General features: G+C 51.5%; 35 protein-coding genes, 2 rRNA genes and 1 pseudogene. 18 read left to right on the top strand and 20 right to left on the bottom strand.

The features are described 5' to 3' along the window. Positions 1 to 42: 42 nt before the first annotated feature. The 5 genes from QZ327_RS02505 (at position 43) to QZ327_RS02485 (ending at position 6,373) form a co-directional block, all read left to right on the top strand. Entirely contained in the window at positions 43 to 1,641 is a 1,599-nt protein-coding gene (locus QZ327_RS02505; protein WP_294616833.1) for a glycoside hydrolase family 28 protein, read from the top strand. 177 nt (positions 1,642 to 1,818) lie between these two features. Continuing rightward, complete coding sequence (locus QZ327_RS02500; RefSeq protein WP_294616831.1) at positions 1,819 to 3,048, top strand: DUF4861 domain-containing protein; 1,230 nt, start codon at positions 1,819 to 1,821, stop codon at positions 3,046 to 3,048. A 31-nt stretch (positions 3,049 to 3,079) separates the two neighbouring features. Further along, positions 3,080 to 4,756 (top strand): glycoside hydrolase 43 family protein, encoded by a 1,677-nt coding sequence (locus QZ327_RS02495; protein WP_294616830.1) that lies wholly within the window; start codon positions 3,080 to 3,082, stop codon positions 4,754 to 4,756. Positions 4,757 to 5,052: 296 nt separating this feature from the next. Beyond that, positions 5,053 to 5,298 carry a hypothetical protein gene (locus tag QZ327_RS02490; protein WP_294616828.1) on the top strand — a complete coding sequence of 82 codons (246 nt, stop codon included), beginning with the start codon at positions 5,053 to 5,055 and terminating at the stop codon, positions 5,296 to 5,298. 415 nt (positions 5,299 to 5,713) lie between these two features. Continuing rightward, positions 5,714 to 6,373, top strand: a complete 660-nt coding sequence (locus tag QZ327_RS02485; RefSeq protein WP_294616826.1) for an HAD family hydrolase — start codon at positions 5,714 to 5,716, stop codon at positions 6,371 to 6,373. Between the two features lie 196 nt (positions 6,374 to 6,569). On the opposite strand, the gene QZ327_RS02480 is transcribed toward QZ327_RS02485, so the two are convergent. Both QZ327_RS02480 and QZ327_RS02475 read right to left on the bottom strand, forming a co-directional pair. After that, positions 6,570 to 8,042: a pectate lyase gene (locus QZ327_RS02480; RefSeq protein ID WP_294616885.1), complete on the bottom strand. Its 1,473-nt coding sequence runs from the start codon at positions 8,040 to 8,042 to the stop codon at positions 6,570 to 6,572. A 30-nt stretch (positions 8,043 to 8,072) separates the two neighbouring features. After that, positions 8,073 to 8,960 (bottom strand): annotated as a pseudogene (locus tag QZ327_RS02475) (BACON domain-containing protein); the annotation flags it as partial. A 394-nt stretch (positions 8,961 to 9,354) separates the two neighbouring features. Between QZ327_RS02475 and QZ327_RS02470 the strand changes: the two are divergent. The 5 genes from QZ327_RS02470 (at position 9,355) to QZ327_RS02450 (ending at position 22,095) form a co-directional block, all read left to right on the top strand. Then, complete coding sequence (locus QZ327_RS02470; protein WP_294616824.1) at positions 9,355 to 12,615, top strand: TonB-dependent receptor; 3,261 nt, start codon at positions 9,355 to 9,357, stop codon at positions 12,613 to 12,615. Between the two features lie 20 nt (positions 12,616 to 12,635). Then, complete coding sequence (locus QZ327_RS02465; protein WP_294616822.1) at positions 12,636 to 14,618, top strand: RagB/SusD family nutrient uptake outer membrane protein; 1,983 nt, start codon at positions 12,636 to 12,638, stop codon at positions 14,616 to 14,618. A gap of 19 nt (positions 14,619 to 14,637) precedes the next feature. Further along, a complete protein-coding gene (locus tag QZ327_RS02460; RefSeq protein WP_294616820.1) occupies positions 14,638 to 16,284 on the top strand; it encodes a DUF5123 domain-containing protein in 1,647 nt (548 codons plus the stop codon). 786 nt (positions 16,285 to 17,070) lie between these two features. Continuing rightward, on the top strand, positions 17,071 to 20,295 hold the full coding sequence (locus tag QZ327_RS02455) for a TonB-dependent receptor (RefSeq protein WP_294616818.1): 3,225 nt from the start codon (positions 17,071 to 17,073) through the stop codon (positions 20,293 to 20,295). A gap of 21 nt (positions 20,296 to 20,316) precedes the next feature. After that, positions 20,317 to 22,095, top strand: a complete 1,779-nt coding sequence (locus QZ327_RS02450; protein ID WP_294616816.1) for a RagB/SusD family nutrient uptake outer membrane protein — start codon at positions 20,317 to 20,319, stop codon at positions 22,093 to 22,095. Positions 22,096 to 22,242: 147 nt separating this feature from the next. Here QZ327_RS02450 and QZ327_RS02445 read toward each other — a convergent pair whose 3' ends face one another. Next, positions 22,243 to 26,724 (bottom strand): two-component regulator propeller domain-containing protein, encoded by a 4,482-nt coding sequence (locus tag QZ327_RS02445; RefSeq protein WP_294616814.1) that lies wholly within the window; start codon positions 26,722 to 26,724, stop codon positions 22,243 to 22,245. Between the two features lie 219 nt (positions 26,725 to 26,943). Between QZ327_RS02445 and QZ327_RS02440 the strand changes: the two genes are divergently transcribed. After that, a complete protein-coding gene (locus tag QZ327_RS02440; RefSeq protein WP_294616812.1) occupies positions 26,944 to 28,101 on the top strand; it encodes an alpha/beta hydrolase family protein in 1,158 nt (385 codons plus the stop codon). A 238-nt stretch (positions 28,102 to 28,339) separates the two neighbouring features. Here the strand turns inward: QZ327_RS02440 and QZ327_RS02435 are convergent, their stop codons facing one another. After that, on the bottom strand, positions 28,340 to 29,659 hold the full coding sequence (locus QZ327_RS02435) for an acetylxylan esterase (protein WP_294616810.1): 1,320 nt from the start codon (positions 29,657 to 29,659) through the stop codon (positions 28,340 to 28,342). Positions 29,660 to 29,822: 163 nt separating this feature from the next. Beyond that, positions 29,823 to 31,589 (bottom strand): pectinesterase family protein, encoded by a 1,767-nt coding sequence (locus tag QZ327_RS02430; RefSeq protein WP_294616808.1) that lies wholly within the window; start codon positions 31,587 to 31,589, stop codon positions 29,823 to 29,825. Between the two features lie 153 nt (positions 31,590 to 31,742). On the opposite strand from QZ327_RS02430, the gene QZ327_RS02425 reads away from it, so the two are divergent. Further along, entirely contained in the window at positions 31,743 to 32,099 is a 357-nt protein-coding gene (locus tag QZ327_RS02425) for a cupin domain-containing protein (protein ID WP_294616807.1), read from the top strand. Between the two features lie 26 nt (positions 32,100 to 32,125). Here the strand turns inward: QZ327_RS02425 and QZ327_RS02420 are convergent, their stop codons facing one another. Together QZ327_RS02420 and QZ327_RS02415 are read right to left on the bottom strand one after the other, a co-directional pair. Further along, a complete protein-coding gene (locus QZ327_RS02420; RefSeq protein ID WP_294616804.1) occupies positions 32,126 to 33,088 on the bottom strand; it encodes a pectinesterase family protein in 963 nt (320 codons plus the stop codon). A gap of 15 nt (positions 33,089 to 33,103) precedes the next feature. After that, the gene (locus QZ327_RS02415) at positions 33,104 to 34,327 is read right to left on the bottom strand and encodes a glycoside hydrolase family 88 protein (protein WP_294616802.1); all 1,224 of its coding nucleotides are present in this window, start codon (positions 34,325 to 34,327) and stop codon (positions 33,104 to 33,106) included. Positions 34,328 to 34,618: 291 nt separating this feature from the next. Here QZ327_RS02415 and QZ327_RS02410 point away from each other — a divergent pair, with 291 nt between their 5' ends. The 3 genes from QZ327_RS02410 (at position 34,619) to QZ327_RS02400 (ending at position 38,788) form a co-directional block, all read left to right on the top strand. Continuing rightward, positions 34,619 to 35,992, top strand: coding sequence for a PTS transporter subunit IIC (locus tag QZ327_RS02410; RefSeq protein ID WP_294616800.1), 1,374 nt, complete (start codon positions 34,619 to 34,621; stop codon positions 35,990 to 35,992). Between the two features lie 249 nt (positions 35,993 to 36,241). Then, positions 36,242 to 37,198, top strand: coding sequence for a 5-dehydro-4-deoxy-D-glucuronate isomerase (gene kduI, locus QZ327_RS02405; protein WP_294616798.1), 957 nt, complete (start codon positions 36,242 to 36,244; stop codon positions 37,196 to 37,198). 147 nt (positions 37,199 to 37,345) lie between these two features. Next, entirely contained in the window at positions 37,346 to 38,788 is a 1,443-nt protein-coding gene (locus QZ327_RS02400) for an MFS transporter (protein ID WP_294616797.1), read from the top strand. Between the two features lie 186 nt (positions 38,789 to 38,974). On the opposite strand, the gene QZ327_RS02395 is transcribed toward QZ327_RS02400, so the two are convergent. From QZ327_RS02395 to tatC, 4 genes are all read right to left on the bottom strand, one after another. Beyond that, positions 38,975 to 40,636: a hypothetical protein gene (locus QZ327_RS02395; RefSeq protein WP_294616796.1), complete on the bottom strand. Its 1,662-nt coding sequence runs from the start codon at positions 40,634 to 40,636 to the stop codon at positions 38,975 to 38,977. 38 nt (positions 40,637 to 40,674) lie between these two features. Then, on the bottom strand, positions 40,675 to 41,568 hold the full coding sequence (locus QZ327_RS02390) for a hypothetical protein (protein ID WP_294616795.1): 894 nt from the start codon (positions 41,566 to 41,568) through the stop codon (positions 40,675 to 40,677). 1,129 nt (positions 41,569 to 42,697) lie between these two features. Continuing rightward, on the bottom strand, positions 42,698 to 46,492 hold the full coding sequence (locus QZ327_RS02385) for a DEAD/DEAH box helicase (protein ID WP_294616794.1): 3,795 nt from the start codon (positions 46,490 to 46,492) through the stop codon (positions 42,698 to 42,700). Further along, the gene (gene tatC / locus QZ327_RS02380) at positions 46,489 to 47,313 is read right to left on the bottom strand and encodes a twin-arginine translocase subunit TatC (RefSeq protein WP_294616792.1); all 825 of its coding nucleotides are present in this window, start codon (positions 47,311 to 47,313) and stop codon (positions 46,489 to 46,491) included. Before tatC ends, QZ327_RS02385 begins: the two co-directional genes overlap by 4 nt. 1,054 nt (positions 47,314 to 48,367) lie before the next feature. Here tatC and QZ327_RS02375 point away from each other — a divergent pair. Beyond that, positions 48,368 to 48,616, top strand: a complete 249-nt coding sequence (locus QZ327_RS02375; RefSeq protein ID WP_009122820.1) for an RNA-binding protein — start codon at positions 48,368 to 48,370, stop codon at positions 48,614 to 48,616. A 230-nt stretch (positions 48,617 to 48,846) separates the two neighbouring features. Here QZ327_RS02375 and lptB read toward each other — a convergent pair whose 3' ends face one another. Beyond that, the gene (lptB, locus tag QZ327_RS02370) at positions 48,847 to 49,605 is read right to left on the bottom strand and encodes an LPS export ABC transporter ATP-binding protein (protein WP_294616790.1); all 759 of its coding nucleotides are present in this window, start codon (positions 49,603 to 49,605) and stop codon (positions 48,847 to 48,849) included. A 201-nt stretch (positions 49,606 to 49,806) separates the two neighbouring features. On the opposite strand from lptB, the gene QZ327_RS02365 reads away from it, so the two are divergent. After that, positions 49,807 to 50,550, top strand: coding sequence for an ABC transporter permease (locus QZ327_RS02365; RefSeq protein ID WP_294616789.1), 744 nt, complete (start codon positions 49,807 to 49,809; stop codon positions 50,548 to 50,550). A 35-nt stretch (positions 50,551 to 50,585) separates the two neighbouring features. Then, the gene (locus QZ327_RS02360) at positions 50,586 to 51,356 is read left to right on the top strand and encodes an ABC transporter ATP-binding protein (protein ID WP_294616787.1); all 771 of its coding nucleotides are present in this window, start codon (positions 50,586 to 50,588) and stop codon (positions 51,354 to 51,356) included. A gap of 60 nt (positions 51,357 to 51,416) precedes the next feature. Here the strand turns inward: QZ327_RS02360 and bla are convergent, their stop codons facing one another. The 8 genes from bla to QZ327_RS02320 all read right to left on the bottom strand — a co-directional run. Next, a complete protein-coding gene (gene bla, locus QZ327_RS02355; protein ID WP_294616785.1) occupies positions 51,417 to 52,370 on the bottom strand; it encodes a class A beta-lactamase, subclass A2 in 954 nt (317 codons plus the stop codon). A gap of 106 nt (positions 52,371 to 52,476) precedes the next feature. Then, positions 52,477 to 53,790 (bottom strand): ribosome biogenesis GTPase Der, encoded by a 1,314-nt coding sequence (der, locus tag QZ327_RS02350; RefSeq protein WP_294616784.1) that lies wholly within the window; start codon positions 53,788 to 53,790, stop codon positions 52,477 to 52,479. 46 nt (positions 53,791 to 53,836) lie between these two features. Then, positions 53,837 to 54,718, bottom strand: coding sequence for a GTPase Era (era, locus tag QZ327_RS02345; protein ID WP_294616783.1), 882 nt, complete (start codon positions 54,716 to 54,718; stop codon positions 53,837 to 53,839). A gap of 89 nt (positions 54,719 to 54,807) precedes the next feature. Continuing rightward, on the bottom strand, positions 54,808 to 55,812 hold the full coding sequence (locus QZ327_RS02340; protein ID WP_294616781.1) for a beta-ketoacyl-ACP synthase III: 1,005 nt from the start codon (positions 55,810 to 55,812) through the stop codon (positions 54,808 to 54,810). Positions 55,813 to 55,933: 121 nt separating this feature from the next. After that, positions 55,934 to 56,119, bottom strand: a complete 186-nt coding sequence (gene rpmF, locus QZ327_RS02335; RefSeq protein WP_004288267.1) for a 50S ribosomal protein L32 — start codon at positions 56,117 to 56,119, stop codon at positions 55,934 to 55,936. Positions 56,120 to 56,131: 12 nt separating this feature from the next. Beyond that, positions 56,132 to 56,704, bottom strand: a complete 573-nt coding sequence (locus tag QZ327_RS02330) for a DUF177 domain-containing protein (RefSeq protein WP_294616778.1) — start codon at positions 56,702 to 56,704, stop codon at positions 56,132 to 56,134. Positions 56,705 to 57,347: 643 nt separating this feature from the next. Further along, positions 57,348 to 57,458 (bottom strand): 5S ribosomal RNA (rrf, locus tag QZ327_RS02325). 74 nt (positions 57,459 to 57,532) lie between these two features. Then, a 23S ribosomal RNA gene (locus QZ327_RS02320) occupies positions 57,533 to 57,671 on the bottom strand; the annotation flags it as partial.

Here is a 57,671-nt window from a genome sequence, read left to right as displayed (position 1 = left end):
ACATTGACCGATTATAAATTATAAATAAACATAGTATCACGAATGGACACATTACTTAAGAAGCTATTTACGCTTACCGCGTTTTTCCTTGCATCACTGCCTGCACAGCATGCGGTTCATGCCCAATGCAAAAACTCCATAGACGAAAACATCTATAAAGAGCTCCCTTTCAGCATGCCCAGGGTGGAGCGGCCCACGTTCCGTGACTATACGGTCAGCATCGTGCAGTTCGGAGCCAAAAGCGATGGAATTACCCTGAACACCAAAGCCATCAATGACGCCATCAAAGCCGTCAACGCAAAAGGCGGCGGCAAGGTAGTCATCCCGGCAGGATTGTGGCTGACGGGGCCTATCGAACTGTTGAGCAACGTCAACCTGTATACGGAGCAGAACGCGTTGGTTCTCTTCACAGACGATTTCAACGCCTACCCCATCCTGCAGACATCGTTCGAAGGCTTGAACACCCGCCGCTGCCAGTCGCCCATCTCCGCACGCAATGCGGAAAACATAGCCATCACGGGCCACGGCGTATTCGACGGTTCGGGCGACAGCTGGCGCCCGGTGAAGAAAGGCAAGCTGACCGCCGGACAATGGGACGCGCTCGTCAAATCGGGCGGCGTGGTAGACAACTCCATCTGGTATCCCACAGCCGGCTCTTTGAAAGGGGCGCTGGCATGCAAGAACTTCAACAACCCCGAAGGCATCGAGACCGATGCGGAATGGAATGAAATCCGCCCGTGGCTGCGCCCTGTGCTGCTCAACATCGTCAAGAGCAAAAAAGTACTGCTGGAAGGGGTTACGTTCAAGAACTCGCCGAGCTGGTGCCTGCACCCGTTGTCGTGCGAACACATCACCATCAACCAAGTGAAAGTATTCAACCCCTGGTATTCGCAGAACGGCGATGCGCTGGACCTGGAGTCGTGCAAGAACGCGCTGATTGTCAACAACATCTTCGATGCCGGCGACGATGCCATCTGCATCAAGTCCGGCAAGGACGAAGACGGGCGCAGGCGCGGTGAGCCTTGCCAGAACGTCATCGTAAAAAACAACACCGTGCTGCACGGACACGGCGGCTTCGTGGTGGGCAGCGAAATGTCCGGCGGCGTGAAGAACATCTACGTGGCAGACTGCACTTTCCTCGGCACGGACGTGGGCCTGCGCTTCAAGAGCACAAGAGGGCGCGGCGGTGTAGTGGAGGGAATATACATCCGCAACATACACATGATCGACATACCTCACGAACCGCTGCTCTTCGACCTGTTCTACGGCGGCAAGGCGGCGGGCGAAGAGACGGAAGAAGACCTGAAGGGCCGCATGAAGACGGCAATTCCGCAAGTGACGGTCGAAACCCCTTCCTTCCGCGACATCCACATTTCCAACATCATCTGCAAGGGCTCGGGACGCGCCATGTTCTTCAACGGCCTGCCCGAAATGCCCATCAAGGATGTGACCGTAAAGGACGTAATCATCAGCGATGCCCAAGAGGGCATTGTCATCAGCCAGGCGGAAGGCGTCACGCTGGAAAACATACGCATAGACACCAAAGGACACACGCTCAACGTGAAGAACGCCAAGAACCTGAAAGTGGAAGGCAAAGTATATGCCGGCATCGGTGCGGAAGGAAAGACATTGGATTTCTAAGAGCCTGTTTAAATTTTCTCCGGCATCCTTTCGAGGATGCTTTTTGAAGAAAACCTAAACAGACGCTGAAACCCTACAGGCAATTAGCTCAAAGCAGACACTCTTTTTGCCAAAATGGAGAGAGCTGTCTGCTCTTTTTAGTTTAATTTTGCCGCAGACAATTTAAACGCATTCCTTATGAAAACGACCTTTTTAACCGGTTTGCTGCTATTGTGCGCAGGCACTCCCGCCGCGCAGGCACAGACAGGCATCAAAACCATCACGGTAGAAGTGAGCAACGCATGGAACAAAGACAAGGCGGATGCTCCGGTAGTATTGAAAATCAAAGACCTCCGGCCCGGCTTCCGCGTACGTTCCGCCGTGGTGATGAACGGCGCCGAGGAGATTCCCTCGCAACTGGACGACCTGGACGGCGATTTAAGAGCCGACGAACTTGCCTTTGTCACGGACATCCCCGCCGGAAGCAAGCAGACGCTGACCATTACCCTCTCTTCCGCCAAAGCGGACAAGGCATACCCGCCGCGCGTGTTTGCCGAAATGCTGGTGCGCGATGCCAAAAAGCAGAAGCACGCCCCCGTGCAGTCGGTCACGGCGCCGGGCACCACCAACTTCTACAACATGCTGCACGGGCACGGGCCGATGTTCGAGTCCGAGCTGGTTGCCTACCGCATCTATTTCAACCAAAAGCAGACCGTAGACCCGTACGGCAAGTTCAAGAAAGGGCTGGAAATCAAAGAAAGCGGCTTCTATCCCAATGACGAGCAGCTGGCACGCGGCTTCGGCGACGACGTGCTGCTGGTGGGCAACAGTTGCGGCATCGGCGCCCTGAAAGGCTGGGACGGAACCAAAGCCACCCACATAGAACCGGTGGCATTCCGCACGGAAAGCATCCTTGCCTACGGTCCGGTGCGCACGATAGTGGACGTTGCCGTAAAAGGCTGGGAGTACCAAGGAGCGGAACTGAACATGACCAACCGCTACATACTCTATGCCGGACACCGCGACCTGCGCGTGGAGACCTTCTTCGACGAACCGCTGAAGGAAGAAGTGTTCTGCACCGGCGTGCAGGACATCATGGGCGGCGAGACACGCTCGGAGTCCGACCACAAAGGGCTGACAGGCAGCTGGGGAAGGCACTGGCCCGTGAACGACACCGTGAAATACGCCAAAGAGACCGTGGGCATCGCCACCTACATCCCCCGGGAATATGTCCGCAAGGAAGTAAAAGACAAAGACAATTTCCTCTATACACTCGCTGCGCCGGGCAGCGACCGCTTCCACCACTACACCATGTTCACCTCGTGCAAGGAGACTTTCGGTTATCCCACCCCCGAGGCATGGTTCGCCTACATGCGCCTGTGGAAGGAAGACCTGCAACACCCGGTACAGGTAAAAATCAAGAATTAGACAATCAAGAATGAAACAATCAAATCGTAACATGAAAACCAGAAACGCACTTTTAGGGCTCAGCCTGCTGCTGGCATTGCCGCTGGCGGCGCAAGAAAAGAACTATGTCTCCGAAGTATGGGTAGCCGACCAGGGCAACGGCAACTACAAGAACCCGATACTCTATGCCGACTATTCCGACCCGGACGCCTGCCGCGTAGGCGACGACTTCTACATGACATCTTCCAGCTTCAACTGCCTGCCGGGCTTGCAGATCCTGCACTCCAAAGACCTTGTGAACTGGAGCATCATCGGCGCGGCGGTGCCTTACGCCCTTCCGCCGGTGGAAACGCCGGAACGCCCCGAACACGGCAACCGCGTATGGGCGCCCTCCATCCGCCACCACAACGGCGAGTTCTACATCTTCTGGGGCGACCCCGACCAGGGCGCTTTCATGGTAAAGGCGAAAGACCCCAAAGGACCGTGGACAGAACCCGTGCTCGTAAAGCCGGGCAAGGGCATCATAGACACCTGCCCCTTGTGGGATGAGGACGGCAAGGTATACATGGTGCACGCATACGCCGGAAGCCGTGCCGGACTGAAGAGCATCATATCCGTCTGCGAGCTGAACGCGGACGCCACCAAAGCCGTCACACAGTCGCGCGTCATCTTCGACGGGCACCAGGCGCACCAGACCTGCGAGGGTCCCAAGTTCTATAAAAAAGGAGGCTACTACTACATCTTCCACCCGGCAGGCGGCGTGCCCACCGGCTGGCAGGTGGTGCTCCGCTCCAAAAACGTCTACGGACCTTACGAATGGAAAAAGGTGCTGGCGCAAGGCAGCAGCCCCGTCAACGGACCTCACCAAGGGGCATGGGTAGACACCCCCACCGGCGAAGACTGGTTCCTGCACTTCCAGGATGTGGGCGCATACGGCCGCCTGGTGCACCTGCAACCCATGACGTGGGCAGACGGATGGCCCGTCATCGGCATCGACAAAGACGGTGACGGCTGCGGCGACCCGGTGCTGGTTCATAAAAAGCCGGACGTGGGCAGGACCTATCCCGTATGCACCCCACAGGAGAGCGACGAGTTCGACGGCTACACGCTCTCCCCGCAATGGCAATGGCACGCCAACATCAACGAGAAATGGGCTTACTACGCAGGAGACCAAAGCATCGTGCGGCTCTACTCCTATCCGGTGGTCAAGGAGTACAAGAACCTTTGGGACGTGCCCAACCTGCTGTTGCAGAAAACCCCGGCGGACAACTTCACCGCCACCATGAAGCTGACCTTCAAACCGGCGGAAAAGTACAAAGGCGAACGTACCGGACTGGTTGTGATGGGGCTTGACTATGCCGGGCTTATCCTGGAGAACACGGACAACGGGCTGGTATTGTCGCAAGTATCCTGCGAAAAAGCCGACAAAGGCACGCCCGAAACGGTGAACGGCACCGTAGGGCTGAAGGACAACACCATCTACCTGCGTGCCAGGTTCACTTCCGACGGCACAAAAATCTCCAAAAGCGAAGGCGGGCACGACCTGCTGGTGCTGTGCCACTTCAGCTACAGCCTCAACGGCAAGAAATACCTGCCGCTGGGCAAGCCGTTCCGGGTGAAAGAGGGCAAATGGATAGGCGCCAAGACGGGCATGTTCTGCACACGCCCCGCCATTGTCACCAACGACGGCGGCTGGACGGACGTAGACTGGTTCCGCATCAGCAAATAACAAGCTCCTCCCCGCAAGGCATAAAGAGAGCAAACCTGTTTCGATTCATGACAAAAAGACGGTAAAACCGCTCTTTTGCTTACTCCCGCCCCTGCACCTTTCTTCCGGTGCAGGGGCGGCTTGCATAAAACGCGGATACGCATGCGCTTTTTCCCGATAAAGATGCACCGTTTATGCGGAAATCCGTTTTTTCTCCCGTCGGACACAAGTGTTTCAGCCGAGAGACATTAGTGTCTGACGTGAGCGGCATTAACATCTCTCGCGAGCGGCATTAATGTCTGTCACGATAGACACTAATGTCTATCACGAGCGGCATTAATGCCGCTCGCCGCAGACGTCAATATCCGGAAAACGGGACGCCCGCGCAGGGCATTTCCGGCGTTTTTCCGCGCTGGTTTGTTTGTAAGTATTTCGCTATCGCGCTGGCTATGTGCAAGATGAGCGTTTTCCGTCTCGTTTTTTCCCGCAGGCAGCACATCGGGACGGAAACAGGCGATTCTGCGGCGCCGAGAAATACAAACTGTCAGAAAGCACAGGCGTAACACGGTTTTTGCATTCAGGGAAGTTAGAGGAGTTATCACTTCGCATCGCTTCGTCAGGAGTCGTACATTTGTACGTTAAGGGAGTTAAAGGAGTTAGAGGAGTTAAAGGGAGTTATCAGCCGCCAAGTCGGCTTAGAAGTTCATTAAAGCCGATACTTCTATAATAATGTCATACACAAGAGTATCGGCTCTAACTACTTTAATTCCTCTAACTTCCTTAACTCCTTTAACTATTCTAACTACTGTAACTACTCTAACTCCCTTAACTCCTTTAACTACCCTAACTACTGTAGCTCCTCTAACCCCTGTAAAAATGAAAAAGCCGTACCGCCAACTCCCGTTATCCGCCGCAAGTTTTCACATAACCCGATGAATTGTTATATCTTTGCAACCCTGAACAAAAAAGAGAAAAACGATGAAGAAACTTGTCATATTCGACTTGGACGGCACGCTGCTGAACACGATTGCCGACCTGGCACAAAGCACCAACCATGCTTTGCGCACATTGGGCTATCCCACCCACGAGGAAGCCGCCTACAACTTCATGGTGGGCAACGGCATCGACAAACTGTTTGAGCGCGCGCTGCCCGAAGGGGAGAAGAGCAAGGAGAACGTGCTCCGCGTCCGCAAGGAGTTCGTCCCCTATTACGATGCGCACAATGCCGACAAGAGCCGTCCCTACCCCGGCATCCCCGAACTGCTGGAACAGCTACAGGGACAGGGGCTGCAACTTGCGGTGGCGTCCAACAAGTATCAGGCGGCAACCCGCAAACTGGTGGCACACTACTTCCCCGAAATACATTTCGCCGCCGTGTTCGGCCAGCGCGAAGGAATAAACGTGAAGCCCGACCCCGCCATTGTGGAAGAGATCCTCTCCATCACCGGCGTGTCCGGGCAAGACGTGCTCTACGTGGGCGACTCGGGCGTGGACATGCAGACGGCAATCAATGCCGGAGTGACTTCCTGCGGAGTGACCTGGGGCTTCCGCCCGCGGACGGAACTGGAAGGGTTCCGCCCGGACTATATCGTGGAGAAGGCGGAGGAAATCGCGGATATAGCAAACGGAACGGTTTAGACGCAATCCTTCGGACACAGGCTCTGAGACACAAACGACACGGACGGTGCGGATTTCTTTCTTGATTTATCTGCATCGTCCGTGTCGTTTATTATGCCGTGCATGTCGTTCATTATAGAGAAACAGGCGTAAGGCTTAAATGAAAAAAGCCGTGTGCTATTACCCACGGCTCTTTACGACTTCGGAGCAGGGCTTCTTACTTTGCCCCGCCCTCGGTCTGCCTGCTCACAATGTCCCTGACAAGGTAATGCAGGTACATCTCCAGGTTCGTATAGTTCATATCCGGGTCGAGCGTCCTGGCATTGCCGTCGGCAGCATCATCGGGATTCAAGCCGAACTCCCTTTCAAAATCATCGGGCATGCCGTCGCCGTCCGTGTCCGTCGGGTCGATGGAGGTGTCGGCTTTCAGACCGGGATAGGGATTGCCGTTCAGTTCCGGCAGCGCGGAGAGTACATCCTTAGGGGTGTTGATATAGCCGAGTCCGGCACTGTTGGAGGCGGCGGAACAGCTTGCCGAGCCGTCCTGCACATCCTTCACTATCAGGTTGTCTATGGCATCGCGGTAGTTGCAGGCGCCTGCATAGCGGAGCACTTGGGCATAGGCTCCGTCGGCAGAGTGCGTCGTGACGCCGTTGGCGTCCAGCACAGGAGCCGCAGCCTTGATGGCGGTCTTCACGTCGTCCGTCCAGAGGTAATCCACCTTGTCGTTGTTGTCCTGCTGCTCGTAGACCCCTTTTGTCCAGTTGTCGGCGGTGACTTCGGCGTTGCCGTCCACCTTGTTGCCTTCGATGTGGAAGGTTCCCCATTTGTGCAGGGAAGGCTTCCAGGCGTTCCAGCTTCCGTCTTTATCCTGGCAATAGGAAGTGGTGCGCACCCCGATTTTGGCAATGCGGTAGCGGGTGCGGTTGCTGGTGCCGGAAGAGTTGGTGGCGGGACCGGGCTTGTAGAAGTTGTTCACGATGTTCACGTGTTGGTTCTCGCCGCCGTAGCACCCCTCGCCGGACCAGTTGTAGAAGACGTTGTTGCGGATATCGACATACTCGTTCTCCTGCGTGGTGTGGCGCGGGCCAAGGCGGGGCACACGGCTCTTGCAATGGGCTATCATGTTGTGGTGGTAGGATGCCTTGTTGCCGCCCCAGTTTCCGCCATATCCGTGCGAGCCTTTCCCGTGGGTGGAGTTGTGCAACGCCAGTCCGGCAAGGCACCACTGCACGGTAGAGTTCTCCATGCCATATACCGACAGGCATTCGTCCACGCTCCAGCTTACGGAGCAGTGGTCTATAATGATGTTCTTCTTGTCCATGCCGCCCAGCCCGTCGGGTTCCGCCCCGCCGGCGTCTCCCGGACGGAAGCGGAGAAAGCGCACGATGACATCGTTGGAGTTTATCCAGAACTGATAGTCTGCAATGCAGATGCCTCCGGGCGAGGTCTGCCCGGCAATGGTCAGGTAGTCCTTCTGCGTCTTAAGGTCGGACTTCAGATGGATGGTGCCCGCCACATCGAACACGATGGTCTTGGGACCGTTCTGCCCCAACGCCCAGCGCAGCGTGCCTTCGGTGCCGTCGTCTTCCAGGCTCGTCACATGGTATACTTTGCCGCCACGGCCGCCTACGGTGTTCTTTCCATGTCCCTCGGCACCGGGGAAGGCGGCAAACTCCACCGGCTCCATCGCCGGGTGAAGGCTGTATTGCACTATCCGCACCTTCTCCGTAATCCCTTTATTGTCCGTAATGACGATTTCCGCCCTACGGGAAGCATCCCCGTCGTTGGGGGAAACCGTAAAATGATGCGTATAAGAGGACATGCCCCTTGTTCCCGGCTTCTCCTTTATCCAGTCCGCATCCGGCATCTGAATGGCATAACGCACATTGCTTTGCAGTTCGACCGTGATATCCTCCCCTTCGGCAGGTATCTTGTAGTCGGTCTTGCTGACCACAATCGAAGGGGTGACGCCCGCCTGATAGACGGTTACCTTTTCGGACAGGTTGCCGCTCTTGAACAGGATTGTGCCTTCGCGCCTTGCGTCAGACTCGTTCTCCGACACCGCAAATTCCAAGACCGAAGCGGAAAGGGCACGCGTTCGGGGGAGAAGCTTCAGCCACTCCTTGTCCTTCTCGCCGATTTCGGTGGTGAAGTCCACATTGGCTTTCACTTCCACCGCAAACACTTCTCCCCCGCACTTCGCTTCCACCTTGTCCGATGTCAGCAATATCGCGTCCTTCTGCTTCTGCGCAACGGTCACCTTCGCCACCGCATCGCCGCAGGCAATGGTAATGTTGGAGTTTCGCTCGTCGTAACCGCCGTTTGCTTCGGCGGCAACGCTAATGGTTATGTCTCCGCCTTCCGTGCCGGAAGAGGGCGTTATCCTGCACCAGGCTTTTTCGGGTTTGGCACTCCACGCCTTGTTGGCGGTAAAAGTAACGGTGACCGCCTCTTTGCCGTCGGCGGAAATGGCGGCGGCAGGTCCTGCCAGGTTTTCTATCTTTCCGGCTGCCTCCGCATCCGTCTCACCTTTCCCTTCCGCATCGGAACCGCATCCCCACACAAAAAGGATACACAGTAATGATACCCACTTGTTCTTGTCCATCATATTACATAGTATTAAATTATAATTATACGGCGGCAAATATAGAGAGTCTTACAAATCCTGATGTGTAGTTTTTGACTTTCGGCTTCTACTTTTATATCAACCCATCGCGTAACCTGCCTCATACGTACAACGCCAACAAGCGGCGGACAGCCGCCAGCAAAACGCGGGCATATAGTGCATTTCCCGCCGTTTTCTGCCCTACAACATATTTGCAGGGGATTTCAAGCAAGAAAATCTTACAGAAAACAAAAAATACCAACCTAATAACAAATATTCCACAAATCATTTTTCACATTAATCTACATTTGCACCAATGAATTAACAGTGTCGCCAACACACGCTACAGAAGAAAATCACTTTTTTAATAATTAATATGCAAAGAATGTCTAAAATGAAAAACATGCGCACAGCGCTACTATGTCTGTTGGTAGCCATGATATCGCTCGGTATATCAGCGCAAAACGTAACCGTAAAAGGTATCGTGAAAGACAAGACGGGAGAGACCGTAATCGGCGCTTCCGTAGTACAAAAAGGGAATAGCGGCAACGGTACCATTACCGATATCGACGGTAATTTCTCCCTCAGTGTTCCATCCAATGCCACGTTGGTCGTTTCGTATGTGGGAATGACAACGCAGGAGATTGCCGTGAAAGGAAAGAAACTGCTTGAGATTGTATTGGAAGACGATGCACAGGCATTGGAAGAAGTGGTGGTAATCGGATATGGTACTACGAAGAAGAAAGACCTGACCGGTTCCGTTTCTTCCGTAGGCGGCGAAACGCTGGCAAAAGTTCCGGTGGCAAGTGCGGCGGAAGCCCTGACCGGCCGTCTGGCAGGTGTGCAGATTACAACCACCGACGGTTCGCCCGATGCGGAAATGCTTATCCGTGTACGCGGAGGCGGCTCTGTGACCGGTGACAACTCTCCGCTCTACATCGTAGACGGTTTCCCGGTATCCAACATCAATGACGTGGCTCCTGCCGACATCCAGACAATCGATGTGCTGAAAGACGCGTCTTCAACGGCAATCTACGGTTCGCAAGGAGCCAACGGTGTTGTCATCATCACCACCAAAAGCGCCAAAGGCGGCAAGACGCAAATTTCCTACAACGGCTACATGCAGTCCAAGAAACTGTCAAAGCGCAAGGAAGTGCTGAACAACTACGAGTATGCGCTCGCCAACTATGAACTGGCAGCATTGGGCGGAAGCAGCGACTTGAAAGCTTTCGAGAAGAAATTCGGAGTATTCGACGACCTGTATCTATACAACAGCATAGAAGCCATCGACTGGCAGGACGATATGTTTGGCGCCAATGTGATATCACAGTCACACAACGTCAGCATACAGGGCGGCAACGAAAAGACCAAATACAGCCTGAGCGTCACTTACCAGAAAGACGGCGGCTTGATGGTAAACAATGACTACAGCCGCCTGACGGGTAACTTCAAGTTGAGCCACGAAATCTCCAAAGCATTGAAATTCGACTTCAACGCACGCCTGGCGGATGCCACGACAAACGGTTCCGGTACTGCCGGCGGAAACTACAAGGTACGTACTTCGCAAGCTGTCACATCGCGCCCGATAAAAGGTCTGGAAGGATTTACGCAAATAGACCCCAGCCAGCTGACGGACGAAGAATACGAACAGTATATCCGCGACAACATGACACTGACCGAACAGCAGCAGCAATATTGGAAAAAGAGACTGCAAAAAAGCTACAAATTCAACGGCGGCCTGAATTGGGACATCATCAAGGGATTGAGATTCCGCGTAGAGGCCGGCTATGAATGGGGCTTCAACGAGACACAAAACTGGTGGGGACACACCACTTCGGACGCTTCCTACGTGGGCGGTCTTCCGTTGGCGGACTGGACAAAGGCGAACTCCCGCAAACTGCGCGAGGCTGCCACGCTGACCTATGATTTCGCGCTCAACAGAGACCACAAGTTCAACGTGATGGTGGGACAGGAAATCAACAGCACGATGAATGACGAAAACTACATGAAAGCCGACCACTTCAGCAAAGACCTGTCTGCCGAAAAGGTTTTCGCCAACTTCGGCCTTGCCGACGGAACCATCAAGACTACCAGCAAGGTAAGCCCCAACCAGAACCTGTCTTCTTTCTTCGGACGCTTGAACTATAACTTCAAAGACCGCTACCTGGTGACATTCACCATGCGTGCCGACGGTTCTTCCAAATTCGCCCCGGGCAACCAATGGGGTTACTTCCCGGCAGGTGCCGTGGCATGGCGCGTCAACGAAGAGCCTTTCATGGAAGACACAAAAGGCTGGTTGTCCAACCTGAAACTCCGCCTCAGCTACGGTACGGTAGGTAACAACCGCATTGCCGACATGCTTTATATGCCGACCTACGCAATCAACACCGGCAAAGCCTATGGCATCGGCGACAAGATAAACAACTACTACGCCACCGCCAGCAAGCTCCTTGCCAACCCCAACCTGAAATGGGAAACTACCGTCACACGCAACATCGGTCTGGACTTCGGCTTGTTCAACGAAAAGATTTCCGGTACGGTCGAAGCCTATTGGAACTCTGCCGTAGACCTGCTTATCGAACGCAACATCGTGGCCCCCGGCTATGAGAAGACCATGGAGAACACGGCGGAAACCTCCAACAAAGGTATCGAATTGAGCTTGAACGCATTCATACTCGAAAAGAAGAACTACAGCTTGTCTGCAAACTTCAATATCGGCTTCAACAAGTCGAACGTAGAGAAACTGGCGAACGGACTGACGCAAATGGAGTTTGCTTCCAACTGGGCGGGTACCGACCTCAAAGGTTACAATGACTTCCGCGTAGAAGTGGGCCAACCCATCGGGCTGATGGTCGGCTGGATTACCGACGGATACTATACCACCAACGATTTCTCCGGCTACGACGAGTCGTCCAAGAAATACACATTGAAAGACGGCGTGCCCACAACAGGGTTGCTCGGCGGCAAAGCCGGCATACGCCCGGGTACCATCAAGTTCAAGGACATTTCCGGTCCCGACGGTGTGCCCGACGGAGTAGTCGATGACTACGACCGCACCGTAATCGGCAAAGCCACTCCCAAGGTGACCGGCGGTTTCGGGCTGAACGGTACATTCTACGGCTTCGACGCCTCGCTCATGTTCAACTTCGTATTGGGCAACGACATCTATAACGCCGAGAAGATTGCCTCTACCCAGCAATACAGAACCAACAACCCGAACCTGCTGAACATCATGAACAGCAGCAACCGCTACAGCTATATCGACAATGCCGGCAACCTGGTGACCGACCTGGCAACCTTGGCTTCGATGAACGAAGGCGCCAATGCCAAAGCCTACTGGACTCCGTGGTCCTTCGGCAATGCGGTGGCTGTCCCCCACTCCTGGGCAATCGAGAGCGGTTCTTTCCTGCGCTTGCAGAATGTAACGCTGGGCTATACCATCCCGAAGAAATACACCAAGAAATTCCTGTGCGAACAGTTCCGCGTTTATTGCACATTGAACAACGTGTTTGTATTGACAGACTATTCGGGATATGACCCTGAAGTAAGTTCTTCCATCCGCGGCAGCAAAGCATCCGGCCTGACTCCGGGCGTTGACTATTCCGCATATCCGAAGAGCTTCTCCTGGACATTAGGTGTAAACTTGACTTTCTAATCTTAACAAATAGTACGAATATGAAAATAAATAAATATATCATAGCAACATTCATGGGAGCCGTAGCCTTGACTTCATGCGACGATTTCCTGAATGTAGAATCTCCTTCACAGTTCGACCCGAACTATGTTTTCTCCAACGAGAACGACGCACTGAAAATGTTGTTAGGTGCCTACAAAGAATTCAATGAAGACCCCTTCTCTTCCCGTATGGCAAACGTATGGGCGCAGAACACGGACGTGGAATGTATTGCACCGGGCGACAAACCGGACGGCTCACGCCGCGACATCTGGTCGCTGCAAGGCGGACTGCTGGAAAACTGGAGTGACATACAGAAAGCGTGGGACAGCAATTACCTCGCCGTAGACCGTTGCAACCAGGTAATCGAAGGCCTGGCGGGAAAAACGGAACCGGGCATGAGAGCCTTGCTGGGCGAAGCCCACTGTTTGCGTGCATACCGCTACTGGATGCTCTGCTGCAACTGGGGCGATGTGCCTTACTTTGCCCAGGCAGCCAAGGCGGGCATGGAACTTGACTTGCCCAAGACCGACAAGAACATCATCTTCACCAAAGAAATCCAGGCATTGGTCGACCACGAAGAAGACATGCCGTTCTCCGATGTGGCGCCCGCCGGCGTAGAGCGCATGAACCGCGACTTCGCCCTGGGGCTGATTGCCCGTCTGGCAATGTACCGCGCCGGATACGGAATGACAGCCGACGGTACGATGAAACGTGCCGACGACTATCTGGACGTTACAAGCGAGGACCTGACCGTGACCTACACAATAGACGGCACGGAAAAGAAAGCAAGCACTTCGAGAGACTATTATCAGTTGGCAAAGGATTATTGCCAGAAGCTGATCCGGCTGAAAGGACGCGAACTGCATGCAGACTATAAGGACATCTTCAAAAAGCAATGCGAGTTTGTCACTACTCCCAACGATGAAATCCTGTACGAAATAGCCCACGTGGAAGGTAACGGCGGCGATGTGGCATGGTGCATAGGCCAGGTGGTAACCGGCAGTTCCAAAGGAACGACAACCATCCAGGTAAACCTGAGCCCTGCTTATTACTGCTCGTTCGACGACAAAGACATCCGTCGCGACGTCACTTGCACGTTCGTAAAACATACGGCAGACAACATTCAGGCACTCGACGCCATCACAGGCATTGCAGTGGGCAAATGGAGCCGTATGATGATGACCAGCGAACCCGGTTCCGCTTCTTCCAAAGGCACAGGCATCAACTGGACCCTGATGCGCTATGCGGAAGTATTGCTGACATTGGCGGAAGCCGAAAACGAACTGAACGGTCCTACCGACCTGGCAAAGGACCAGTTGAAGAAGGTACGTGCCCGCGCTTTCGCAGCCGAAGACAAGGCGGAAAAGGTAGACGCTTACGTAAATGCCCTGACAACCCCGGACGATTTCCGCAACGCTGTCATCAACGAACGTGCATGGGAATTCGGTGGTGAAGCCCTGCGCAAATACGACCTGGTACGCTGGAACGTATATGGCAAGAAAATCGTGGAGACAAAGGAGATGCTCACCCAAATGGGACGTTCTTCCGTCGATGAGTTCGGCACCGAACCGGGCGTTCAGCCTTACCTCACGTATGCAAGAAAGCTCTATTACACCAAGAACAAAGGCATGGTTTCGTTCCTGAACACGAAGTACGCCCTTCCGGAAGAGGAAGTGCCCGCCGACAGCGAAATCGTCAAAGCCGAGGATTTGGACAAAGCGGGAAATGAAGGCAAATATGCCACCCACAACTTTACTTCCACATTGATAAAAGCCATCACCGTCAAAGACCCCGTCACGGGCGAGGAAGTAAAGACAGGAGAATATGAACCTGCCAACTACATCGTAAACTGCTACAGAGGATATACCGACGCCACAGGCGAGAGCGCGGTCCCCTATCTGCTGCCGATACCCGCGCAGAAGATTGCGAACAGCACTGTGCTGAACAACAACGGTTATGGAATTGTAAGAGGTGCTAACTAACTACTAAAAACAGAAAATTATGAAACATATATTCAATATCAAGACTTTATTGTTTTCACTTGCCTTAGGTGCGGGTGCTCTTATGACAAGTTGCGATGACAGTGACGATGTGACAAAGGCAGATGCCTTGTTCCGCCCCATTGTCAGCGAAACGGCTGTCGGCGGACAATGGATAGAACTAAACTGGGAACGCTACGAAGGTGCGGATTACTACGACCTGAGCCTGACCGGAAAAGACGGGCTTGACCTGTCGGTCGAGACAGACACTACGTTCTACCGTTTCGAAAACCTGAACTACGATACGGACTACACCATCAAAATCCGCTCGCACAGCAAAAGCAGCGGACTGGAGTCCAAGTATTTCGTAGTGCCCACCATTACCACAACAGATATCCCCACCCAGCTGAAAGGTGTGAGGGCAATCGACAACATGGCATTGGTGTCGTGGGAAACGGCTACCTACACCAACCTGAAACTGTTTCAAGTGGTGACTCCCGAAGGCAGCACGACAAAGGAAGAGGAATTGCTGGAAGACTATACGTTGACCGAAACAGACCTGAACTCCCAAACTGTGGAGTTCAGAAACCTGGAACCGGAAAGCAACTACATCGTACGTGCCTACAACAACGGCGAATATCTCGGAAAGAAAGTATTCTCCACCGCCGCACCGGAAGTTTACGAAGGGGTTGTGGCCAACTTGCGTAACCTGGCAGAAGAAGAAAGCTACGCCTATATGACCCAAAGCTTCTTTGCCGACAGCGTTGCCAAATATCCCGACCAGGACATCACCATCGTATTGGAAGGCGGATGCAAGTACCAACTGGATGGTACAATCACATTGCCTGCCACTCAAGGAACCATCAAGATTGTTACCGGACTCAGCCTTAAGGGAAATGCCATCATCGAAGTGAACGGCAACTATAATGCAGAAGGTGCCATCGGTGGTTTTGTTGCCGAGAAAATAACGTTCACCGAACATCCCAATGCTCCTAAAACCGGCAGTAACTTCGGTGGTAAATATCTTTTTAATCTCAACAAATCCGGAGCATCAATCGGCAAGGTAGAACTCAAGAATTGCGACATCAAGTACAAGCGCGGCATATTCCGCATCCAAACCCAAGCTACCGTTGAAAACTTCATCATAGACAATTGTGTGGTCGACTCGATAGGCGGATATGGAGTGGCAAACGCCGACAATGATGCAGCCGATATCAAGCACATCAAAGTAAGCAATTCCTCATTCTCACATTGCGAGAAACTCTTCGTACAAGGAAAGAACGCCAATGCCGAAGGAACATTCTCTGCCGCCAACTGTACATTTGTATATAATATGAAAAGCGGCGGAAACTACATGTTCGACTTCTCCAAACAGAAATTCACAGAAGACCCTGTCTTGAAAGACTGTGTATTCGGCCCCGGAAGCAATAACGGAAAACTCGGCACATACGCAGCATTCCGCGCAGCCAAAGGCAGCATGATGTTGGACAACTGCTACGGCACAAGCGACATCGCATGGTATGTCGGAACGGATGGAATACCGGTATCTTTCGACTTGAAACCCGCCGGCGGAGATGTAAAAAGTACATTCAAGGACGCAAGCAAGAGTGACTTCACTTTACTGATAAATGATTTGAAGAACGTTGCCGGCGACCCGCGCTGGTGGTAACAGACCTTCACCCGGGATATTCAGTGAATATCCCCACTTAAAGCAAAAGCAAAAGAGGTTGTCAAAACTCTCTTATTAACCCAATCACCCCTGTCACAGATATCTGTGGCAGGGGTGATTTCTATATTTCAGGCATTCCGACACATTCATTTATATGCAGCTCTCCGCAAGAAACATACAAACCACAACCCGGTTTATAGGTAATTTCATGTTTCACGAAAGCCCTTTTACGCATCAGAATTATATATAGCTTTATCCGCCAAATAAATAACCCGTCAAATCTGCGTCCAAAAAGCAAGTGCAGTGCTTAAATGAAAAAACCGTGCCGGCAGGACAAAACACCGGAAACGCCACGCGCGGGCATCCCGTTTCCCGGATATCGACACCTGTGGCGAGGGATATCAATGTCTGTCGTGATAAACACTAATGCCTGCCGCGATAAACACTAATGCTTGTCGTGATAAACACAAGTGTCTGTCGTGATAAACACAAGTGTCTGCCGCGATAAACACAAGTACCTGTCACGATAGACACTAATGCCTGTCACAACAGGCGTCTTTTCCCCCTTTCCTTCACTCAAAGACACCGATAAACAGAGAAATATGAGGGGAGAAAGAGATTTGTGCATACAACTTTTCACAGAGTAAAGACTAATTTTTCCACAAAGAATACCAAAAAATACCAATCCTTCAATACAATATGACATAATTTTGCATTCGAAAACAAGAAGGAACATCCGACAACAGATGTTAACCTTTTATATTAATAACTATAAAAAACAAGCTTATGAACTTAAAAAGACTTGCCAAAAGGGCATTGGCTACTCTGACATTGAGTATGTTGTGTTTAGTCGCTTTTGCACAGGGACACCCCATTTCGGGTACCGTAATCGACGGTACGGGCGAACCGGTCATCGGTGCAAACGTATTGGAAGTAGGTACTACGAACGGTGTCATTACCGACATTGACGGTAATTTCAAACTTAGCGTACAGCCCAACGCAAAAATCCAGGTATCCTTTATCGGTTACATCCCGCAAACCGTTGCAGTGGGCAATCAGAACAGAATCAAAGTAACGCTGAAAGAAGACGCGCAGGCGTTGGACGAAGTGGTGGTAGTAGGTTACGGAACCATGAAGAAGAACGATGTCACGGGTTCTTTGGCGTCCGTATCTTCCGAAAAACTCGCCGCACGCGGCGCACTTCGCGTAGAAGACGCCTTGCAGGGTTCCGTTCCCGGTGTGAACATCACGCAGGCAAACAGCCGTGCCAACGGAAAATTCAACATGCAGATCCGCGGCCAATCCTCCATCAACAACTCCGCCGGTCCTCTTTATGTGGTAGACGGCATGGTGGTTTCGTCCATCGACTTCCTGAACTCGGAAGATATCCAGCGCATCGATGTGTTGAAAGATGCCTCTTCTACAGCCATCTACGGTTCACGCGCTTCCGAAGGTGTCATCCTGATTACCACCAAGGGCGCAGGTGCCGGACAGAACAAGGCGCAACCGGTAGAAATCACGTACGACGGTTATTACGGCATCCGCAAAGTGGCACGCATGCCGGACTTCATGGGTGCCACGGAGTGGATGAACTACCGTTTCGCCAAATACACGACCTCAGACGGCCCGGATGACACAGGACGTATCAAATACATCATCAAAGATTCCGACCTGCAATCGGTGTTCCAGAATGGAACGGACTGGAAAGGCTCTCCGCTGTACGACAGCTGGATGAATGACAAAGGTTACGACTGGGCAGACCAGGTGTTGCAGACCGGTTCGCAACAGAACCACTTCATCAGCGCCAGCGGTGCCAGCGAAACGACCAACTACCGCCTGGGCGTAGGCTATCAAGGCGAGGAAAACGTATTCAGGAAGAACGACTACAACCGCTTCAACATCAAAGGCGCATTCGACAGCAAACTCTCCAAAGTGGTGGAAGCCGGAATGTCCGTCAACCTGGTATACGATGTACAGAACGATTGGTTTACAGACTCTTCCAATGCTTATTCTCCCTACAACAACGCATTCTGGTTTGCCCCGGTGGTTTCTCCCTGGGACGAGGACGGCAACCTGCTGCCGCTGCCGGCAAAGGTGGGCAACATGTCGTTGACATCCACCCCCAACCCGCTGGTGGACTTCGAGATTGACGCCTACGAGAACCAGACCCGCAAGTTCCATGTTTTCGGTAACGCCTACCTGCGTTTCAACATCATGGAAGGACTGAAATTCACAACTACATTCTCTCCCAACTTCTACCACGGACGTCAAGGCATCTTCATGGGCACAGGCGTGTCGGACAAGTATCCTTTGGGAACCGCTTATTATCAGAACAAGAAGAGCAACAAGGCTTCCGTAACGAACACAGACCGCCTGGACTGGACCTGGGACAACCAGGTGGACTACACCAAGACATGGGGCGACCACAGGATAGGCGCAATGGGATTGTTCTCCATGTACAAGACGGACAAGGAGACCTATACGCAAAGCGTAGAGGGTATCTCGGACGACAAACTCTCCTTCAACGCCATGGGAAAAGGCAGCAAGAACTGGGGCACGGGGTCTACGTATACGGAGTCTTCCATGGTTTCCGTGGCAGCCCGTTTGAACTACGCCTACAAGGAGCGTTACATGGCAACCGTAACCGTACGCGCCGACGGCTCCTCACGCTTCGCCGAGGGCAACCGTTGGGGTTGGTTCCCGTCTGCCGCCGTGGCATGGCGTGCTTCCGAGGAAGAGTTCCTGAAAGACGTGGACTGGCTGGATAACCTGAAACTGCGCTTGTCTTACGGTATCACGGGCAACAACAACGTGAACGACTACGTCACCATGTCTTCCGCAGCCGGTCCCACTTACATCGTAATGGGCGGCCACGAATACCAGGGATACTACGGCAACGGACTGATAGACCGCAACCTGATGTGGGAAAAAATCAAAGAGTTCAACTTCGGCGTTGATTTCGCCGTGCTGCAGAACCGCATCAACGTGACGGCAGACGCTTACCGCCGCCTGGCAGACGGTCAGATCATGAAGGCCACCGTGCCTTTGGAAACCGGCGAGAAGAACATCACCACCAACATCGGTTCCGTGCAGAACACCGGTGTCGAACTGGGATTGAACTTCGGCGTAATCCGCAACAAGAACTTCACATGGGATGTGAATGTGGCTTTCGCCCGCAACTGGAGCAAAATCAAGGAACTGCCCAACGGCGACGACGTTAGCAACAACTGGTTTATCGGCGAGCGTCTGAACGTATTGCGCGACTATACTTACGCAGGCATCATCACGGCAGACGGAGTCACGATGCACACAAAGGACGGCGACATACACTACACCTTGCAGGAGGTTTACGACAAGTACGGTCCCAAGAGCCCGAACAAGTTGAAATGGTATGAAGGCCAGATGGCTATCAACGACTGGAACAACGACGGCAAGATAGACGATGACGACAAGCAGATTTACGGCTGCACCGACCCGAAATGGACCGGAAGCCTGAGCTCGTCCATGACATACAAAGGATTCGACTTCTCCTTCATGCTCTATACCAAGCAGGGACAATGGTCGCGCAGCTACTTCCACGAACAATACATGGACATCAGCGACCGCGGCCGCCAAAAGGTAAGCTTCGACTACTACATCCCGGCAGGCACACCTGTGCTGGACAAGGAGACGGGCGATGTCACTTACCTGGAGAACGCACACCTGGGCGCCTACCCCTATCCCAACAACTACGAGAAGACAGGCGGCGGCTACTTCAGCAAGAGCAGTTCCGGCGTGAGATATCACAAAACCTCTTTCGTGAAAGTGAAGAACATCACATTGGGCTACACATTCCCGAAGAGCTGGATGAGCAAGATAGCCGTGAAGCATCTGCGCCTCTACGTCAATGTGCTCAATCCGTTCTGCTTCACCGGCTACAAAGGCTTCGACCCGGAATGGGCAAGCGCCAACCTGACCGACGGCGGTCCTGCTTCCGTGACTTACCAAATCGGTGCCAACATTAAATTCTAATCAGTCTTAATAACCAAACGTATGAAACTATATAAGAAACTATTATACACGATGTGCATGGCAGGTTCCATGACATTGGCAGGATGCGGCGACTTCCTCACTCCGGACAACAAAAGTTCTGTGACCGACATCGACTATTTCAGCACCCCTGCCGGATTTCAATCACTGGTCTACGATGCGTATGCACAGTTGAAGAACATCTATAACAACAGCGATGTGAACCAGTTCTTCCACACCGGTACGGACATCTACCAGGACGGCCGCAACGAGCTGAGCCACGCGCTGCACCGCTGGTCCACCTTCACCCCCGAGAACGGTACGGTAAAAGACTTCTACACCTACTGCTACGACGGCATCCGCTCATGCCTTGCCATCCAGTACTATGCCGGCATGGCAGCAGTCGGCGATGATGCAAAGCAAAAGGCAATTGATGAAGGACGGTTTGTAGAGTCTCTCTACTATTATCTGTTGGTAAACAACTTCGGAGGCGTTCCTTTGGTGACAGATTATGCGGCTTCCGCCATCAAAGGCTACCCGCGCGCCACGGCAGAAGCCGTATACGAGCATATCATCAGCGAGCTGACCGACATCATCGCCAACAACAAGCTGGTGGCAAGCTCCGCCACGCAGGGCGGCGGCGAGGCAAGCATCGAAGCAGCCAAAGCGCTGCTTGCCAAAACCTACCTGTCCGCAGCATGGGATTTGAAGAAAGACGCCTATTTTGCAGAAGCCGCCAAGTATGCCGACCAGGTAATCAACGGACGTGAGCTGACTACCGAATTTGCCGACCTCTGGGCAGCCGACCGCTCGGGAGACGATGATGCCGAATTCATCTTCGACCTTGAATACGACGAAGCAAACCAGCACGACAGCAACGACGGCAACCGCTGGCAAAGCATGTTCTCCAACTATTACGGCGGTGCCGAGGAAGGCATGAAGAACGGCTCTTCCAACTGCATCCCCAACATGCACATGTTGCGCTATTTCGAACCGGGCGACAAACGTTACGATGCCACTTTCATGAAAACCCTGCTCGTAAAGAAGGCGTGGACCATCGAAGGCGGCTTCAAGGAAAACGGCAACCCCCTTGGCGACTACTTCGCCTTCTACAAAAACGGACAGACCGCACAAGGCAAAATGGTAGGCGTATACTATCCGGCTTATTGGGAATGTGACGCGGCATCGGTAGCGGCATGGCGTGCCGAAGACCCGGAAAACCGCAAGAACACATTCGTCATTCCGCAAAGCGAGCTGACCGCCAAGATGGAACCGATGTCCATCTATGAGGAGGACCTGGCGGAATTTCCCGACGGCGTGATTGCAAAATATGACTACGACAGCGACGACTGCACCAAGATGAGCTGGTCTTGCCATCCTTGCCGCAAATTCGACGACAGCCAAAGAGGCGTGTACGAAGCAGGAAGAAGCTTCCGCGACTTGCACATCATCACCCTGCCCGAACTCTTCTTTGTGGCAGCGGAGGCATATTACAAGATGAACAGCCCCAAAGCGCTCGAACGCCTGAACTCCGTACGCAAACGTGCCGGCCTGGCAGATGCCGCAAGCATCGACCTGGATGTAATCTTGAAAGAATCGGCTTGTGAAATGTTCGGCAACGGCTACCGCCGCATGGACCTCCGCCGCATGGGCAAACTTGTGGAGTACAACAACTTGTATAACATCCGTCTGAAAGGAAGTGCCGCAACAGCCATCGGTGAAAAACTGTTATGGCCCATTCCGCAGGCGGCAATCGATGCCAACGACCAGTTGAGCATGGAAGACCAAAACCCCGGATACTAAAACCTCCGCAGGTTATTAATAAAACAAAGCTTCTATGAAAATCGTGAGATTTTAAAATAGACATTCTTTACAAAAAGGAGGATGAGTCTTCACACAGACTCATCCTCCTGTCATTTATCAATCATCCGTTCTTTCTCTCCCCTTCCACTACTGTTTTTTCATCTCCTTGTCCCGATACTCCGTCGGCGTCATCCCCATCTTCTGCTTGAAGCATTTGCTGAAATAGCGCGGGTCGTTGATACCCACCATGTAGGCAATCTGCGTCATCGAGTATTCTCCGGTACCTATCAGCTGGACAGCGCGATTGATGCGCATCTCCTTTATAAATTCGATAGGCGCCAGACCGGTCAGGGTCTTCAGCTTCTTGAAGAAAACGGAACGGCTGACGGCAAGTTCGCGCACAAAATCATCTACCACCAGGTCGCCGTTGTCCATATTCTTCTCCATCAGTTCCACAAGCTTGTCCATGAACTTGCGGTCGTTGGGAGACATCGCAGGAGATTGGTCCGCTTCGGCACCGTCCCCGGCGTCCTCGCCCTGCTGTCCGCCGGCAACGGGCATGTCCGCTCCTGTAGGCATCAGGTCCTGGCGATACAGAGCCTGCAACTTCTGCCGCTGGGCAAGCAGGTTCTTTACACGCGCTTTCAGATAAGTGGCGCTGAAAGGCTTGGTTATGTAGTCGTCGGCACCGTATTCCAGCCCCTCCAGCTTGCTTTCGATGGACGATTTTGCCGTAAGCAGCACGACAGGGATGTGGCTGGTAGTCATATCCGCACGCAGTTCGCGGGTCATGGCGATGCCGTCCTTCACCGGCATCATCACATCGCTGACAATGATATCCGGCAGGAACTTCAGCGCCTTGTCCAACCCCTCCGCACCATCGGCGGCCTCTACGACACGATAGTCCGAAGAGAATATGCTGCGCAGGAATATGCGCAACTCGGAATTGTCCTCCACCAGCAGCATCAGGCCTTTGGCGGTTTCCTCCTCCCCGCTCTTCTGCGGGTTGTCCTCCGTGCCCGGCTGCGAGGAAACCGGCGCTTCCGCATCCGCGGCAGGCTGCTGCCGGCTGTGCTCCAGCCCCACGGTCACATCGTCCTGCATAAATTCCACCGATTCGTCATAATGTTCCTTGCCTTTCACGAAGTCTATCCTGAAGCAGCTTCCTTCGCCCAGCTTGCTGTCTACCGAAATCTGCGCCTTGTGCATCTCCACCAGCTCCTTCACCAGTGACAGCCCGATGCCCGTGCTGGGATTGAACAGGTTACGGTCCACCAGGTTCTCAAAGCGGACAAAAATCGACTTCTTGTTGTTCTCGGCAATGCCGATGCCCTGGTCCTGCACGCCGACGGAAACCGTAGCCTCGTCCTCGTGGATGAATATCTTGATCATCTTTCCGTTCGGGGTGTACTTGAAGGCGTTGGAGAGCAAGTTGAAAATTATCTTCTCGTACTTGTCGGGGTCCACCCACAGGTAAAGCCCGGTCTTTTCCGTCTCGAACAGGAAGTCGATGCGGTGCTCCTCTGCCACGGAGTCGAAGTTCTCCATAATCTTGCGCGTAAACGCCACCACATCGACGCGCTGCACCAGCATCTTCATCTTCCTGTTCTGTATCTTGCGGAAGTCGAGTATCTGGTTGACAAGGCGCAGCATCCGGTTTGTGTTGCGCTCCACGACCTGCAACTGCTCGCGGGCGTCCGCCGGTAGCTGCACATTCTGCAACACATACTCCACCGGACCGGAAATCAGCGTCAGAGGAGTGCGCAATTCATGGGAGATATCCGTAAAGAAACGCAGTTTCATATTCGTCATCTGCTGCTCTACGGACACCTCATGCTTCAGCCTGTAGATGGTGAACAGGATGTGGACGGCGGTGACGATAATCAGCAGCACGAACAGCACGTACAGGAAATAGGCAAACGAAGTCTCCCAGAAGGAAGGAAGCACCTCTATGTCGAGCAAACGCGTGTTTTCCGTCCACACGCCCTCGGCGTTGGTGGAGCGGACCTTAAACACATAGTGGCCTTTGGGCAGGTTGGTGTAGGTTGCCGTGCGCTGCTTGCCCACGTAGTTCCAGGCTTTCTCAAAGCCGTCCAGTATATAGGCATACTGGATTTCCGCCGGTCCGGTGTAGTCGAGCGCCGCAAACTGTATGGTGAAGATATTCTCCTTGTGAGAGAGCTTCAGCTCGCGCGTATCGTCCAGGCTTTGCCGCAGCACCGATTTCCCGCCCGGCACCACATCCTCGTTCGCCACCAGCAGTTTGGAGAACACGAGTGGCGGAACATAGCTGCTTTTGCGGATGGAGTCCGGATTGAAGATGAAAATGCCGTTGCTCGTCCCGTACATGAGTTCTCCCCACGAGGTATAGACCGATGCCGCTTCGCTGAAACGCGTGCGGAACGACATGCGTTTGCCGGCGTAATTCTCGAACCTCTCCTCCTCCGGGACAAACTTGCTGATGCCGTTCTCCGTGCTCATCCAAAGATTGCCCTTGCCGTCTTCACGCACGGCAAGCAGCATGTCCGACGGCAGTCCGTCTTCTACGCTGTACGACCGGAACCTCGCGTTGCCGCCGGCATCTACGGACTGCAGCCTGTTCAGCCCCCCGCCGAAAGTGGCGAGGTAAAGTTCCTTGTTGCGGGTAGAGAGCATCCAATGCACATCGTTGTTGCTCAAGCTATGCCTGTCGTCCTGCACGCGCTGGTAATGGTGGAACACGGCATCTTCCGGTTTCTTGAAACTGCCGTCCACCATGAGCGCGCCGGAGGTGGTGGCAATCCAGATGTTCCCCCTATGGTCGCCGGTGATGAAACGCACCTTATGACATTTGTCTATGGGGAATCCCTTCAGGTTGTTGCGATGGTTGACAAACAGCTCCCTGCCTTCCCCGTCGCGTGCCAGGTAGTTTATCCCGCCGCCGAAGGTGGCAACCCAGATGCGGCCTTTGCCATCCTCGTAGACGCAATACACGTTGTCATCGCTCAAGCTGTAGATATCGTCTTTCCGGTAGCGGTAGCGCGTCAGCTTATAGCGCCTTTCACCCTGAGGCTCCGCCTTTACCAGCCCGTCTCCTTTGGTGGCAATCCAAAGGTTGTGCCCGCTGTCCTGAAAAATGAAATAGACGTTTCCACCCAGCGGGGTTCCCGTGCGGGATACGGTGCCGCTTTCCGTCAGGTAGCCGTATTCCGTACGCTCCTTGTCATATACCCTGAGCTTGCCGTCCTTCAGCCCTACCCAAAGGTTGTGCCGCGCGTCCTCGCACAGGGCACGCACCTCGTTGCTCAACGATTCGTAGCGATGGGGTTCGGGCGTCATCCTGCCGAACGGAGAAGACCGGAAAGTGATTTTCTCCAACCCTTTGGAGTGGGTGCACATCCATAAATTGCCCTGGCGGTCGGAAAAGGCGGAATGAATCTTGTTGGAAAAGCGCCAGTCGGCGTCCGACAAGCCGTTGTAGAAAGCACACAGCCTGTTGCCAGCCCTGTCAAAACGCGAAAACCCTCCGCCGTAGGGATGCACCCATACCGTGCCGTGGATATCTTCGTGCACATGGAATGCCGGACGCGAACGGTCGGTGCTGGTGGGCTCCACCCGCGTCACTTCCGTTTTCAGCACCTTTGTCTTCGCGTTGAAATGCGCCACGGTGCCCGGCACCTCCTGCTCGAACCAGACTTCCGAATACCTGTCCACATAGACGGAGCAGACCGGCGCCTTGGGCAGGCGGGATGCCTCATAATGTTCGGTTGCTCCGGACAGGGCGTCATAGATGAAAAAGCCGGCGGTCTCGGTGGCTATCACAAGCTCCTGCCCGCCTGTTTTCTTTATCGCCACAATGCGCGAGGAAACGGGCAGCTGCAAGAGAAGGAATTGCCCGTCCTTCTTCCGGTAGCGCCACACGCGCCCGTTGTCCGAACCGAAAAACAGTTCGTCTCCCAGCTCCTGGGCGGCATAAAACACCTGCCCGGCGGCGTCTTCCTTGTTGGCGGTCTCCACAAAATAAGACACGAGCCGGCGGCTGCCTTCGGCAAGCATGCCCAGCCCGTTGTCGGTCAGTATCCACTCGTTCCCCGCGTTGTCTTCATACACATCGTATACATGCGTGGCGGGCAGCAGGTCCGACTTGGCGGAATACCACTCCGAAGCGAGCCGGCAGGTGGCAGGGTCCGTTTTCACCCGTATGGCTCCCTCGTTTTCCGAAAGCAGCCATACGGAGCCGCACGGCAATATCCTGACCGAAGTGACAAGCACCTTCCGCCCCTTCTCCTCCGTGGCAGGCACGCTCTCGAAGGTTTCGGAACGGGTGTCGAAGCGGTAGACCCGGTTGTCGTACGTCTGCAACCAAAGAAAGCCGTATTTGTCCTCGCCAATATAGTCCACGCGGTTGTTCGTCAGGTTGACCTGATTGCCGAACTTCGCCTTATAGGTCCTGAAGGCATATCCGTCAAACTTATTAATCCCGTCCCACGTGGCAAACCACATGTTTCCTTTCCTGTCCTGCAAAATGCACATCACGGTGTTTTGGGAGAGTCCCTCTTCGGACGAATAGTGGGTAAACAGGCAATCCGGCTGCGACTTAACCGGCAGCACGCACATCAGACCGACAATCAGATATAAGATTTTTCTCATAGTATATTCATTCTGTGGCGTAAAGATACATATTTCATTGAAAAATCCCGTATCTTTGTTCTGATTTTAGCAGCACAGCTCACGGCTTTTGCATTTAGGGGAGTTAGAGGGACATATAGTTCTCTCATGACAGGCATATAGCTTCCTCGCGGCAGGCATGCTGCCGCAACATGGGGTCTGTCAAAAACCATGGCATTGAACAAGAAAAACATAACCAACATGAAACGATTTGTTATACTCTCATTTATTTTCCTTGCCGCCTGCCTGCAGATTAAGGCGCAAACGGATACGGCAAGTTACGAAGTGATAAAAAACATGCCCGCCTTTTACGAACAGCTGAAGCGGCAGCTCACCTTCCCCGAAGCGTGGGGAAATTCCGCAACGAAGGACTTCAGGAAGTGGAGGGCGGGAGCACGCCAAACGGTGATGGAGTGCATGCAGAACCTGCCGCCAGCCGCCGAAGCGTACAAAATGTCCGTCGCCGGCACCGAACGACGGGCGGGGTATGAGGCACGCAAGATATGGTTCAACGTATCGGAATGGTCGCGCATACCGGCTTACCTGCTGGTTCCCGACGGTGAAGGACCTTTTCCGGCGGTCATAATGCTGCACGACCACGGCGCGCACTTCTCCATCGGCAAAGAGAAAATGGTACGCCCCTTCGGAGTGGCGCCGGAAGTGTCTGCCGATGCCGACGACTGGGCGGCGCGCTGTTACGACGGGCAGTACGCGGGCGATTACTTTGCGCAAAACGGCTATGTGGTATTGGCCATAGACGCCCTGTTCTGGGGAGAACGCGGACGGAAGGAAGGGGTGAGCTATGACGGACAGCAGGCACTTGCCTCCAACTTCATGCAGATGGGGGCGTCGTGGGGAGCCTTTATCAACATGGACGATGTGCGCAGCGCCGAGTTTCTGGCTTCACTGCCCGTGGTGGACAAGGAAAAGGTGGGTTGCCTGGGCTTCTCCATGGGAGCGTACCGCTCGTGGATGCTTGCCGCGCTGACCGACTGCGTAAAGGCATCCGCATCCATCTGCTGGATGAACACCACGGAACATCTGATGACGCTTGCCAACAACCAGAACAAGGGCGGTTCTGCCTACTCCATGCTTATCCCCGGCTTAAGGCGCTATCTGGACTACCCGCACACGGCAAGCATCGCGTGCCCCAAACCGTCCCTGTTTTTCAACGGCAGCCGTGACAAGCTGTTCCCGGTGGAAGGGGTGAAGGATGCGTACCGGACAATGAGGGCGGTGTGGGAAAGCCAACATGCCGGAGACAGGCTGGTCACCAAAATCTGGGAAGAGAAGCACTTCTTCAGCAAGGAAATGCAGAGGGAGACGCTGGAGTTTTTCGATAAGAAATTGAAGAAATAGGAGTCTGTTTCAGGAAGAAGGCATGTCAAAACTCCAACTTCGAGAACATGAGCTTATCATTTGATATTTGAACATATTAAAAGACTAAAGAGAGGGTCGTATCATTACTCAATACAGAGTTTGATACGACCCTTTTAAGTGTTATAGTCATAACCTGTAACTTCGGGGAATGGTCATTTTAGTTTCGGCACACCCTCTTCGTTTACAGGAGTTGGAAGGATAATCATTTCTTCCAACTCTATTTCAGATGCTTCTTTATCCAAAGCAAGTGCCCGTATTCCGTATCTTCGGACGTCCAATGCTCGTTGACGGGGGTGACAAGCGCCTCTTTGGGACAGTCCAGCACGTTGTACACGATGTAGCTGGTGGTGGGCGGGCAGGTATCGTCGTTGTATCCCCAAGTGATGTAAGTGGGGACTTTTATGCGGCGGGCAAAGTTCACGACATCATAATATGCCATTGTGTCCAGCTTATCGGCAGTATCCATGCCTGCCACGCGGAAGAAGTGCGGATAGCCGCCCGCCCTGCCTACCTTATATCCCGCCATATCGCTTAAAGCCGGATGATTTGCCACACATGCCGTTACCCGCGCATCGAGCCCGGCGGTGACCAATGCCAGCGCGCCGCCCTGGCTGCCGCCTTGCACAATCACGTTCTTGCCGTCCCACTCCGGCAGGGAAGTCAGGAAATCGATGCTGCGGACACAGGCAAGGTAAACGCGCTTCATGTAGTAGTTGTCCTTGTTGTCCAGCCCGTTCGACAGGTAGCCGTTCTCCCTGCCGTTGAAAGCGGTGCTGATTTCCTTGAATTGCGCTTCGGACATTTCGGGATTGAGCCCGTGTATTTCCATCTCGAAACGGATGCAGCCCTGCTCGGCGTAGTACTTGTGGCGCAGAGGTTCCTTGATGGTCTTGATGCCTGCCCCCGGCGGGCAAAGCACTACCGGACAGGCGCCTTTGCGCATGTTCTTGGGACAGGTCAGGTAGCCGTAGATACTCTGTCCGCGGTTGTTGAGCCGCAGTTTTACCAGGTAGCAGTCTATCTTGTCGGTGGAATACTTTTCAACCCACTCTTTGGTATACGACAAAGGGAAACCGGCGGCTTCGGATTTGTTCTTATCCCAAAACGCATCAAAACCGGCCGGCATCTTTGTATAAGGTTGGAGTTTCTCGGGCGAGAAGCCCACCTTGATGTGGTGCTTGTAAGTCTTTCCGGCAATGGTGGCTTGCAGGCGGCAGTCGCGGAAACCGGGCTGCTTCATAGTGCCGATGGCAATAACCGCCTTGCCGTTCTTCAGCGTCACAGCGCCCTTCGCATCGGAAGGCATCATGTCGTCTCCAAGTTCGTAGCTGACCGTCACTCCGTCTTGCGGAATGCCGTATTTATAGAACTGCACTTCCACAGTGGCTTTCTCTCCCGTGCGGTAGAGCCAGTCGGCATGGTCGGGCACGGTCACCCAAAGCACATCACTGCGGTAGGGATAGTTCTCCGCGCCCGCAGGCAATACAAAGCCCATCAACAGGGCTATTACGGCTGATATTGTTTTGTTGTTTATCATTTCAAGATTGGTTTATCGGTTACTGTTTATTACATTATTGTTTACTGTTTCAGCAAGTACCGGTGATTATTATCACATACCATCTGCCATTCGGCGTGCAGCGAATAACCTCTTTATACTTACTTATTGTCTTTTCTCTACTGTCTCGGCATCGGTTTGCCAATCAGCGCTTGACATTGACCAACGCATTGCCGTCTGCCACCGGGTTCCAGCCGTCGGCACCGGCAAGGACACTCTCCATTTCATAGCCTTTCGTGTTTTTCAGCTGGTGCGAGAAGGCGGCACGGGCTTTAGGGTCGGCACCTTCGCCCCGGCTCTCATATTCGGCATAGAAGGCAGTCTTTTCGTTCTCCTTCTTTCCCCAGTTGTTCCAACCGGCAGGAAGGATGTGCCCGCCAAGCTCGCAACGGATGAACACCGCCTGCGCATAAGGACGCCACGGGCGGGACAGATAGACGTTCTTCACCGCCGCGTCTGCCGTAAGCTTGCAGTCGTAAAACACATAGCCATACTTCTGCCCCTTGTCGGTAGAGGGTGCCGTGACATAGCCGTCGCGCTTGCTGTGGATGTGGCAGCGGTTGAACACCGCTACGGACCAGCCGAATATGAAGTCGACAGTGCCTTCTATGTAGCACTCCTCATAATACTGGCGGCAACCTTTTCCGTAGGTATAGAGCGTATCCTGGAAGCCGAGGAAACGGCAGTTCTTGAAATAGGCACGGTCGGCACTGACAAAGCACGCCACCGCCTGCCCCACAGGACCGGACGTATTCTCGAACGTGATATTCTCCACATAAAAGTCGGGCGCATAGATGTAGCACGAAGCCGAACCGGACGTTCCTTTGTTCTCGCCGAACACGTTCCGCTTGTCCGCATAGTCGTCGTATGATATGACGGCGCCTTCCTGTCCTGTCAAGGAGATATTGATTTTACTTTCGGGCACAATCAGTTTTTCCTTGTACACGCCTTTGCGCACCAGTATCGTGGTACGCACGTTCTTGCGGAAGTCGGGCACAGCGTTGATGGCTTCCTGCACGCTGAAGAAATCGCCGCTGCCGTCCTGCGCCACCACGAAGTCGTAGTGACGGACATGTTTTGCCAGTTCCGGCACTTCCTTGGCGATAGCGTCCACCGTGATGCCGGCAATGACGCGTGCGCCGTGCACGTTCAGGTGCGTATTGTCCTCGCGCCCTTTAGGCATGGCGGCAACGGTATTGGCGGGCACCCACATGAAGAGTTTTTTGGACTCCTCGGGTCCTATGCTTTCCACCAGCTCGCGGGTGAGCTTGTTCATATCCACAAAAGGGACGTCCAGCTCTTTCGCCACGTTGCGCGGAGAGTCCAGATAGGCACCGTGCGTGTCTATCAGTTTATCCCCTGTTTCGGGCACGACGGCGGGCGAAGCATCGTGCTTTGCATCGGGATTAATCCCCTTGCGGATGTCGTCCTGCAGAATGGCTTCCGCCACCGCCTTGTTGTCGGCTGTTCCGAAGTTGCGGCGCACAATGGAGTTGAACAGGACGGGAATGCCGCCTTTGGCACGGGTTTCGTTGACGAACTTGCGCAGGTTGGCGTCGAAAGTCGTTCCCGGGTCCGTATGGCGGTCGGCTTTGGGCTTCTCGTCGTTGTGTCCGAACTGGATAAACACATAGTCGCCTTTCTTTATCAGCGACAGCACCTTGTCCCAGCGGCCTTCGTCAATGAAGCTCTTCGAACTGCGACCGTTTTGCGCATGGTTGTCCACAATGATATCTTCCGAGAAGAAACCGGGCAGGACATGCCCCCATCCTCTTTCGGGATTGCCACCCGTCAACGACTTGTCGGACATGGTAGAATCGCCAATCATGAAAATCGTAATCTTCGGCTTGCCGGCTGTAAAAGCCGAAAGCACCAGAAGCAGCCCCAAGAGGCAAATGAACGTATGTTTCATATTATATAAATGTTTAATGAACGTATGTTTCATACCATATAAATGGTTAATGAGTGTATGTTCATGCCATATAAATGGTTAAGTATTGGCGCAAGCGGCAGAACAATCGATTTTAATCGTATATTTGCCTGCTCAAACCAACTTACAAACCAGATGAAGAAGACAAGAAGCAACACGTTTATTCTCGAAAACGAGAAAGCATGGGAACCCGCCGGCGAAGGCGTGACCCGCCAGATTATGGGATACGACGGCCAGGTGATGCTCGTCAAAGTGAAATTCGAGCAAGGCGCGACAGGCGCGCCGCACACCCACTACCACACGCAAACGACCTACGTGGCAAGCGGCAAGTTCGAGTTCACCGTCAACGGCGAGAAACAGACCGTATCGGCAGGCGACGGCATCTACATCGAACCGGACGCCGAGCACGGATGCACCTGCCTGGAAGCCGGCATACTGATAGACTGCTTCAGCCCCATGAGAGCGGACTTCCTGACCGCATGCCGTGACTAAGCCGCACCGTCATCCGGGGTGTCCTGTCAGGGCTGTGGCACGCTCCACCCGCTGCACATCCTGAAGAGGTAATCCGGCTCTTCGTACCTGGCAGCCTCCTTCCGGGTCAGTTGCCTTGCCCATTTCACCCGCTGTGCCGCATCGGCTCCTTCGCCCGTGCTTCCATACTCGGCATAGCGGGCTGTCTTTTCGTTTTCGGGGTTGCGCCAGTTGTCCCATCCTGCCGGACGGATATGCTTGCCCAGCTCGCAGTTAAGAAACACCGTCGCCGCGTAAGGACGCCACGGACGCCCCAAGTAGACCTTGTCCACGCCCGGAACGGCAGTCAGCTTGCAGTTGCTGAATACATATCCCACTTCCACATCCTGCGGAGTAGAGGCGGCGGTGATGTACGAATTGGCTTTGCTGTGGATGACGCAATCCTTGAACAGTGCCGTGGAAGGCCCGAAGATGAAATCGGTAGTGCCTTCGATATAACAGTTCAAGAAACAGAGACGGGTGCCTTTCGTGCCGGTATAGATGGTATCCTGGTTTCCCAGGAAACGGCAGTTGACGAAGAGCAGGCGGTCGCCTTCCGTATGGAGCGCAACAGCCTGCCCCAGGCGGGCGGCATTGTTCTCTATCGTCAGGTTCTTGAAAGTAATGGAGTTGCCCTCCACCTTCATGGTATAGGTGCGGAACGTTCCCATCTTATTGATATTGGCATGGTCGTCGTACGTGATGACCGTGCTCTCCGCGTCTTCGCCGATGAAATCGACGTTCTCCAGCCAGGAGGGAAGAACCACCTTCTCCTTATACACACCCTTCCGGACTAGCACCGTCACCTTATAGTCCATAAAGGCGCGGATGCCCTCCATCGCTTCGGTCAGCGTACGGTAATCTCCCGTGCCGTCTCGTGCCACGACAATCGTATCTTTCCACTGCTGCGCCGCCGACAACGAACCGATGCCGCAGAGCAACGCTATCACAAAACTGCAAAATGTCTTCATCGTCTCTTTCCTCAATTATTTCCGGTTAACGATTACTTTCACCTCCTGAAGGCGCTCCCACTCCAACGACGCAAGGATAAACGGACCTACGGCTTTGGGGTCGTTGCTGCGGATGGTCTCGTTGATGTAATAATCATAATCGCCCGAACGGTACACCTTTCCGCCCAGCCCCGCCACGGCACAGGCTTGCGTGATGCTCACCACACCGTCCTTGTCTACCTCTATGAAGCGGTCAAGGATGCCTTTATACCCTTTCAGCGCCACTTCCAGGTAGGATTTGTCAATGTATCCCTTGCGCACCGCCTTGAATAGGGAGTAGACGAACATAGTGGAGCAGGAAGACTCCAGATAGTTGCCCGGCGCCCCGCTCTTGTCCAGCACCTGATACCACAGGCCGGTCTTGGCATCCTGCAGGCGCTTCACCTGAGAGGCTATCTTGTTGAGGACAAACAGCATGGAGTCGCGTCCCGCCTCATGCTCGGGGATGAACTCCAGCGCATCTACAAACGCCATGGCATACCAGCCCATGGCGCGCCCCCAGCTATGCTTGGACTGCCCGGTGGCGGGGTCCGCCCAACGCTCCTTGCGGCTTACGTCGCAGGCATGGCGGTAGACATCGTTCTTCGGGTCGTACGTGTGGCGGGCAGCCATCAGGAACTGGTTGATGACATCCGCATAATCATTCACCCGGTTGTTGCGGAAGGCATACTCCGCATAGAAAGGAGCTCCCATGTAGATGCCGTCCAGCCACACCTGGTTCGGGTAAATCTTCTTGTGCCAGAAGCCGCCGTCCGCATTGCGGGGATGCTCGTCGAGCTGGCTCCTCATCAGGGCAAGCGCCTTCCTGTATTTCTCGTCCTTTGTCTGCTCGTAGATGCGGAAGATGAATTTGCCGGAGTTGACGCGGTCCAGGCTGTACTCCTCGCGCTTGTACATCTTGATGGTGCCGTCGGCATTCACCATCGTGTCGGCATAAGCCAGGGCATAGTCATAGATTTTCCGGTCGCCGTAGCGGTCGTACACATCCAGCATCGCCTGCAACTCCAGCCCGTGGCAATAGTCCCATTTCAGCCGGGGCTGGAAATCCAGCTGCCAGGACTCCGGGCAACGGATCATTTCGGACCGCACCATGCGCACCGACCACGGCAAGTCCGTGGCTACGCGCTGTGCAAGCATGCCCAGGGGAGCAGACAATAATAAAACAGATACGATAAAACTGCAAATAAAGTTCTTTTTCATGAAGTTGTTGTTTTTGGGTATTAGACCATATAATCATTCACGAAGCAAAAGTAGGGCTTTCTGTCCGAACGGCTGTGTATTTTTTGGCGCAACGGGTGTGTTTTTTGATTTTCGTGTGCGAAAACGAAGAAATTTGTGCACGATAACGACAAATTTGTCCAAAATCATCCTTATTTTCTATTTATTATGCCTTTACAGTTTGATTAATTGGGAAAAGGTCTTATTTTTGACCCCGGTTTTCAACCCATACCATTGCAAAGCATAATCATTTACCAATTAAATCATAAAAGAATGGAACAAGTTTTCGGTTATATCATCGCTTTGGGAGCGTCTGTAATGATGCCTATCATTTTTACAATCATAGGCATGTGCATCGGCATGAAATTCGGCAAGGCCCTGAAATCGGGTCTCTTCGTCGGAGTCGGTTTTGTAGGTTTGGGTGTAGTCACCGCACTGCTGACAACAAACTTCGACACTCCCCTGAAAGCCATATCCGACCTGTATCACCTGCAACTTAACGTATTCGACATGGGATGGCCCGCAGCCGCAGCCGTGGCATACAACACCGCCGTGGGCGCGCTCATCATCCCCATCTGCCTGGGCGTCAACTTCCTGATGCTTATCACCAAAACCACACGTACCGTAAACATCGACTTGTGGAACTACTGGCACTTCGCCTTCATCGGCGCCGTGGCTTACTTCGTCACCGGCCAGAACCTGGCGTGGGGCTATTTCGCCGCCATCATCTGCTACGTCATCACGCTGGTATGCGCAGACCTCACGGCAGAGAAGTTCCAAAAGTTCTACGACCTGGACGGTATCTCCATACCGCAGCCTTTCTGCCAGAGCTTCACTCCGTTTGCCATCATCATCAACAAGGCATTGGACAAAATCCCCGGCTTCTCCAAACTGGAGATTGACGCCGAGGGCATGAAGAAGAAGTTCGGCGTGATAGGCGAACCGCTGGTGCTGGGTGTAATCGTGGGCATGCTCATAGGCTGGGCGGCACAGCTCGACATCAAGAAAGTGCTCTTCCTGGGCATCACGATGGGTGCCGTAATGGAACTTATCCCGCGCATCACCTCGCTCTTCATCGAAGGACTGAAACCTATCTCCGAAAAGACTTCGGAACTTGTAAAGTCGAAATTCAACGGCAAGAAAGTACACATCGGCATGAGCCCCGCATTGGTCATCGGCCATCCCGCCACGCTGGTGGCATCGGTCATCCTGATTCCCCTCAGCCTGGCGCTCGCCGTATCCCTGCCGGGCAACCAGTTCCTGCCGTTGGCTTCGCTTGCCGGCATGTTCTACCTGTTCCCCATGATATTGCCCTTCACCAAAGGCAATGTGCTCAAGACATTGATTATCGGACTTATCACCTTGATTATCGGACTTTACTTCGTGACCGATATGGCGCCCGACTTCACGCTCGCCGCCCAAGAGGTGTTCGAGAAGACCGGCGACAAGGCTGCACAAATCCCCGAAGGTTTCCAGGGCGGTGCCATCGACTTCGCCTCCCCTTTCTTCGGCTGGACCATATATAGAGGTATCAAGCTCTCGTATGTAGGTGCCGCGCTGTTGGTTGCCATTGCCGCCGGCATGATGTTCATCAACCGCCGCATCATCGTCCGCAGCGAAAAGGAAGCCAAGGAGAGCGCGAAATAACACGGTTCCTTCACGGCGCTTCCCGCCCCGAGGGATATATGGATGCAACGTGAGGGATCTATATATCCCACACGAGCGATATAATATATATCCCACGCGAGCGAACTATATGTCCCACACGAGCGGGGCTATAGATGCGACACGAGGGAGCTTGTATCCCGCGCAAAAGAAGCGTTCAACCAAGAATATATCAATAACAGACATTGATAACCAACCATTAGTACTTAATTTTAAAAGTTTATATCAGACATGAAAAAATTAGCAATTGCCCTGATGCTGGGTGCAGCCGCAGTAACGGCTTCCGCCCAAGTGAACTACAAAGTGCAGACCGCCTGCCATCCGCAGGACGTGAAACACTATGACACGGAACTTCTGCGCAGCAGATTTATGATGGACAAAGTGATGGCTCCGGACGAAATCAACATCACTTACACACTCTACGACCGGTTGATTTACGGCGGCGCAATGCCTGTAAACAAAGTGCTGAAGCTGGAGACTTTCCGCGAGCTGGGTCCTGAAATCACTTACTTCCTCGAACGCCGCGAGCTGGGTGTCATCAACACCGGTGGCGACGGAGTGGTTACCGTAGACGGCAAGGAGTATCCCATGAAGTATAAAGAAGCGCTCTACGTAGGCTGCGGCAACAAAGAAGTCACTTTCAAGAGCAACGATGCCGCCAACCCCGCCAAGTTCTACATCAACTCGGCTCCGGCTTACAAGCCCTACGTGACCCAACTGATTACCACCGATGCCAAACTGCAGAAGGCGAACCCCAAGAAGTATGCCCTGGGTATCTCCGACCACTATGGCAAGATGGAAGACAGCAACGACCGCATTGTAAACCAGCTGATTGTAAAAGACGTTCTGGAAAGAGTGAAGGACGGCGGCACGAACCAGCTGCAGATGGGCCTTACCGAACTTGCTCCGGGCTCCGTATGGAACACCATGCCTGCCCACACCCACACACGCCGCATGGAGGCTTACTACTACTTCAACCTGAAGCCGGGCAATGCCATCTGCCACTTGATGGGCGAGCCGCAGGAAGAGCGCCTCGTATGGCTGCACAACGAGCAGGCAATCACTTCTCCCGAATGGAGCATCCACGCTGCCGCAGGTACCAGCAACTACACCTTCATCTGGGGCATGGGTGGCGAGAACCTGAAGTATAGTGACAAGGACGAAATCAAATACACGGATATGAAATAACATCCGGAAAGACAGAAAACAGGCATGATTGTTCGCAATTGTGCCTGTTTTTGTCATTTTCTCCATGATTTCTACCAAATATTACACATACACATAACACGAGAAGGCGTATTTTTGTAACATTAAAACAATATTAATCTACATATCATGAGTACAATTCAGAACACACTGGGCAAGATGTCCAACTACCGTTGGACCATTTGCGCCATGTTATTCTTCGCGACAACAGTCAATTATCTCGACCGCCAGGTGCTGTCGCTTACCTGGGACGAATTTATCAAACCGGAATTTCACTGGGACGAATCACATTACGGTACAATCACGGCAGTCTTTTCATTCGTCTACGCCGCTTGCATGTTGTTTGCAGGCCGCTTCGTAGACTGGATGGGGTCTAAGAAAGGATATTTATGGGCAATCGGCGTATGGTCGCTGGGGGCCTGCCTTCACGCGCTCTGCGGCATTGTCACCGAACATTTCGTAGGCCTGCACAGCGCGGCGGAGCTGATGGGCGCCACGGGTGATGTGGTTGTCACCATCGCCACGGTCAGCATGTACTGCTTCCTTGCGGCACGATGCGTGCTTGCGCTGGGCGAAGCCGGAAACTTCCCCGCAGCCATCAAGGTTACCGCCGAATACTTCCCCAAGAAAGACCGCGCATACGCGACTTCCATCTTCAACGCGGGCGCCTCTATCGGAGCATTGGTGGCTCCCCTGTCCATCCCTCTGCTGGCAAAAGCCTGGGGTTGGGAAATGGCATTCATCGTAATCGGCGCGCTCGGTTTCATCTGGATGGGTTTCTGGGTATTCATGTACACGTCGCCCGCCAAGAGCAAACATGTGAACAAGGCGGAACTGGAATACATCGAACAGGACAACCTTGAAGAAAAAGGAGAGACGGCACCTCAAACGGAAGAAAAGAAAATGGGCTTCCTGCAATGTTTCGGCTACAAGCAGACGTGGGCGTTTGCCATCGGCAAGTTCATGACCGACGGCGTATGGTGGTTCTTCCTCTTCTGGACTCCCTCTTACCTGAACACGCAATTCGGCATCAAGACGTCCGAAGGGCTGGGCATCGCCTTGATTTTCACGCTCTACGCCATTACGATGCTTTCCATCTACGGCGGCAAGCTGCCCACCATCATCATCAACAAGACGGGACTGAACCCTTATGCGGCACGCATGCGCGCCATGCTGATTTTCGCCTTCTTCCCGCTGCTGGTATTGCTGGCACAACCGCTGGGCACACTCTCTCCGTGGTTCCCGGTCATCATGATCGGTATCGGCGGCGCGGCTCACCAGTCATGGTCGGCTAATATCTTCTCTACCGTTGGCGACATGTTCCCGAAAACCGCCATCGCCACGGTTACGGGCATCGGCGGCATGGCAGGCGGCATCAGCTCCATGTTGCTGCAATACGTTGCCGGCAAGCTGTTCGTTTATGCCGGAGAGACTGACATGGTGTTCATGGGCTTTGTAGGAAAACCTGCCGGATACTTCGTCATCTTCTGCGTGTGTGCCGTGGCATATCTGATAGGATGGTGCATCATGAAAGCGCTGGTTCCGAAATACAAACCCATCGTGCTGGACTGATAAGACAGAAGGTCTGACACGCACAGGCACAAGAAAGAGAGTGTGTCGAAACACATCAAATACATCAATCACCCCTGCCATAGATATCTGTGACAGGGGTGATTTGGTTAATAAGAGAGTTTCGACACACCCTCTTTCTTTTTTAGGGATATCCCATCTGGTCAAGACACTTTTTTGAACTATTTTTCAATTTTCCGGAATATGTTGGTTCTTGAAATCCGTAGTAGTCCAGGAAAAATGAGGACGTCCGGAATATAAAACATAACCATATTTTTGCAGAGGGGTGAATGTCTTTGACGAATACACTTTTGCCGAGTATTGCGAACACAACACTTTGAATGACACGGCTCTGGTCAAATCATATTTATTATCCGTATAGCTAAAATTTACAGCTACAGAACCTTTATCGTCATTTATCTTAAAGTTAGGCCATTCTTCGCAATAGACTCTATATGACAGTGGGTATGTTTCAATCCTTTGAACGTCATCTTCGTATAATAGCTGGCCCTGCGGTCCTGACCATATATCATATTCCACTCGTTTGTTTCCTTTAATGTATGGCTCTGCATTAATAATGGCTGTGTTTGAATAAACCGGGGTCACTGTTATACCATACGGTTGACTTATGATTGGATTCATTTTAAGGACAGCAGAAGTTTTTGCATGCATGTCATAAAAGAAAAATTTTCCCTTACTGATTTGACTTAGCTTTCCAATCGGGTCAACAATAAGTTCAGGAGCGGTTTCCAGATTCCAAATACCTAAATTCATCTCTTCCGTACCCAAAGTTAGTCCTGTAATGGGAGATATTATTCCTGAAACAGGAGTAGTCATTTCACCGCTGATTGTAGCTTCTCCATTGGTGGTAAACATTAAATCGCTTGTTGTTATATTAGTTTTAGTACCTATTCCCAGTAATGAACCGAATATCTTTTGTATTCCATTGGATATTAATCCAGAAACACCTTTTTCTGTAATGTCTTTAATAGCTTCTGAAATACCTTTGGTCGTTGCATTTGTTTTTGGCAATACTGCCGGTTTTATAGGTTTGTCTTCACCGATGTTATCCATTATCCACTGTGCACCTGCTTTGCCGAGAGCGGTTGCCACTCCTTTTACAGGATTGGCCGAAGACTGAGTGGAAGTGACAATAGTACCCGAGGATTTCCCTTGATATGCTCCTGTCAGTGTTACAGTTGTATTATTCATTGCAAATCCGGAAATGTTCAATTTTTGTTGATAACTATTTTCGTCATATGCAAGTTCAATCATAAAACAATTCCATCCTCTCTCAAATCCTAACGTTTGTACATTAGTGCTAAGATTGGCTATTGCCACCGTTTGAGGGCCAAACTCAGATGCAGGAACTGCGTAATACTCAGCGAAATTGAATAATTTTGTTGGCTGCGAGGTTCTTAAATTCCAGAATCCGCAATTGTTTTTTGCACCTTCTTCCTTATAATAGAACCCTTTCAGTACACCTGTATTAACATTATACATAAGTAAATAGTTACAAGTATTGTCCACATCTTTCACTTTCATATCATATCCTATAAAATCAACGGTACTGTCCAAGATTCTCCAACCATCACGACCGCTAATGTCATTTCTTATTTCATCAGGAATTACGGTCATGGCAGATTCATACCACGGTAAAAAGATTTTCTCTCCAGAAGGCAAATATCCTTCTATACAGTTTTCCCATCCGGTGGTTGCAGCTCGCGTAGATAGTTCGGGAGGAGTACTGCTGTTTTCTGACACAGTATCCATCATTTCTGCATTGTCTGCGCATCCGCTTAAAACAAAAAGCAGCGCAAATACTGTCTTCAATAAACATTTTGTATTCATATCATTAGAATTATAGGTGTAAACGTATACAAGTTTTTCTACTCTTGAAAGTTAGTATAGCCATATCCTTCTTTTTGCCGCTGGATAAACCCTGCCCCGATTTTCCATAATTCGGTTTCTTTCACCCAGTCCGGTATTGTTCCCGACAACATATTGTACTGAAGATTTGGAAAAACAATGCCATCCATTGTCCAGATTTCATCAGGAAGCGATGTTATGTTATTGTGGCCGCAATCTACCAAACAATAAGAGTTTAATATTTCGATAGGAAACCGTCCGGAGAATTGGTTGTCCGCCAGCGATAATATTCTTAGTTTGGGAATATCTTTAAACTCTTTAGGTATTTCTCCGCCGATTTTGGTATCTCCTATATATACCCTTTCCAATTTTTTCAACTTACCTATTTCTTTGGGCAGCTCTCCGGAAAGATGGTTGCCTACCAGGTGCAATACTCTCAAATTGGACAAATTGCCAATCTCCGGCGGAACGCTGCCTTCCACCAAATTTTTCCCGATGTATAAATCTTCCAGATATTCAAAAGAACCGATCCATGCAGGTATTGTCCCCCCGAGAGTTCCTCCTCCCAAGCCTAAATAGCGCAGTTCGGTCAACTCTTTGAATTCATCGGGTATTTCTCCATGAAAACTCCCATAATAGTTGAATCCGGTAATCCGGTATTCATTATTCGTCTCATCGAACGCTATTCCCACGCCTCCCCAGGTAATAACATCTCTTAAATCCCATTCGTATCCCCACGGACCGATTTTTTTGTAGATCTCTACCATGGCAATACTGTCTGCCTTATTGAGGCCTATATTGCTGTGATGCTCTTCGGGTTCAGGGAGCAGTGGAAATTCGGGTGCATCACTATTGCATCCCACATGAAGGAAGATGCAGACAATTAACATCGAATAAAACAATTGCTTTTTCATAAGATTAAATTTATTATGTTATTAATGGTGTTTTTTCAAATTTAATTTTTTTTTCAACAACTTCCTATTAAAACAAAGGAAATATTTGGTTTGAGCGTTTTTTTTAATTATCAAGGAATCTGCCGGACAGAAGCCTGCCCGAATTTCATTCAACTTCCTTCCAGGCTTCTGCCGGTCTGTTTTCCTCTTTCCATTTGTCACATAACCCGCCATGTTCCTTCTGAAAATAAGAAAACATGCGCAAAGACAAGGCAATCCGAATGCCATCGAAAATTGATCCAAATGGCTATGGCAAAACTTGTCTTCTATAAAAAGAGCACTCTAAAGAAACTGAAAAAGTTTAGAGAGGCTCTGAAGAAAGGCATAACGGATTATGTGAACAATCACTGCGTATCATAGTGGATAGCAAGATTAAGCAGGATGCAGTACTTTACCGGGTGTGATACATGACAATGTATAGAGACAACAAAAAAAGCCCTTTCTCACGAAAGGGCTTTTTTGTCCTCTTATCAAGGGATATTCCCAAAGAGGACAACCTTTAAGATTAAAAAAAGGGAAGTCTCACGACTTCCACAATTCTTCTAACCTTAAATCTAAATCTCTATGAAAAAAACGTGCTACAAATATAAGGCTTTATAACACACGTTGTTATTAATAAAGCATATAAAGAAGAAGAAAACCTTTAAGATTTATTAAATAGAGAAGGAACAACAGGCTAACGGCTCTTTCGTTTAGTGAAGGAGTTATCGGGAGTTTAAAAGAATTCGAGCCCCATAGTATCGCGATACATCAACAGAACTATCGATTGTCAACTCCAAGCCCGAAAGGCAATAACTTCTTCCAACTCCTACAAATGAAAAAACGCACCTTTTCAGGAAGGCACTGGAAGAGTTCCTTCTGCGTAATTTTTGAGGGTGAGTCATTTGCACCCACATCCGAAAGCAAATTTAAATATTGAATTCTCAGAGGAGAAAAATTGGCTCAAGCCGAAATTCCAGTGCATGATAATCTGTATGAATTAGGCTCAAACCGAAAAGCTCTTTCAAAAAGACTCTTTCAGCGCCCCTCTTTTTTGGGATCTTCCCTTTTCAGCACCTTCCTTTTCAGCAACTCCTTTTCCCGGCAACACTCAAACAGCACCGCACGATTCGCAACTTTCCAACAGCCGGGCATAGATGGGGTTCTGTCGCAGCAACTGCGGCACCCCGATGATAAACATCTGCTTGCGTGCCCTGGTCAGAGCCACATTCAGCTTGCGGTCTATCAGCACCCCGTCCTCTTCCGTCAGGTTGGCGAGGAACCTCAGCTGGGATGCCCTGTTCACGCAGAAGGAGTAGATGATGACATCGCGCTCGCTTCCCTGGAAACGCTCCACCGTATCCACCAGCACATCATTCAGAGCCGCGATGCCCAAAGCGGATATCTCCTTCCTTATCAAAGCTATCTGGCTGCGGTAGGGGGTGATTATCCCCAAAGTGGAAGCGGCATTGAACCCGCCGCCGGCAAGGGTGTACTGGCGGCAGACGGCAGCAGCCAGTCCAGCAACAATCTTCGCTTCCGAATGATTCATCTTCGCCGACTGCATAGGCGGCTCGGGAACCGATGGCAGAAAAGCGACACGGCGCGTCAGCACTACGGCAAATTCATTGGCAGCAAGTTCGGGAGCAAGCCGGAGAGCACCCATCTGATGCTCCAGCCCCACCGGTTGCAGCAACCCGCCGTAGAAAGCACGGTTCGGAAAGGCGGCAACCTCCACATTCATGCGCCCCTGGCGGCAAAGCATGTCGAAAGGAGCAAACACGGAAGAACGAAGAGCGGGCGCGGAGACCTGTGAACCTGATGCGGGACTCTGTGCACTTGATACAAAACTCTGTAAACCTGATGCAGAACCGTGTGAACCCGATGCAAAACCCTGTGAACCTGATGTAGAACTGTGTAAACCTGATGCAGGACCCTGCAAACCCGATGCAGGACCTTGCGAACCGCCCCCCCCGTACCGTTTTGCGGCATTACGGTACAGACGCTCAAAAAGAGAATCCTTCAAGTTGCGCAGCCCGATGGCGCGCAGTGCTTCATCCGCCACTTCCGACTGCTCCGCCGACTGGAGCACCACCGCCGGAAGCTGTTTATGGTCGCCTATCAGTATGAACTTGCCGATGGCGTCTCCGCCGGCAACGCCGCGCATGCACAGCAGTCCCAGCAATTGCGGTTCCAGTATCTGGGTAGCCTCGTCTATCAGCGCCACATCAAACGTCTTCAGGCGGAACAGCTCCGTCTTGGCGGAAAGCGTGGAGACCGTTCCCACAAAAATGCGGCAACGCGCCATGCGTTCGCGCACTTCAAGGCGCGTGGCGCAGGACTCCAGCACGTTCTCTATCAGATGCGGGCGGTAAACCTCGTCGCAGGACACATCGCTGCCGATGCGTATGAAGTCCACCGCCGGCGTAATGCCCGCCAGCATCTTGCATATCTCGTCCACCGCCCGGTTGGTGTACGACAGGAGCAGTATCTCCTTCCCTTCCCTGCAGAATGCCTCCACCATGCCGCGCAGCGCACGGGAGGTCTTGCCCGTGCCCGGCGGACCTATCAGGAGGAAATAGTCGCGCGCAGCCTGCGCCTTCAGCGTGATACGCGCAAAGTCGTCGGCAGCCGCCGCTATGGCACTGCCATAAGCGGGGTCGAACTCCGGTTCGCGCCTGCCGAGCAGCAGGTCCCGGCGCTCTTTCGTGGCAGACAAAAACGCCGACAGCCCCCAGTACATGCTGCGGAAAGAGGTGTCCATGCAGTCGTGCTCTATCGCATACCGGCTGTCCGGCGGCAGCACTCCGGCATTCTGCTGCGCCGCACGCAGCCTAAGGCGGATGTGGCGGTCGGAAATCTCCTCGACACTCCCCTTGAACACCATCCGGTTGGTCACGTTGTCCTCGGGCGTGTTCCGCTCGTACAGCACCACGGCGTCCCCCTGGCGGAAGTCGGGCAAGGCGTCGGCATCCGCCGCAGGCGTGCGCTCCAGCACCAGATAGGGCTTATGGATATCCGCCGCATGGTTCTGCCGTATCACCAGGTCGTACAGTATCTCCCCGTTCCCGCTCTTCTCCTCCAGCGTGGCAAGCCACAGGGCGGCAGCGCCGGCACGCCCTTCATACTCCACATCGCCCGACTTCGAAGTATAAAGCTCCTTGGTGATGAAATTGTACAGCGCATGGAAGTAGGCGTGCTCCAACGGCGAGAGCGCCCGTATCTTTTGCGCCACGGCATCGATGGACGGAAGCAGGTAGCGCTTCCACAGGATATTGTCGAGTTGGCGCTCGTTCAAGGTCTCGGGATTGATGTCGCGCAGGCGTTCCGCCGTATATTGCGGGCTGTTGCGCAGCTGGATGCCGTATTCGTTCGCCACGATACGGTTGCGCACATCCATCACCCGGCGCAGCATCGCCCACGAAGGGCGTGCCGGATAGAGCAGCGGATAGCGCGTGTAGAGCAGGTAGGACCTGACGCGGCGGTGGTCCTGCCCCATGGCATACTCCAGCACCGCCTGATACAGCAGCATCTGCACCTTGTTGTTCTCTTTAGGCTCCACCTTGCCGCGTATGGCATACTCGTCCGCCTTGCCCGACTTCATTTCGATGAAAGACGACATATCGCGCTGCATATAGTCCAACCGCCCTTGCAGCCCCAGCGCCTCGCAGATATAGGAGGGTTCCAGCACGGCATCCTTCTTGTCCAGTTCGTAGCCCGAAGCGCGGAACGTCTCCGCCACCGTCTGCCGGATATTGTCGAAATGGCGCCGGCAGTCGGCAAAGAACTCGCGCTCCTTCTCGCGGTCGCGCAGGTCGGCACAGGCAGCCAGTTCGATGGGATACGCGCGAAACGCCTTCCGCATGCACGCCATATAGTCCGGCTCGCCTTCCGCATGGATCCATTCGTCCAGAAAAAGGTTGGCTATGTTACCCAGCAGCAACGGGCGGGTATTGTCGGGCGTCTGCAACCGTGCCAGCATGTAGTTTGCCGGATGATGCCCGTACTCCCTGAAGCACTCCGCCAGCGAGCTGATGTCGAGCAGGTAGTCCGGCTCCAGGATAATGAAAGAGGGGGTAAGCACGCCTGCCCCGTCCACCGCCACGTCCAGCAGGTTCAGCCGCGCATGCCGCCACAGCAAGCCGCACGTCTGCGCAAACTCGTCATTGACCTGCGGCACGTTATAACGCACGCGCAACAGCTCGTCCGCCACGAAGTCTACCGGCATCACATACAGATAATCCGCATCGGCATGCCGGAAGCAGACGCGCATGCGCCGCACACGCTCCTTCGCCACCGGGGCGGCAACGTATGTGGCATCCGCCTGCGGCAGCAGGCGATACAGCCCGGCAGGGATGTCCTCGCCCGTCAGGCGCTTTACAAAGAAAGCCAATGTCTTGGCATCGCGCAGCAGTTTTTCGCGCGAGGGCGGCTCCCGGCGGTTCAGAATGGCGTTTGAAGTGAGCCGGAACGTATGCAGGCGGTTCTGTTCGGCAACGGCAAGCCCCAGCCTGGAAGAGACGTAATTGATGCGTGCGGCAAGGTCGGTCATCTGCAGGCTGCCGTCCGCCATCTGCGTACGGCACAAATGCTCGAGCAGCTCCCGCAACCGGCGGTAAGCGGCTGTGAAAGAGGGTTCGTCCGCACGGCAGGCTTCGTGCAGCAAACGGAAATATTCCTTTGCCCCGTCGCCCGCAGCCGGTCCGGCTCCGGTATTCACTTCCCGTCCGTCCCCGGTGTTCATTCCCTGTCCGGCTCCGGCGCTTATTTCCCGTTTGTCTTCAGCGTTCATCCTTCGTCCGTCTCCGGTGTGCACTTCCCGTCTGTCTTCAACATTCATTTCCTGCCCGCTTCCGGTGTTCATCCCCTGTCCGGCACTCATTTCCCGTCTGTCCTCAGCGTTCATTCCCCGTCCGTTTCCGGCGTCTCGTCCGTTTCGCCGCCCTCCTTGTCCTTAATCATCAGGATGCTCATCTCATACAGCAGATAGAGCGGCACCGCCACTACGGTCAGCGTGAACGGGTCGCCTGTGGGCGTGATGACGGCAGCCACAATCACGATGATTACCACCGCGTGGCGCCGATACTTGCGTAAGAACGTCTTGTGCACCAGTCCCAGCAGCGAGAGCAGCCACGTCACCAGCGGCAGCTCGAAGGCAAGCCCCATGCAAAGCACCAGCATCATAAAGTTGTCGATGTACGAGTTGAGGGATATCTGGTTCTCTATCGCCGCACTGAGCTGGTAGGTGGACAGGAAACGGAGTGTCAGCGGATAGACCATGAAATAGCCCAGCAGCACCCCGATGAAGAACATCACCGTGCCCACGCCCAGCGCCTTCTGCACGCCCTTGCGTTCGTGGGGATAGAGCGCGGGGCGGATGAACCGCCACACCTCGAAGAAGAAGTAGGGCGCAGCCGTCACCACCGACATCCAGAACGCCGTGGACAGATGAATGAAGAACGGCGCCGCCAGGTTGATATTGATAAGTTTTATCCGGAACTCCTGCGTGAAGAACTCATCGTGCAGGTCGAACCTGGCGCCGATATAGCGCAACAAGTCGTAGAATATGAAATCGTTATGGCAGGGTGCCAGCACCACACTGTCGAACAGGTAGGGCATGGCGATGAAGTAGCCCACAGCCAATACGAACCATACGCCGATGATGCGGAACAGCACCCGGCGCAGCTCGTCCAAATGATCCCAGAAGGTCAATTCTTTGTCTGCCATAATCATTTACAAGTAGGTAAGAATTAAAGAGAAAGAGAGAGCAAAGAGGGGCTGAAGCGTCTCTTCGTCCCCCGCTCCGTTTAGAGCCTGTTTAAATTCTGTCCGGCATTAGCTTCGCTCAAAACATTTTTTACCTTTTTGATATAGGTATAGTTTTTTTTGAGCGTTCTTTTCGAGGATGTTTTTCTGTTTTTATGAGGAGCATAGCGGGCTATGTGACGAATAAAAAGAGGAAAACAGACCGGAAAGAAAATCAAAAGAAGCCGAAGAAGACTTTTTGAAGAAAATTAAAACAGGCCCTTAATCTTTCTTTAAAAAGAACGCCCGAAAGAGTATACCGATACGGCATGTTGCACTGCAAGGAACCGGAGGAGTTATCAGCCGCCGGCCGGTTTAAGTGCTAAAGCCGATGCCCTGTAACGAGGTCGTACACAAGGGCATCGGCTCTAACTCCTTCAACTCCTAATGGAGCCACGTTTTTTCATTTGCAGAAGCCGAAGAGAACCGGAAGGAGTTATCGCCCTCCGGGCTCGGAGCTAAAAGCCGAAGTCCGGTTGGTGCACGGCGATACTATCGGCATACGGCTCCCTTTAACTCCCGGTATCCCCTCTGCCCCCTGCAAATGAAAGAGTTGCGGGAAGAAATCACGACTTTTGCATTCAGGGGAGTTGGAGGAGTCATCCCTTCGCATCGCTTCGTCAGGAGTCAAAAGAGTTAGAGCCGATACGCTTGTGCATGACATTATTATAGAAGTATCGGGGTTAACTACCAAGCCGGCTTGCCGGCCGATAACCCCTTTTAGCTCCTCTAACTCCTGCAAATGAAAAAGCCGTGGGGAAGAAATGAAAATAATCGGGAAAAAGTATTGTATATCCGAAATTAATGTGTTCCTTTGCCGCAGAATGATGGCATATTAGTTTTTCGATTTCCATTACATGGTTTTTACTTCCGTTGAAAAACGTTTTTGTAAACTCTCTGTCGTTGTAATCCTTTTATTATTCGGCTGTCTTTCTGAGAGAGTTTTATTCATTTTTATTTATTTACATTTTTCGTTATGAACATTTATGTTGGAAACCTTAACTACCGTGTTAAGGAAGATGACCTGCAAAAGGTTATGGAGGATTACGGCACTGTATCTTCCGTTAAATTTATCATGGACCGCGCAACCGGACGTTTCAGAGGCATTGCATTCGTAGAGATGGAAGACAGCGCAGCTGCCGCCAAAGCTATTGCCGAACTGGACGGCGCCGAATTCTTCGGCCGTCAGATGGTGGTAAAAGAAGCAAGACCTCCGAAGTACTAATCATATAGATTGAAGGAGAAAAAGCAAAAGAGGGTGCCAAAACCCTCTTTTCAACAAAAGAGGTGTGTCGAAGCACCTTAAATACACCAATCACCCCTGCCATAGATATCTGTGACAGGGGTGATTTGGTTAATAAGAGAGTTTCGACACACTCTCGATTTCCATATCCGGTGTGCTTTGCCACACCTCTTTTGCCTTTACCGGGAAACGATATCCTTTTCAAGAACCGCCTACACCATAAAGTCCTTGCGGCGAAGCACAAAGCTGTTACTCAGGTATTTTTCGCGCACAATCTTGTTCTCGGCAAGCTCTTCCGGGGTACCTTGAAACAGGATTTTCCCCTCGAACAGCAGATAGGCGCGGTCGGTGATGCTCAGCGTTTCCTGCACATTGTGGTCGGTAATCAGGATACCGATGTTCTTGTCTTTCAGTTTCCAGACAATCTGCTGGATATCTTCCACCGCAATAGGGTCTACACCGGCAAACGGCTCGTCCAGCATGATGAACTTCGGGTCGATGGCCAGGCAGCGGGCAATCTCCGTACGGCGGCGTTCACCGCCGGACAGCTGGTTACCCTTGTTCTTGCGCACCTTTTGCAGGCGGAATTCGGCAATCAGGCTCTCCAACTTGTCTTTCTGATAATCCAACGGCTTGTCGGTCATTTCCAGCACAGCGGCAATATTGTCCTCTACACTCATCTGACGGAACACGGACGCCTCCTGCGCCAAATAGCCGATGCCCGTCTGCGCACGCTTGTATACCGGATATTTCGTAATGTCCAAATCGTCCAGGAAGATACGCCCTTCGTTGGGGGTTATCAGCCCTACGGTCATATAGAACGAAGTGGTCTTGCCGGCACCGTTCGGCCCCAGCAATCCTACGATTTCCCCTTGCTTTACATTGATAGAGACATGGTTCACTACGGTACGCTTGCCGTATTTCTTCACCAAGTCTTCTGTCCGGAGCACCATTTTGCTTTCTTCTTCCATAACGCTATATCACCACAGATTATACATACACTGAATTAATGCCGGTCTTTGCACAACCGCCGTTTCTCCCGCAAACAACACCGTCCGCGCCCTGTTTTATAAAAATAGTGGACCATTTGGCGTAATCCGTGGTGAAACTGCCGCAAATGTAGCAAAAATAAGCTGAAATAGTGTACATTTGCAGACAAATACTTACGAGTCATGATTAAAGCACTTAGAACAGTAGGAAGATATATCATGCTGATGGGACGTGTCTTTGCGCGTCCGGAGCGCATGCGCATGTTCTTCCGCCAGTACATCAATGAAATAGAGCAGCTTGGCGTAAACTCCATCGGCATCGTACTGCTGATATCGTTTTTCATCGGAGCCGTCATCACCATACAGATCAAGCTGAACATCGAAAGCCCTTTCATGCCGCGCTGGACGGTGGGGTACGTCACCCGCGAAATCATGCTGCTGGAGTTCTCGTCTTCCATCATGTGCCTGATACTGGCAGGCAAAGTGGGTTCGAACATAGCTTCCGAACTGGGGACGATGCGGGTGACCCAACAGATAGACGCTCTTGAGATTATGGGCGTGAATTCCGCCAACTACCTGATATTGCCAAAGATAACGGCAATGGTATCGACCATTCCCTTAATGGTGACGTTCAGTATATTCGCCGGAGTTATCGGTGCGTTTTGCACATGCTGGTTTGGCGGCATCATGTCCGCTGTCGATTTGGAGTATGGCTTGCAATATATGTTCGTAGAGTGGTTCATCTGGTGCGGCATCATCAAGTCGCTGTTCTTCGCCTTTATCATTGCCAGCGTATCGGCATTCTTCGGCTATACGGTCGAAGGCGGCTCTATCGAGGTGGGTAAGGCGTCTACGGATTCGGTGGTGTGCAGCAGTGTGCTGATTCTGTTTGCCGACCTCGTACTGACGAAACTGTTAATGAGCTAATAACCTGGTTTCAAATCAAAAAAAAACAAGAAATAATGATTGAGTTGAAAGGACTTTGCAAGTCATTTGAAGAGAAAGAGGTACTGACGGATATCAATGCCACCTTCGAAAACGGAAAGACCAATCTTATCATCGGTCAAAGCGGTTCGGGAAAAACCGTGCTGATGAAATGTATCGTGGGATTGCTGACGCCCGAAAAGGGGGAATTGCTATACGATAACCGCAATTTCCTCGTCATGGGAAAGAATGAGAAGAAAGCCTTGCGCCGCGAAATGGGGATGATATTCCAAAGCGCCGCCTTGTTCGACTCGATGACGGTGCTGGACAACGTGATGTTTCCCCTCAACATGTTCAGTTCGGACACGTTGCGCGACCGTACACGCCGTGCCATGTTCTGCCTGGAACGCGTAAACCTGATTGAAGCGAAGGACAAATTTCCCGGCGAAATCAGCGGCGGCATGCAGAAACGCGTAGCCATCGCACGTGCCATCGCCCTGAACCCGCAGTATCTGTTCTGCGACGAACCGAATTCCGGTTTGGACCCCAAGACCTCTCTCGTCATTGACGAACTGATACAGGACATCACCCGCGAGTACAACATGACTACACTCATCAATACCCACGACATGAACTCCGTGATGGGCATCGGCGAGAAAATCATCTACATCTACAAGGGGCACAAAGAGTGGGAAGGCAGCAAAGACGACATCTTCACCTCTACCAATGAACGCTTGAACAACTTCATCTTCGCTTCGGACCTCTTCCGTAAGGTAAAAGAGGTGCAAATACAGAATATCGAGGGTTAAGATGACGATAACTTCTTCCAACCAAGGATATCTCCCGTAAATGAAAAAACCGTGTGAAAATTAAGGATGTGACAATATTGAGTATACAATAGCGGATATGCGTGCTATGGCTTTTGCGGCTTGTGTTTCATTGCCCTTGAAATCCTTGACAAATACTGCCAAAGTGTAGCATACATTATTCGGCAGACGGATATAGGCTACGTCATTGTGGGCAACGAGCACTCCGTTTTCATCGGTATAGCCGGAACCCGTCTTATGGGCAATTGTAATTCCTTCTCTTTCAAGCAAAGGAGCTACTATCCTGTCATTGCCGGTTACACATTCTTTCAACGTGTTCATAATGAAACATTGTTTCTCACAACTAAGCAGGCTGTCGGTAAACAAACGTTCCATCAGCATTGCCGCACCGAGAGGTGACGTGCAATTGGCATAGGCTTTATCATGATCGGCCGACATTTCCTCTTCAGTATAAGCTATCCGGAAACTTAAGCGAGGGATGAGAGTAGCTATGAAACTATCAGTTTTGGCAACGTCAACTAAGTTCTTGAACATGAGATTACTTGCATTGTTGTCGCTTAAGATGAGAGTATAACGTAATAAATCTCTAACTGTCAATGAAATCACTGATTCTAAGTGTTCTTTCATCATAGGACTCCAGGTTTTAGGGTCAAGTTCATCCCTGTGTATAGTTATCAATGAGTCAAGGGAAAGTCCTTTGCTATCAAAATCGTTACACACGGCTAATGCCTGATGGACTTTAAACACACTCATCATGGGATAAATACTCTTATTGTTGACGGTAACCGTATCTGTACCATTGATGATTACTGCCACCCCGATTTCTCCCGGATAATCCGACACGATTTTAGAAATAGTGTCAGTAAGAATACCGGTATATAGTGCTGCATTGTCATGACTTTTTGCTGATTTATATAACGACAACATGAAAACAGCGGCACAACAAAACAAAGAGAGGATTAAAGCGAATATACGCGTTTTGCTTATTTTTGTCATAATATAATATAAAGATTAACGATTATGGCTATAAATGATTAGTCCTAAATAAACGTTACCGAAACCGCTTATTTAGGACTAACCAACCCAACAGATACCGAAAAGTTTATTTCTGCCGTATATATATATTTATCGGTGTCCCTGTCAGGTTCCATTTCTCACGCATTTTATTCTCAAGAAAACGCCTGTATGGCTCTTTCACATATTGAGGCAGATTAGCAAAATAAACGAAAGAAGGAATCTGCGTATTCGGCAACTGTGTGATGTATTTTATCTTGATATACTTGCCTTTGATGGCAGGGGGCGGATAGGCCTCGATAAGCGGCAGCATCTCTTCATTCAGACGGGCAGTCGGTATGCGTATCATACGATTCTCATACACAGTGCGCGCTTCCTCCAATACTTTCAAGATACGTTGCTTTGTCAATGCCGAGGCAAAGATTATCGGAAAGTCCACAAAAGGAGCAAAACGGCTGCGAATGGCATTCTCAAAAGTCTTCATCACTTTCACCGTCTTGTCTTCCACCAAATCCCACTTATTTACAACAACCACCAACCCTTTGGAGTTCTTTTGGATAAGGGAGAAAATATTCAAGTCCTGGCTTTCAATGCCGCGGGTAGCATCCAACATCAGGATACATACATCCGAATTTTCAATGGAACGGATAGAGCGGATAACCGAATAATATTCCAAATCCTCACTCACCTTGTTCTTCTTGCGGATACCTGCCGTATCTACCAGGTAGAAATCAAAGCCGAACTTATTGTAACGGGTATAAATGGAATCACGTGTCGTGCCGGCTATTTCCGTCACGATATTACGATCCTCTCCGATAAAAGCATTAACGATAGACGACTTTCCGGCATTCGGACGCCCCACTACTGCAAAACGGGGGATATCCTCGTCCAGTATTTCGTCCGACTCTTTCTTGAAGTTCTCAACGATGAGATCCATCAAGTCTCCCGTGCCGCTGCCGGTGATTGCGGAAATGCAATACGGATCTCCCAAGCCTAAACTATAAAATTCAGGAGCATTATATTGCAACTCATTATTATCAGTCTTGTTTGCAACCAGCAAAACAGGCTTTTTGGCACGGCGCAGAATAGAAGCCACCTGCAAATCCAAGTCCGTTACTCCATTCATCACATCCACCACAAACAGGATTACATCCGCTTCATCCACTGCCATTAATACCTGCTTGCGTATCTCCTCTTCAAAAATATCATCGGAGTTTACCACCCAGCCACCGGTATCCACAACAGAAAATTCACGACCCAGCCATTCCGATTTACCATATTGGCGATCGCGCGTTGTCCCTGCTTCTTCGTTTACAATCGCCTGTCTTGTCTTGGTCAGGCGATTAAATAGTGTAGACTTTCCCACATTGGGACGTCCTACGATTGCAACTAAATTTCCCATAGGTTACACTCTTTGTTTTTGTGCGACTGTCACAGTCGTATGAATATTAGTCCAGCTGATAACCGAAGTTACGCAGTTCTTTATCCGAACTACGCCAGTCTTTATCAACTTTCACAAACGTCTCCAGGAAGATTGTCTTCCCGAAAAATCTCTCCAAATCCCGGCGAGCTTCGGTAGCCACTTTTTTCAAAGCTTTCCCCTGCTTGCCGATGATAATACCTTTCTGCGAATCGCGTTCAACGTATATCACAGCATTGATACGTATCTTCTTTTCCTCTTCTTTAAATTGCTCTACGACAACTTCTACCGAATAAGGTATCTCTTTATCGTAGTACAACAATATCTTTTCGCGAATAATCTCGTTTACAAAAAAACGTGCAGGCTTGTCCGTCCACTGGTCTTTATCGAAATAGGGTGGAGAATCGGGCAGCAGTTCTTTTATCCGCTTCATCACATAATCCACATTAAACTTAGTGGCGGCTGAAATAGGAATAATCTCCGCATTGGGCAACAGTTCTTTCCAGGCTTCCACCAATTCCACCAACTTCTCCTGATTGCTTAAATCAATCTTGTTGACAAGCAACAACACCGGCACTTCCATGCGGCCTACCTTCTCCACAAAATCATTATGCTTGTCAGGTGTCTCGACCACATCCGTCACATACAGCAATACATCCGCATCCGTCAATGCCGAAGTGGAGAAATTCAGCATGGACTCCTGCAGCTTATATGTAGGCTTCAACACACCCGGCGTATCCGAAAATACAATCTGCATATCATCCGTATTATATATTCCCATAATCCGGTGACGAGTGGTCTGCGCTTTGAAAGTAGCTATTGAAATACGCTCACCTACCAACGCGTTCATTAATGTAGACTTACCCACATTCGGATTTCCCACAATGTTGACAAAACCTGCTTTATGCATAATCTTCACTTATTTGGATTGAGACAAAAAAACGCATCGAATCGAGATAGGATGCGTCTTTTTATCATATTTTGTTCGTAACGGTTATATTACTGCTTCTTTCCGTCATAACCCCATTTCACGTAAACGGCTCCCCAAGTAAATCCTGCGCCGAATGCCGTAAAGATAATGTTATCACCTTTCTTCAGTTTCTCTTCAAAGTCCCAAATACAGAGCGGAAGCGTACCGGCGCTTGTGTTACCATAGCGCTCGATATTTATCAGCACTTTTTCATGAGGAACTTCCAAACGGTGTGCCACGGCATCAATAATACGCAGATTAGCTTGATGAGGAACCACCCAGTCGATAGTATCTTTTGTCAGATTGTTCTTTTCTGCGATTGCGGCGCTTATATCCGACATATTGGATACCGCATATTTAAATACCGTACGACCTTCCTGATAAAGGTAGTGCATGTGATTGTCTATCGTGAAATATGAAGGAGGACAAACCGAACCACCAGCTTTCAGGTGCAAGAAAGGCAATCCCTTTCCATCTGTTCTCAGAATAGCATCCATAACGCCCACTTCTTCTGTTGTCGGCTCCAGCATAAACGCCGCCGCACCGTCACCGAAAATCGGGCAAGTAGCGCGGTCGGTATAGTTCACAATCGACGACATCTTGTCTGCACCTACAATAATAACTTTCTTGTACCTACCCGAACGAATAAAGTTCGCAGCCGTCTCCAACATATAGAGAAAACCGCAACAAGCAGCCGACATATCGTATGCGAAAGCATTCCTCAGCCCGAGCTTGTCACACAAGATAGATGCAATAGAAGGGAATTGATAGTCCGGAGTAGAAGTTGCGACAATCACCAAGTCAATGTCATCCGGATTGGAACCTGTACGTTGCATCAACTGCTTCGCAGCCTTGCGTGCCATGTACGATGTACCCAATCCCTCTTCATTCAGGATATGTCTTTCCTTAACTCCGATACGGGTCATAATCCATTCATCGTTGGTATCCACCATCTTCGATATCTCGTCATTCGTCAAGATATAATCAGGCACATAACCACCGACTCCTGTAATTACTGCATTTATTTTTTCCATTAATCTTGTTTACTTATAAAGATACTTAAACAACGGCAGTCTAAAAAGGTTTGTCCATTAAAATGCCACAAATCTTTTCAGACGCCCGATATTCAAGTATAAGTTTAGTCAAACTGCCCAATTAAACAGCAGCTTCTTTCTCTACTGCCAGCTTGCCACGATAGTAGCCACATGCTCCACATACAGTGTGATATACATGCCATTCACCGCAATTCGGGCAAATAGCCAATGTAGGAGCTACTGCTTTATCATGAGTTCTTCTCTTTGCAGTTCTTGTTTTTGACTGTCTTCTTTTAGGATGTGCCATTTTCTTTAATCTTTAATTGTTATCTAATATTTTCTTTAATTCGTCCCAACGCGGATCTACCGGCGTTTCTTCTTCATTCAGCAACTCCGTCTCCTCCGAAACAAACGTCTCTTCCGCATCATCATCCGAGGTAGTACGTATATGCTTACTTAACTTGCTGGTCATTGCCTTATTGCACTTACCCGGACCATGCACATGCTTCATAGGTATTGCCAAAGCAACAAACTCGTACATGAACCACGCCACATTAATCTCACCTTCCTCTTCAGGAATTACTATGAGGTTATCACCTTCCTCGGCATATTCATGACCGAACTTAACCAGCAACTTGTCCGTTGAGCTGACAAGTTGTTCCATATCATCCAAACAACGGTCACATGGCACCCATACCATACCATCGGTTTGGAAATTCAATTCGAAAGCACGAGATGTTTTCTTTACAACTAATTCCACACTGACTTTACCCTTCTGTACTTCCGGTCCGTCAATATTGGCAAAGAAAAGATTATCCAACACAAACTCATATTTACACGAGTCTGCTTGCATACCTTTCAGGTCTATTTTGTATTTATCAAACTTTCCCAAAGCTTCTTTTGTTTATTCGGGCGACAAAGATACAAATAATTATCCTGATTCAGTAGCATTTAAGAAAAAATATTCTATAACACTCCTTTTTTCCAGCCTATTTTCAGTCTGTCCCAGTCCGTCCTATGTACATTCCCAATCCATTCTCAACAAACTAATCCCATCAGAAATTAAACTGGGCACCGAGTTCGAGGTTATTCCCGATAGAAAAACCGGTTTGTTTCGCCTAATACGGCTTCTTCCCAGCTTCTGCATATTGCACAAACGTGGTGCGTGCCAGTAACTGCAAGTCTTTGTAAGGTCTATACTCCCAGGCACAAACCTACGCCCCAACCGTTCGTATGCGTATGAAGAGTGTGTTTCTTTGCGTTTTCATAAGCAAAGACAGCATCGGCAAAAAAGTGTAACCCTATTCGTATGGGTAAAAGTGGCACGTTCATCGCCTTGTCATGCTCCCGCCAGGCGCCCCCGGACGGGGCGGGGAAAAAGCCTAATAAAAAATAGAAATGGCGGAAGAAAGATCTATTCGTATGTGGATGCGCCCCGCAACACCCCCTCCATGAAAACCTCATGAAAACCTCATGAAAATTAGACAAAACGGAAAGCCCCCGCACCTTTTACGGTGCGGGGGCTTCTTCCTGGAAAACGGCGGCTACCTACTCTCCCACTGTTACGCAGTACCATCGGCGTGGACGGGCTTAACTTCTCTGTTCGGAATGGGAAGAGGTGGAACCCCGGCGCTATAGCCACCTGAATAAGGTTGGACATGACGCGAAAAAAGCAAAGCAGTTTTTCATGCTGAACGTATATACCACCCATACAGGGCAAGGCGAAAAGTGGACGGGCAATTAGTAATGCTCGGCTATGACATCGCTGCCTTTACACCTGCATCCTATCAACGTCATCGTCTATGACGACCCTGAGAAATCTAATCTTGTGGCCGGCTTCGTACTTAGATGCTTTCAGC

It is taken from the genome of uncultured Bacteroides sp., assembly GCF_910578895.1.
Taxonomy (GTDB): Bacteria; Bacteroidota; Bacteroidia; order Bacteroidales; family Bacteroidaceae; genus Bacteroides.
Note: the sequence above shows the minus strand (reverse complement) of the source record. Positions and strands in the feature narration are given on the sequence as shown.

What these genes read in the sequence shown, in the direction of transcription:
- era (WP_294616783.1), bottom strand. Translation starts at nt 54,718, where the DNA reads ATGCATAAAGCAGGTTTTGTCAACATTGTGGGAAATCCGAATGTGGGT.
- QZ327_RS02465 (WP_294616822.1), top strand. Translation starts at nt 12,636, where the DNA reads ATGAAAATAAATAAATATATCATAGCAACATTCATGGGAGCCGTAGCC.
- QZ327_RS02485 (WP_294616826.1), top strand. Translation starts at nt 5,714, where the DNA reads ATGAAGAAACTTGTCATATTCGACTTGGACGGCACGCTGCTGAACACG.
- QZ327_RS02340 (WP_294616781.1), bottom strand. Translation starts at nt 55,812, where the DNA reads ATGGAAAAAATAAATGCAGTAATTACAGGAGTCGGTGGTTATGTGCCT.
- QZ327_RS02385 (WP_294616794.1), bottom strand. Translation starts at nt 46,492, where the DNA reads ATGAACGCTGAGGACAGACGGGAAATGAGTGCCGGACAGGGGATGAAC.
- lptB (WP_294616790.1), bottom strand. Translation starts at nt 49,605, where the DNA reads ATGGAAGAAGAAAGCAAAATGGTGCTCCGGACAGAAGACTTGGTGAAG.
- QZ327_RS02490 (WP_294616828.1), top strand. Translation starts at nt 5,053, where the DNA reads ATGTCTATCACGAGCGGCATTAATGCCGCTCGCCGCAGACGTCAATAT.
- QZ327_RS02480 (WP_294616885.1), bottom strand. Translation starts at nt 8,042, where the DNA reads ATGGAGCCGGTGGAGTTTGCCGCCTTCCCCGGTGCCGAGGGACATGGA.
- QZ327_RS02500 (WP_294616831.1), top strand. Translation starts at nt 1,819, where the DNA reads ATGAAAACGACCTTTTTAACCGGTTTGCTGCTATTGTGCGCAGGCACT.
- QZ327_RS02455 (WP_294616818.1), top strand. Translation starts at nt 17,071, where the DNA reads ATGAACTTAAAAAGACTTGCCAAAAGGGCATTGGCTACTCTGACATTG.
- QZ327_RS02445 (WP_294616814.1), bottom strand. Translation starts at nt 26,724, where the DNA reads ATGAGAAAAATCTTATATCTGATTGTCGGTCTGATGTGCGTGCTGCCG.
- QZ327_RS02410 (WP_294616800.1), top strand. Translation starts at nt 34,619, where the DNA reads ATGGAACAAGTTTTCGGTTATATCATCGCTTTGGGAGCGTCTGTAATG.
- QZ327_RS02360 (WP_294616787.1), top strand. Translation starts at nt 50,586, where the DNA reads ATGATTGAGTTGAAAGGACTTTGCAAGTCATTTGAAGAGAAAGAGGTA.
- QZ327_RS02400 (WP_294616797.1), top strand. Translation starts at nt 37,346, where the DNA reads ATGAGTACAATTCAGAACACACTGGGCAAGATGTCCAACTACCGTTGG.
- QZ327_RS02440 (WP_294616812.1), top strand. Translation starts at nt 26,944, where the DNA reads ATGAAACGATTTGTTATACTCTCATTTATTTTCCTTGCCGCCTGCCTG.
- QZ327_RS02365 (WP_294616789.1), top strand. Translation starts at nt 49,807, where the DNA reads ATGATTAAAGCACTTAGAACAGTAGGAAGATATATCATGCTGATGGGA.
- tatC (WP_294616792.1), bottom strand. Translation starts at nt 47,313, where the DNA reads ATGGCAGACAAAGAATTGACCTTCTGGGATCATTTGGACGAGCTGCGC.
- kduI (WP_294616798.1), top strand. Translation starts at nt 36,242, where the DNA reads ATGAAAAAATTAGCAATTGCCCTGATGCTGGGTGCAGCCGCAGTAACG.
- QZ327_RS02460 (WP_294616820.1), top strand. Translation starts at nt 14,638, where the DNA reads ATGAAACATATATTCAATATCAAGACTTTATTGTTTTCACTTGCCTTA.
- QZ327_RS02375 (WP_009122820.1), top strand. Translation starts at nt 48,368, where the DNA reads ATGAACATTTATGTTGGAAACCTTAACTACCGTGTTAAGGAAGATGAC.
- QZ327_RS02425 (WP_294616807.1), top strand. Translation starts at nt 31,743, where the DNA reads ATGAAGAAGACAAGAAGCAACACGTTTATTCTCGAAAACGAGAAAGCA.
- bla (WP_294616785.1), bottom strand. Translation starts at nt 52,370, where the DNA reads ATGACAAAAATAAGCAAAACGCGTATATTCGCTTTAATCCTCTCTTTG.
- QZ327_RS02450 (WP_294616816.1), top strand. Translation starts at nt 20,317, where the DNA reads ATGAAACTATATAAGAAACTATTATACACGATGTGCATGGCAGGTTCC.
- der (WP_294616784.1), bottom strand. Translation starts at nt 53,790, where the DNA reads ATGGGAAATTTAGTTGCAATCGTAGGACGTCCCAATGTGGGAAAGTCT.
- QZ327_RS02415 (WP_294616802.1), bottom strand. Translation starts at nt 34,327, where the DNA reads ATGAAAAAGAACTTTATTTGCAGTTTTATCGTATCTGTTTTATTATTG.
- rpmF (WP_004288267.1), bottom strand. Translation starts at nt 56,119, where the DNA reads ATGGCACATCCTAAAAGAAGACAGTCAAAAACAAGAACTGCAAAGAGA.
- QZ327_RS02395 (WP_294616796.1), bottom strand. Translation starts at nt 40,636, where the DNA reads ATGAATACAAAATGTTTATTGAAGACAGTATTTGCGCTGCTTTTTGTT.
- QZ327_RS02390 (WP_294616795.1), bottom strand. Translation starts at nt 41,568, where the DNA reads ATGAAAAAGCAATTGTTTTATTCGATGTTAATTGTCTGCATCTTCCTT.
- QZ327_RS02430 (WP_294616808.1), bottom strand. Translation starts at nt 31,589, where the DNA reads ATGAAACATACGTTCATTTGCCTCTTGGGGCTGCTTCTGGTGCTTTCG.
- QZ327_RS02435 (WP_294616810.1), bottom strand. Translation starts at nt 29,659, where the DNA reads ATGATAAACAACAAAACAATATCAGCCGTAATAGCCCTGTTGATGGGC.
- QZ327_RS02495 (WP_294616830.1), top strand. Translation starts at nt 3,080, where the DNA reads ATGAAAACCAGAAACGCACTTTTAGGGCTCAGCCTGCTGCTGGCATTG.
- QZ327_RS02505 (WP_294616833.1), top strand. Translation starts at nt 43, where the DNA reads ATGGACACATTACTTAAGAAGCTATTTACGCTTACCGCGTTTTTCCTT.
- QZ327_RS02470 (WP_294616824.1), top strand. Translation starts at nt 9,355, where the DNA reads ATGAAAAACATGCGCACAGCGCTACTATGTCTGTTGGTAGCCATGATA.
- QZ327_RS02420 (WP_294616804.1), bottom strand. Translation starts at nt 33,088, where the DNA reads ATGAAGACATTTTGCAGTTTTGTGATAGCGTTGCTCTGCGGCATCGGT.